At 65.8% G+C, this 54,601-nt stretch carries 56 protein-coding genes and 1 tRNA gene (1 of these 57 running past the window's edge); 30 read left to right on the forward strand and 27 right to left on the reverse strand.

Features of this window, described 5'->3' with window-relative positions; translation table 11 throughout:
- Positions 1–3 precede the first annotated feature (3 nt).
- A complete protein-coding gene (locus tag C7T96_RS04680; RefSeq protein ID WP_106570482.1) occupies positions 4–579 on the forward strand; it encodes a peroxidase-related enzyme in 576 nt (191 codons plus the stop codon).
- A 108-nt stretch (positions 580–687) separates the two neighbouring features.
- Entirely contained in the window at positions 688–1,002 is a 315-nt protein-coding gene (locus C7T96_RS04685) for a hypothetical protein (RefSeq protein ID WP_106570046.1), read from the forward strand.
- Positions 1,003–1,015: 13 nt separating this feature from the next.
- Here the strand turns inward: C7T96_RS04685 and C7T96_RS04690 are convergent, their stop codons facing one another.
- Positions 1,016–1,627, reverse strand: coding sequence for a LysE family translocator (locus tag C7T96_RS04690; protein ID WP_106570047.1), 612 nt, complete (start codon positions 1,625–1,627; stop codon positions 1,016–1,018).
- A gap of 93 nt (positions 1,628–1,720) precedes the next feature.
- Positions 1,721–2,380: a TetR/AcrR family transcriptional regulator gene (locus tag C7T96_RS04695; protein ID WP_158264306.1), complete on the reverse strand. Its 660-nt coding sequence runs from the start codon at positions 2,378–2,380 to the stop codon at positions 1,721–1,723.
- A gap of 97 nt (positions 2,381–2,477) precedes the next feature.
- Between C7T96_RS04695 and C7T96_RS04700 the strand changes: the two genes are divergently transcribed.
- From C7T96_RS04700 to glmM, 3 genes are all read left to right on the forward strand, one after another.
- On the forward strand, positions 2,478–3,716 hold the full coding sequence (locus C7T96_RS04700) for a parallel beta-helix domain-containing protein (protein WP_106570049.1): 1,239 nt from the start codon (positions 2,478–2,480) through the stop codon (positions 3,714–3,716).
- 89 nt (positions 3,717–3,805) lie between these two features.
- Positions 3,806–4,834: an SO2930 family diheme c-type cytochrome gene (locus C7T96_RS04705; protein WP_106570050.1), complete on the forward strand. Its 1,029-nt coding sequence runs from the start codon at positions 3,806–3,808 to the stop codon at positions 4,832–4,834.
- A gap of 144 nt (positions 4,835–4,978) precedes the next feature.
- A complete protein-coding gene (gene glmM, locus C7T96_RS04710) occupies positions 4,979–6,331 on the forward strand; it encodes a phosphoglucosamine mutase (RefSeq protein WP_106570051.1) in 1,353 nt (450 codons plus the stop codon).
- Here glmM and C7T96_RS23980 read toward each other — a convergent pair.
- Positions 6,328–6,492 carry a hypothetical protein gene (locus C7T96_RS23980; protein WP_158264307.1) on the reverse strand — a complete coding sequence of 55 codons (165 nt, stop codon included), beginning with the start codon at positions 6,490–6,492 and terminating at the stop codon, positions 6,328–6,330. The genes glmM and C7T96_RS23980 overlap by 4 nt on opposite strands.
- A 115-nt stretch (positions 6,493–6,607) precedes the next feature.
- Here C7T96_RS23980 and C7T96_RS04715 point away from each other — a divergent pair, with 115 nt between their 5' ends.
- The 4 genes from C7T96_RS04715 to serA all read left to right on the forward strand — a co-directional run bounded on the left by C7T96_RS04715 (position 6,608) and on the right by serA (position 11,616).
- Positions 6,608–7,438: an outer membrane protein gene (locus C7T96_RS04715; protein ID WP_106570052.1), complete on the forward strand. Its 831-nt coding sequence runs from the start codon at positions 6,608–6,610 to the stop codon at positions 7,436–7,438.
- A gap of 205 nt (positions 7,439–7,643) precedes the next feature.
- Entirely contained in the window at positions 7,644–8,516 is an 873-nt protein-coding gene (locus C7T96_RS04720; protein ID WP_106570053.1) for an outer membrane protein, read from the forward strand.
- A 196-nt stretch (positions 8,517–8,712) separates the two neighbouring features.
- Positions 8,713–9,888 carry a phosphoserine transaminase gene (locus C7T96_RS04725; protein WP_106570054.1) on the forward strand — a complete coding sequence of 392 codons (1,176 nt, stop codon included), beginning with the start codon at positions 8,713–8,715 and terminating at the stop codon, positions 9,886–9,888.
- A 129-nt stretch (positions 9,889–10,017) separates the two neighbouring features.
- The gene (serA, locus tag C7T96_RS04730; RefSeq protein ID WP_106570055.1) at positions 10,018–11,616 is read left to right on the forward strand and encodes a phosphoglycerate dehydrogenase; all 1,599 of its coding nucleotides are present in this window, start codon (positions 10,018–10,020) and stop codon (positions 11,614–11,616) included.
- A 13-nt stretch (positions 11,617–11,629) separates the two neighbouring features.
- On the opposite strand, the gene C7T96_RS04735 is transcribed toward serA, so the two are convergent.
- Complete coding sequence (locus C7T96_RS04735) at positions 11,630–12,535, reverse strand: DMT family transporter (protein ID WP_106570056.1); 906 nt, start codon at positions 12,533–12,535, stop codon at positions 11,630–11,632.
- 134 nt (positions 12,536–12,669) lie between these two features.
- Here C7T96_RS04735 and C7T96_RS04740 point away from each other — a divergent pair, with 134 nt between their 5' ends.
- The 4 genes from C7T96_RS04740 (at position 12,670) to C7T96_RS04755 (ending at position 16,064) form a co-directional block, all read left to right on the forward strand.
- Positions 12,670–14,088, forward strand: a complete 1,419-nt coding sequence (locus C7T96_RS04740; RefSeq protein ID WP_158264308.1) for a S8 family serine peptidase — start codon at positions 12,670–12,672, stop codon at positions 14,086–14,088.
- 171 nt (positions 14,089–14,259) lie between these two features.
- Positions 14,260–14,637: a hypothetical protein gene (locus C7T96_RS04745; RefSeq protein WP_106570058.1), complete on the forward strand. Its 378-nt coding sequence runs from the start codon at positions 14,260–14,262 to the stop codon at positions 14,635–14,637.
- A gap of 177 nt (positions 14,638–14,814) precedes the next feature.
- A complete protein-coding gene (locus tag C7T96_RS04750; RefSeq protein WP_106570059.1) occupies positions 14,815–15,381 on the forward strand; it encodes a sigma-70 family RNA polymerase sigma factor in 567 nt (188 codons plus the stop codon).
- A complete protein-coding gene (locus C7T96_RS04755) occupies positions 15,378–16,064 on the forward strand; it encodes a hypothetical protein (protein ID WP_106570060.1) in 687 nt (228 codons plus the stop codon). Before C7T96_RS04750 ends, C7T96_RS04755 begins: the two co-directional genes overlap by 4 nt.
- A gap of 59 nt (positions 16,065–16,123) precedes the next feature.
- Here the strand turns inward: C7T96_RS04755 and C7T96_RS04760 are convergent.
- Positions 16,124–16,199: transfer RNA gene (locus C7T96_RS04760), tRNA-Glu, on the reverse strand.
- Between the two features lie 247 nt (positions 16,200–16,446).
- Positions 16,447–16,842: a fimbrial protein gene (locus C7T96_RS04765; RefSeq protein WP_106570061.1), complete on the reverse strand. Its 396-nt coding sequence runs from the start codon at positions 16,840–16,842 to the stop codon at positions 16,447–16,449.
- 104 nt (positions 16,843–16,946) lie between these two features.
- Between C7T96_RS04765 and C7T96_RS04770 the strand changes: the two genes are divergently transcribed.
- Together C7T96_RS04770 and rpoH are read left to right on the forward strand one after the other, a co-directional pair.
- Positions 16,947–17,960, forward strand: a complete 1,014-nt coding sequence (locus tag C7T96_RS04770) for an RluA family pseudouridine synthase (RefSeq protein WP_106570062.1) — start codon at positions 16,947–16,949, stop codon at positions 17,958–17,960.
- 175 nt (positions 17,961–18,135) lie between these two features.
- The gene (gene rpoH, locus C7T96_RS04775) at positions 18,136–19,047 is read left to right on the forward strand and encodes an RNA polymerase sigma factor RpoH (protein WP_106570063.1); all 912 of its coding nucleotides are present in this window, start codon (positions 18,136–18,138) and stop codon (positions 19,045–19,047) included.
- A 260-nt stretch (positions 19,048–19,307) separates the two neighbouring features.
- On the opposite strand, the gene C7T96_RS04780 is transcribed toward rpoH, so the two are convergent.
- From C7T96_RS04780 to ybgC, 11 genes are all read right to left on the reverse strand, one after another.
- Positions 19,308–20,864: a hypothetical protein gene (locus tag C7T96_RS04780; protein WP_106570064.1), complete on the reverse strand. Its 1,557-nt coding sequence runs from the start codon at positions 20,862–20,864 to the stop codon at positions 19,308–19,310.
- Between the two features lie 72 nt (positions 20,865–20,936).
- Positions 20,937–22,235 (reverse strand): adenylosuccinate synthase, encoded by a 1,299-nt coding sequence (locus C7T96_RS04785; protein ID WP_106570065.1) that lies wholly within the window; start codon positions 22,233–22,235, stop codon positions 20,937–20,939.
- Between the two features lie 202 nt (positions 22,236–22,437).
- Positions 22,438–24,378: an ATP-dependent zinc metalloprotease FtsH gene (ftsH, locus tag C7T96_RS04790; protein WP_106570066.1), complete on the reverse strand. Its 1,941-nt coding sequence runs from the start codon at positions 24,376–24,378 to the stop codon at positions 22,438–22,440.
- A gap of 117 nt (positions 24,379–24,495) precedes the next feature.
- Complete coding sequence (tilS, locus tag C7T96_RS04795; protein WP_158264309.1) at positions 24,496–25,830, reverse strand: tRNA lysidine(34) synthetase TilS; 1,335 nt, start codon at positions 25,828–25,830, stop codon at positions 24,496–24,498.
- The gene (gene ybgF, locus C7T96_RS04800) at positions 25,824–26,744 is read right to left on the reverse strand and encodes a tol-pal system protein YbgF (RefSeq protein ID WP_199190415.1); all 921 of its coding nucleotides are present in this window, start codon (positions 26,742–26,744) and stop codon (positions 25,824–25,826) included. Before ybgF ends, tilS begins: the two co-directional genes overlap by 7 nt.
- Before the next feature lie 147 nt (positions 26,745–26,891).
- Entirely contained in the window at positions 26,892–27,389 is a 498-nt protein-coding gene (gene pal / locus C7T96_RS04805) for a peptidoglycan-associated lipoprotein Pal (RefSeq protein WP_106570068.1), read from the reverse strand.
- A gap of 219 nt (positions 27,390–27,608) precedes the next feature.
- Positions 27,609–28,898, reverse strand: coding sequence for a Tol-Pal system beta propeller repeat protein TolB (gene tolB, locus C7T96_RS04810; RefSeq protein WP_238719801.1), 1,290 nt, complete (start codon positions 28,896–28,898; stop codon positions 27,609–27,611).
- A gap of 81 nt (positions 28,899–28,979) precedes the next feature.
- The gene (locus tag C7T96_RS04815) at positions 28,980–30,041 is read right to left on the reverse strand and encodes a hypothetical protein (protein WP_106570070.1); all 1,062 of its coding nucleotides are present in this window, start codon (positions 30,039–30,041) and stop codon (positions 28,980–28,982) included.
- A 32-nt stretch (positions 30,042–30,073) separates the two neighbouring features.
- The gene (tolR, locus tag C7T96_RS04820; protein ID WP_238719802.1) at positions 30,074–30,523 is read right to left on the reverse strand and encodes a protein TolR; all 450 of its coding nucleotides are present in this window, start codon (positions 30,521–30,523) and stop codon (positions 30,074–30,076) included.
- A 23-nt stretch (positions 30,524–30,546) separates the two neighbouring features.
- A complete protein-coding gene (tolQ, locus tag C7T96_RS04825) occupies positions 30,547–31,257 on the reverse strand; it encodes a protein TolQ (RefSeq protein WP_106570072.1) in 711 nt (236 codons plus the stop codon).
- A gap of 240 nt (positions 31,258–31,497) precedes the next feature.
- Positions 31,498–31,962, reverse strand: a complete 465-nt coding sequence (gene ybgC / locus C7T96_RS04830) for a tol-pal system-associated acyl-CoA thioesterase (RefSeq protein WP_106570073.1) — start codon at positions 31,960–31,962, stop codon at positions 31,498–31,500.
- A gap of 61 nt (positions 31,963–32,023) precedes the next feature.
- On the opposite strand from ybgC, the gene C7T96_RS04835 reads away from it, so the two are divergent.
- Positions 32,024–33,277, forward strand: a complete 1,254-nt coding sequence (locus C7T96_RS04835) for a cellulase family glycosylhydrolase (protein WP_106570484.1) — start codon at positions 32,024–32,026, stop codon at positions 33,275–33,277.
- Between the two features lie 22 nt (positions 33,278–33,299).
- On the opposite strand, the gene ruvB is transcribed toward C7T96_RS04835, so the two are convergent.
- Genes ruvB through ruvC form a run of 3 tightly spaced genes read right to left on the reverse strand, consistent with a single transcriptional unit; the run spans position 33,300 to position 35,522 of the window.
- Positions 33,300–34,337 (reverse strand): Holliday junction branch migration DNA helicase RuvB, encoded by a 1,038-nt coding sequence (gene ruvB, locus C7T96_RS04840; RefSeq protein ID WP_106570074.1) that lies wholly within the window; start codon positions 34,335–34,337, stop codon positions 33,300–33,302.
- Positions 34,338–34,380: 43 nt separating this feature from the next.
- Positions 34,381–35,001: a Holliday junction branch migration protein RuvA gene (gene ruvA / locus C7T96_RS04845; RefSeq protein ID WP_106570075.1), complete on the reverse strand. Its 621-nt coding sequence runs from the start codon at positions 34,999–35,001 to the stop codon at positions 34,381–34,383.
- Positions 34,998–35,522 carry a crossover junction endodeoxyribonuclease RuvC gene (ruvC, locus tag C7T96_RS04850; RefSeq protein ID WP_106570076.1) on the reverse strand — a complete coding sequence of 175 codons (525 nt, stop codon included), beginning with the start codon at positions 35,520–35,522 and terminating at the stop codon, positions 34,998–35,000. The genes ruvA and ruvC overlap by 4 nt, the downstream gene beginning before the upstream one ends.
- Before the next feature lie 112 nt (positions 35,523–35,634).
- Between ruvC and C7T96_RS04855 the strand changes: the two genes are divergently transcribed.
- The gene (locus C7T96_RS04855) at positions 35,635–36,411 is read left to right on the forward strand and encodes a sulfite exporter TauE/SafE family protein (RefSeq protein ID WP_238719775.1); all 777 of its coding nucleotides are present in this window, start codon (positions 35,635–35,637) and stop codon (positions 36,409–36,411) included.
- A 5-nt stretch (positions 36,412–36,416) separates the two neighbouring features.
- Here C7T96_RS04855 and C7T96_RS04860 read toward each other — a convergent pair whose 3' ends face one another.
- The 3 genes from C7T96_RS04860 to C7T96_RS04870 all read right to left on the reverse strand — a co-directional run bounded on the left by C7T96_RS04860 (position 36,417) and on the right by C7T96_RS04870 (position 39,840).
- Complete coding sequence (locus C7T96_RS04860; RefSeq protein WP_106570077.1) at positions 36,417–36,944, reverse strand: DUF1465 family protein; 528 nt, start codon at positions 36,942–36,944, stop codon at positions 36,417–36,419.
- A 368-nt stretch (positions 36,945–37,312) separates the two neighbouring features.
- Entirely contained in the window at positions 37,313–38,953 is a 1,641-nt protein-coding gene (locus C7T96_RS04865; protein ID WP_106570078.1) for an acyl-CoA synthetase, read from the reverse strand.
- Positions 38,954–39,069: 116 nt separating this feature from the next.
- Positions 39,070–39,840, reverse strand: a complete 771-nt coding sequence (locus C7T96_RS04870) for a sulfite exporter TauE/SafE family protein (protein WP_106570079.1) — start codon at positions 39,838–39,840, stop codon at positions 39,070–39,072.
- Between the two features lie 174 nt (positions 39,841–40,014).
- Here C7T96_RS04870 and C7T96_RS04875 point away from each other — a divergent pair, with 174 nt between their 5' ends.
- From C7T96_RS04875 to C7T96_RS04905, 7 genes are all read left to right on the forward strand, one after another.
- Entirely contained in the window at positions 40,015–40,677 is a 663-nt protein-coding gene (locus C7T96_RS04875) for a thiamine phosphate synthase (protein WP_106570486.1), read from the forward strand.
- Entirely contained in the window at positions 40,674–41,636 is a 963-nt protein-coding gene (locus C7T96_RS04880; protein ID WP_106570080.1) for a tetratricopeptide repeat protein, read from the forward strand. The genes C7T96_RS04875 and C7T96_RS04880 overlap by 4 nt, the downstream gene beginning before the upstream one ends.
- A 105-nt stretch (positions 41,637–41,741) precedes the next feature.
- The gene (gene efp, locus C7T96_RS04885) at positions 41,742–42,305 is read left to right on the forward strand and encodes an elongation factor P (protein ID WP_106570487.1); all 564 of its coding nucleotides are present in this window, start codon (positions 41,742–41,744) and stop codon (positions 42,303–42,305) included.
- A gap of 27 nt (positions 42,306–42,332) precedes the next feature.
- Entirely contained in the window at positions 42,333–43,133 is an 801-nt protein-coding gene (locus C7T96_RS04890; protein WP_106570081.1) for an inositol monophosphatase family protein, read from the forward strand.
- 102 nt (positions 43,134–43,235) lie between these two features.
- Positions 43,236–43,922: a hemolysin III family protein gene (locus C7T96_RS04895; RefSeq protein ID WP_245414065.1), complete on the forward strand. Its 687-nt coding sequence runs from the start codon at positions 43,236–43,238 to the stop codon at positions 43,920–43,922.
- A 97-nt stretch (positions 43,923–44,019) separates the two neighbouring features.
- The gene (locus C7T96_RS04900; protein WP_106570082.1) at positions 44,020–45,051 is read left to right on the forward strand and encodes a MotA/TolQ/ExbB proton channel family protein; all 1,032 of its coding nucleotides are present in this window, start codon (positions 44,020–44,022) and stop codon (positions 45,049–45,051) included.
- Position 45,052: 1 nt separating this feature from the next.
- Entirely contained in the window at positions 45,053–46,084 is a 1,032-nt protein-coding gene (locus C7T96_RS04905) for a peptidoglycan -binding protein (RefSeq protein WP_106570083.1), read from the forward strand.
- Between the two features lie 4 nt (positions 46,085–46,088).
- On the opposite strand, the gene C7T96_RS04910 is transcribed toward C7T96_RS04905, so the two are convergent.
- Entirely contained in the window at positions 46,089–46,442 is a 354-nt protein-coding gene (locus C7T96_RS04910) for a DUF1304 domain-containing protein (protein WP_106570489.1), read from the reverse strand.
- Between the two features lie 165 nt (positions 46,443–46,607).
- Here C7T96_RS04910 and C7T96_RS04915 point away from each other — a divergent pair, with 165 nt between their 5' ends.
- From C7T96_RS04915 to C7T96_RS04925, 3 genes are all read left to right on the forward strand, one after another.
- Positions 46,608–48,263, forward strand: coding sequence for an FAD-binding dehydrogenase (locus C7T96_RS04915; RefSeq protein ID WP_106570490.1), 1,656 nt, complete (start codon positions 46,608–46,610; stop codon positions 48,261–48,263).
- A gap of 24 nt (positions 48,264–48,287) precedes the next feature.
- Positions 48,288–48,971 (forward strand): GntR family transcriptional regulator, encoded by a 684-nt coding sequence (locus C7T96_RS04920; RefSeq protein ID WP_106570084.1) that lies wholly within the window; start codon positions 48,288–48,290, stop codon positions 48,969–48,971.
- Positions 48,972–49,100: 129 nt separating this feature from the next.
- A complete protein-coding gene (locus C7T96_RS04925) occupies positions 49,101–49,718 on the forward strand; it encodes a nitroreductase family protein (protein ID WP_106570491.1) in 618 nt (205 codons plus the stop codon).
- A 9-nt stretch (positions 49,719–49,727) separates the two neighbouring features.
- On the opposite strand, the gene C7T96_RS04930 is transcribed toward C7T96_RS04925, so the two are convergent.
- Positions 49,728–51,530 carry an ABC transporter transmembrane domain-containing protein gene (locus C7T96_RS04930; protein ID WP_106570085.1) on the reverse strand — a complete coding sequence of 601 codons (1,803 nt, stop codon included), beginning with the start codon at positions 51,528–51,530 and terminating at the stop codon, positions 49,728–49,730.
- 191 nt (positions 51,531–51,721) lie between these two features.
- On the opposite strand from C7T96_RS04930, the gene rpmE reads away from it, so the two are divergent.
- Positions 51,722–51,943 (forward strand): 50S ribosomal protein L31, encoded by a 222-nt coding sequence (gene rpmE, locus C7T96_RS04935; RefSeq protein WP_106570086.1) that lies wholly within the window; start codon positions 51,722–51,724, stop codon positions 51,941–51,943.
- A gap of 104 nt (positions 51,944–52,047) precedes the next feature.
- On the opposite strand, the gene C7T96_RS04940 is transcribed toward rpmE, so the two are convergent.
- Entirely contained in the window at positions 52,048–52,338 is a 291-nt protein-coding gene (locus tag C7T96_RS04940; RefSeq protein WP_106570087.1) for a SelT/SelW/SelH family protein, read from the reverse strand.
- Positions 52,335–53,084 (reverse strand): YebC/PmpR family DNA-binding transcriptional regulator, encoded by a 750-nt coding sequence (locus C7T96_RS04945; RefSeq protein WP_106570088.1) that lies wholly within the window; start codon positions 53,082–53,084, stop codon positions 52,335–52,337. The genes C7T96_RS04940 and C7T96_RS04945 overlap by 4 nt, the downstream gene beginning before the upstream one ends.
- 164 nt (positions 53,085–53,248) lie before the next feature.
- Between C7T96_RS04945 and C7T96_RS04950 the strand changes: the two genes are divergently transcribed.
- Positions 53,249–54,067: an MBL fold metallo-hydrolase gene (locus C7T96_RS04950; protein ID WP_106570492.1), complete on the forward strand. Its 819-nt coding sequence runs from the start codon at positions 53,249–53,251 to the stop codon at positions 54,065–54,067.
- Positions 54,067–54,601, forward strand: the 5' portion of a protein-coding gene (locus tag C7T96_RS04955) for a tetratricopeptide repeat protein (RefSeq protein WP_106570089.1). It continues 35 nt past the right edge of the window; the window shows 535 of its 570 coding nt (coding positions 1–535); it begins with the start codon at positions 54,067–54,069; its stop codon lies off the right edge, out of view. The genes C7T96_RS04950 and C7T96_RS04955 overlap by 1 nt, the downstream gene beginning before the upstream one ends.

A 54,601-nucleotide genomic window follows, 5' to 3' on the forward strand; every position in this document is an offset into this window, starting at 1 on the left:
AAGATGACAGAAAGCGACAAAGGGCCGACGGCGCTCGATATTCCTCCCGCGACCGACCTCAGTCCCGAGACCAAGGCCTATTTCGACAAGTGCCGCGAGAAGCTCGGTCTCGTTCCCAACGTGCTGTTGTCCTACGCCTTCGACGAAAAGAAGCTGCGCGCCTTCACCGACATGTACAACGACCTCATGCTCGCCGACTCCGCCCTGTCGAAGCTCGAGCGCGAGATGATCGCCGTCGCCGTTTCCTCGGTGAACCAATGCTATTATTGCCTGACCGCCCACGGCGCCGCGGTGCGTCAGCTCTCGGGCGATCCCGAGCTCGGCGAGATGATGGTGATGAACTATCGCGTCGCCGATCTCGATACGCGACAAAAGGCGATGCTCGACTTCGCCGTCAAGCTGACCGAAACGCCCGACAAGATCGAGGAGACCGACCGCCAGGCCCTGCGCGACGCCGGCTTCGCGGACCGCGACATTTGGGACATCGCCTCCGTCGCCGCCTTCTTCAACATGTCGAACCGGGTCGCCGCCGCCGTCGATATGCGCCCCAATCGCGAATATCATGCCATGGCCCGCTGACGGCGGGCCGCCGCTCGCGAAAATGTCATTTTATATTTTTGTTAAACGATGCGACAACCATCCCCGCGCCGGCAACCGGCCCTTGGGCACGGCGCGGGGAGAGGATCGATGCCAAAATTTCTTTACGTCTATCACGGCGGCAGCGTGCCGGAGACCGAGGAGGAGGGCAGAAAGGTCATGCAGGCCTGGACGGACTGGATGGGCTCGCTGGGCGACGCCATCGTCGACGGCGGCAATCCTGTCGGCCTGTCGAAGACCGTGATGCCCGGCGGCGGCATCGCCGACAATGGCGGCGCCAACCCGGCCAGTGGCTACAGCCTTATCGACGCCGCCGACATGGACGATGCGCTCGCCAAGGCCAAAGGCTGCCCGATCCTGGATGCCGGCGGCAGCATCGAGGTCGCCGAGACGATCGACATGTAGCGGCCGAACGGCCCTAGCGCGCGGCGATCGCCGCCGCCGCGCCGGCCATCGTCGTGGCGCTCACCCGGTTCGCGATCCGCATCGCCCGCTCGCTCCGCATGAGCCGGCGCGCCTGCGCGGCCGCCAGCACCCAGGCGCAATCGATGGCAATCAGGACAAGCGCCATCGTCGCCGTCAGCTCGGCCCAACCGACGAGGCCCACCGAGCCCAGGTCGACGATGGTTGGCAGCAGCGCCAGATAAAACATCATGATCTTCGGATTGCCGAGCGTGACCGCCATGCCGGCGAAGAACAGGCGCCAAGGCGCATCCTCGCGCGGCAGTTCCGCGGCGCGGAAAACGGCCGGGGCGTTCCACATCTTCCAGGCCAGCCAGCACAGATAGGCGATGCCGGCATATTTGATCGCCGCGAAGACGAGATGGAAGCTCTGCGCCACCACCGCCAGACCGAAAACCGCCAGCGACAGCCAGATCGCCTCGCCGATCCACATGGCGAGCACGAACGGGAAGACGTCGCGAAATCCCTTGGCGATCACCCGCGCCACCAGGGCGGCGATGCTCGGTCCGGGCGACCCCGCCGCCACCAGCAACGCCCCGGCGAAGATCGACAGCGAGGTGAAATCCATGTCCGCGTCCAATCGCTTCGGATTTGCGAAGATGGAATTTCGCCATGAAACGACCGCCGCGGCAAGCCCGCCCCCGTAAGGCGCGTCGCCGGGTCAGGCCCCGTCCTCGTCGGACGCCCTCGCCAGGATGCGGCCGAGCGCCAGAACCATGTGGGCTTCGATGTCGTCGCGCAGGCGCCTGCGAATATCGGCGCGTTCCTCGACCAGATAGAGATCGACGAGCGTACCGAGCAGGGCGTTGAGGAAAGCCAGCGCGTGCGGGTCGGGCGTTCGCATCCCGGGCGCGAACCGTGCCAGAAACGGCCCCAGAAGCCCGCCGACGATACGGTCCTCGGCCTGACCCTGGTCATGTTCGACCGGCCGCAGGCGACGCATGACGCGCAACAGGCCGACATGCGCGGGCACGGCGTCGGACGCCTCCAGATACTGGTCGAGCATCACCCGCGCCGCCTTGTCCGCCGGCAGTGTCGGGTCGAGCTTATCGAGCGCGGCCGCGCAGGTCGCCACGATCCGCGCCACCGTGTCGTCATAGGCGGCCAGAAGCAGCGCATCGCGATCGGCGAAATAGCGATAGACCGAGCCGACCGACACGCCGCACACAGCCGCCACGCGCGAGGTCGTCACCGCCGCCTCGCCGCCGCGCGCCACCAGCATTTCCGTCGCCTCGATCAGGACCGCCCGGGTTTTTTGCGCGCGCGGCTGGCGCGGCGTCGGAGCGCTTTCGGCCAAACCGGAAAATCTGCCGTGCTCCATACCCACCATCCGGCACCGCAAAAGTGAAACATTTTCATTTTTATTGACACCACACGGTTTCGGACGCATCGTCAAGCGCGTTTTGGGGAGGACGAGCATGCGACATTCCGCCTGGAAAACCTTTGCCGGCGCCGCGCTGGCCCTGGCCCTGCCGGTCGTCGCCATCGCAGCCGAGATCCGCGTCGAACCCGGCACGGACGCCAACGAAAAGCTCATCGAGGCGCTGATTCTGGCCGAACCGGGCGACACGGTCACCATCGCGGCCGGGCGCTATGCGCTTACCGACGGGCTGTCGCTGGATGTTGACGACGTGGTGGTCAGGGGCGAAGGCCCAGACCGCACCGTTCTGTCCTTCAGGGGCCAGACCGGATCGGGCGAAGGCCTGCTGGTCACCTCCGACCGCGTTGTTCTGGAGGATTTCGCCGTCGAGGACGCAAAGGGTGACGGGGTGAAATCCAAGGGGTCGGACCAGATCACCTTCCGCAATCTGCGCGTTGAATGGACGGACGGACCGAAGGCCGAAAACGGCGCCTACGGCGTCTACCCGGTTTCGTCGAAAAACGTGCTCGTCGACGGGGTGCTGGTACGCGGCGCCTCCGACGCCGGCATCTATGTCGGTCAGAGCGAAGACATCATCGTGCGCAACAGCCGCGCCGAATACAATGTCGCCGGCATCGAGATCGAGAATTCCTATCGCGCCGACGTCTACAAGAACGTCGCCGCCCACAATACCGGCGGCATCCTGATCTTCGACCTGCCCAATCTGCCGGTTCAGGGCGGACACGACATCCGGGTCTTCGACAATGACGTCGTCGACAACGACACGCCGAATTTCGCGCCGGAAGGCAATATCGTCGCGATCGTGCCCAAGGGCATGGGCATCATGGTGATGGCCAACCGCAACGTGCACGTCTTCAAAAACCGGCTTTCCGGCAATGCGACCGCCCATGTGCTGATCGCCGCCTATCCGGAAGACTATGACGACGACGCCTATATGTTCGTGCCGCGCGGCGTCTACGTGCACGGCAACGAGTACGGCGAGGGCGGCGGCGCGCCGGACGGCGAGGTCGGCAAGATCATCTCCGACGTCTCGGGCACGCCGGTTCCCGACATCGTGTGGGACGGCGTTACCACCATCCCGGAATATTTTTCCTGGGTCGCGGCCGAAAACCGGATCTATGTCGACGAGGCCGAGGGCACGACCTTCGCCAATTTGAAGATGATCTCGCAGCTTCTTCTGCCCTGGTCGACCGCGCCCGATACCGATATTTCCGCCTATAAGGGCGCCCTGCCCGAGCCGGAACCGGTCAAGCTGCCGCAGGATCAGGCAAGCTGAGCGGCCGGGCGATGCGGTATCGACTGCGTCTCCCGTCTCCCGGCCGACGCCTTGTCGCCGCACAGCGCGCGGCGGGGGCGGCTTGTCTCATGCTTGCCGCCGCCTTGGCCGGCCCGGCGGCGGCCGTCGACGACGCGGCCCTTGCCGCCAAGCGGCCGCCGAAGCTCCTGTCGCAGACCGGGCTCTTCGCCGATCCAGCGACCCAGAAGCCGGCGGCGGGCGTGATCCCGTTCGCGGTCACCACGCCGCTGTTTTCCGATTATGCGCTCAAGACGCGCTTCGTCTACATCCCCGAAGGCAAGGCGGCCCGCTACCACGACACGGAGGCGTTTGCCTTTCCGGTCGGCTCCGTCCTGGTCAAGAGCTTCGCCTTTCCCGCCGATATGCGCCGGCCCGACGAGGCCGTCCGCCTGATCGAAACCCGGTTGCTCATCCGCCGGGACGACGGCTGGCAGGCCTGGGCCTATCTGTGGAACGACGAGCAGACCGACGCGACCTTGAACATTGCCGGCGCCAAGGTCGAGATCGCGCTCGCCGGCATCGGCGAGACGCCCGACAAGCCGCTGCGCTTCGCCTATTCCGTGCCCAACAAGAACCAGTGCAAGGCCTGTCACGCACTCGGCGGAACGATCGCCCCGATCGGCCCCAAGGCACGCAATCTCAACGACATTTTTTCCTATGCCGAGGGTCCGCGCAACCAGCTCGCGCATTGGAGCGACAAAGGGATTTTGGCCGGCGCGCCGCACCCGTCGGCGGCGCCGGCGGTGCCGGACTGGCGCGACCAGAGCGCACCGCTCGAGACGCGCGCGCGCGCCTGGCTCGACGTCAATTGCGCGCATTGCCACCGTCGGCAGGGCCCGGCGAGCAATTCGGGACTGTTTTTGACCTATGGCGAAACCGACCCGGTGGCGCTGGGAATCGGCAAGCGGCCGGTCGCCGCGGGTCGCGGCTCGGGCGGCCGCGACTTCGACATCAGCCCCGGCGATCCGGACGGATCGATCCTGATCTACCGCGTCGAAAGCACCGAGCCCGGCATCATGATGCCGGAGCTGGGCCGCTCCCGCTACGACCATGCGGCGGTCGAACTTCTACGCGACTGGATCGCGAATTTGCGTTAACTCTTTGTCGACAAAAGCCTATCGACAGATTTGACCGCCAATATTCAGTTACATTTTCTCACATAATGTGATTCCCTTGCCCATCACGCCTGTGGCAAACGGAGGCTGGGGCGCGAATTCATTCGAGGTGGGGACTTCGACGACATGTCGAGACGTTATTTCGGTACCGACGGTATCCGCGGCAAAGCCAATTCCTTTCCGATGACCGCCGATGTCGCCATGAAGGTCGGCATGGCGGCGGGCTTGTCTTTCCAGCGCGGCAACCATCGCCACCGAGTGGTGATCGGCAAGGACACGCGTCTGTCCGGTTACATGATCGAAAACGCCCTCGTGGCCGGCTTCTGCGCCGCCGGCATGGACGTCTTCCTGCTCGGACCGGTGCCGACGCCGGCCGTTGCCATGCTCACACGCTCGCTGCGCGCCGACCTTGGCGTAATGATCTCGGCCTCCCACAACGCCTTTCAGGACAACGGCATCAAGCTCTTCGGACCGGACGGCTACAAGCTTTCCGACGAAATCGAAATGCGCATCGAAAACATGCTTGACCGCGACCTGGCCGGCGAACTGGCCCGCTCCGACGGTCTCGGCCGGGCCAAACGCATCGACGGCGTCCACGATCGCTACATCGAATTCGCCAAACGCACGCTGCCGCGCTCGGTCTCACTGGCCGGCATGCGCGTGGTCATCGACAGCGCCAACGGCGCCGCCTACAAGGTCGCGCCGGCCGCGCTTTGGGAACTCGGCGCGGAAGTGTTTGCCATTCACGACGAGCCCAACGGCGTCAACATCAATGCCGGCTGCGGATCGACCCATCCCGAAAGCCTTTGCGAAAAGGTCCGCGAGCTCAAGGCCGATATCGGCATTGCACTCGACGGCGACGCCGACCGGGTCCTGATCGTCGACGAAACCGGGGCCATTGTCGACGGCGATCAGATCATGGCCGTGGTCGCCGAATCCTGGCATCAGGCCGGCCGGCTGGCCGGCGGCGGACTGGTGGCAACCGTGATGTCCAATCTCGGCCTCGAGCGCCATCTCGCCGACCAGGGGCTCACACTGCACCGCACCAAGGTCGGGGACCGCTACGTCGTCGAACACATGCGCGCGCATGGTTTCAATGTCGGCGGCGAACAGTCGGGGCACATCGTCCTGTCCGACTTTTCCACCACCGGCGACGGGCTGGTTTCAGCTCTTCAGGTTCTGTCCTGCATCAAGCGCTCGGACCGCCCGGCCAGCGAAGTGTGCCGCAGATTCGAACCCGTGCCGCAGATCCTCAAAAATGTCCGCTTCAACGGCGGCAAGCCGCTTGAAACCGATCAGGTCCGCGCGGTGATCCGGGACGCGGAGAGCAGGCTCGGCGCGACCGGCCGCTTGGTCATCCGGCCGTCGGGAACCGAGCCGCTGATCCGCGTGATGGCCGAGGGGGACGATCCCTCGCTGGTCGAGACCGTTGTCGACGACATCGTCGGCGTGATCGGCGAGACCAAGACCGCGGCTTAGATCCGCGCCCACGCGCCTGCCTGTCCCTGTTGCCGGCCGGCCGTTTCGGCCGGCGCCGCCCATGCGTTTGCAAAGCGCGTCGCCGCAGCCGCGCCCGTCGCGACGCCACGGCTCGTCTTTGCCGATACATCGCCAATGATCGACGATGCTTCGAATGCCATGGTTTCATGGTAAAGAAGCAGGGTTAAGCCCGCCTTAACTTTTCCGATTCATTATCTCGGTCGAGTTCAATCGAACCCGGCCTCACGCTGTCGGGAAATGCTAAGGGTGATCCTCATGACAAAGCCTGCCAGGCTAACGCTCTTCGGCGCGCTTCTTCTCGGCAGCGCCACCGCCGTATCCGCGGCCGATTTCTACGATCCGCCGGTGGTGGAGGCTCCCCCGCCCCCCGTCGTCTACGAGGAGGTCGATTCCGGCGGCTGGTACATTCGCGGCGACATCGGCTATCACTGGTCGAGCTTCAAGGATGCCGACTACGTCACCTACAGCCCGCCCGGCTATGGCAGTTTCGATTTCGGCGACCTGCGCGGCGCATGGTCCTTCGGCGCCGGCGTCGGCTACCAGGCCAACAAATATTTCCGCACCGATCTGACCCTCGATTACTGGGCAAAGTCAGAATTTACGGGCCAGACATCGGGCATTTGCGGCGGCCTGCCCTGCCAGTCGGTGGATGAAACCTCCTATTCCGCGCTGGTGCTTCTGGCCAATGCCTATGCCGAGTTCGGCTCCTGGAAAGGCATCACGCCCTATGTCGGTGCCGGTATCGGCGGAGCGCGCATCAAGTGGGACGATCTGCGCAACACGGTCGGCGGCGTCACCACGGTGCACGAAGGCACCGACGAATGGCGCTTTGCCTGGGCGCTCATGGCCGGTGCGTCCTACTGCCTGACCGACAACGTCCTTCTCGACGCCGGCTATCGCTTCACGCGTGTAAATGGCGGGCGGATGTTCGAATACGCTCCCATTGCCGGACCCGGCTTCGACGAAGGGATCGACGTCCACGAGGTCCGCGGCGGCCTGCGCTACCAGTTCGGCGGATCGAGCCGCTGCGCGCCGCCGCCGCAGGTCTACGAGCCGATCCCGGTTGAGCCGCCGGTCTACAAATAGACCGCCTGAAGACCGACCTTCCAGACCGCCCGGCCCCCGCCGGGCGGTTTTTTCGTGGCCGGGCAGGCGGCGTGGAAAAGCCCGGCCGACGGATGCGCGATGCGTTTTATGCTTAACCGGCATTTAACCACTATAGTTAACAATGCCTCACGAACCGGCGGCCGCATCTGGACGGTGTCGACCCCGCGCAACCGGAGTGAGGTCCATGAAACTGCTTACACCCATCCTGCTGGCCGGCGCAGCGACCACGCTGGTCGCGCTTGCGCCAGCGGTCCACGCCGCCGACTACGATCCGCCGATCTTCGTCGAGGAAGCGCCCGAATACGTGCCCGTCGAGGTCGGATCGGGCTGGTATCTGCGCGGCGACATCGGCTATGCCGTGTCCACCAGCTCACCGGGAGCCTTCGACTACCGCACGTTCAACGCGATCACCGGCACGTATGGCCAGTCGACATTCGCCACGGGCGCCGTCGACACCAGCTTTTCCTATGGCGGCGGTGTCGGCTACCGGTTCAACGAATGGTTCCGCGCGGAAGGCGTGATCGAGGGGTTCCAGGGCAAGTTCGAGGGCACCACGGTCGCCCCGGTACCTTGCGTCGATCCGGTTGCCAACCCGGCCTATGCAGGCACCACCTGCCGGTCTGAAGACAGCGCGCGCTATAACGGCATGTCCCTGATGGCCAACGGCTACGTCGATCTGGGCACCTATGCCGGCTTCACGCCCTATGCGGGTGCCGGCGTCGGCTATACCTATCTGCGCTGGGCCGATCTCGACAACGACACCTATTGCGTCGACGGCGCCGCGGCCTGTCCGCCGCCGCAGGCCTATCTGTCGAGCACCACTCACCCCGGAGAGAAGAGCTGGCGCTTCACCTACGCGCTGATGGCCGGCATGGCCTACGACATTTCCGACGTGCTGAAACTGGATGTCGGCTATCGCTATTCCAAGATCGAGGGCGGCCCGATGTTCGGCTTCGACGCGGCAACCGCAACCGCCGGGGCGGTCGGTGTGCAGGGCACGGATGACGGGCTCGAAACCCACGAGATCCGGGTGGGCGTGCGCTACGAGCTCTGGTAGTCCCGGACGCCAAATTCAGTCCTCAAAAACGGCGGGGTCACCCGCCGTTTTTCGTTCTGGCGACGCGTGGCATGCAAAAAAACCCGGTATGCGCGGCGCGCTTTTAGTATTGACGTCGCCGTCTCGTGGCTCTATCGCCATCCGTGGGCCACCCCTCCCCACCGAGGGGCGAGCTATCTGGAAGGATAGGAACACGATGACGACTTACCCCACGCCCGGACTCCGTCCGGCGAACCCCAATTTTTCCTCAGGTCCCTGCGCGAAACGTCCCGGCTGGTCGCCAGCCGCCCTCGACGTCTCCACTTTGGGGCGCTCCCACAGATCGAAACCCGGCAAGGCGGCGCTGCAACAGGCGATCGCGCTGACGCGCGACGTGCTGCAGGTGCCGGCCGGCCATGTGATCGGCATCGTGCCGGCTTCCGATACCGGTGCCGTCGAGATGGCTTTGTGGTCGCTGCTCGGCGCGCGCGGCGTCGACATGGTCGCCTGGGAATCCTTCGGCTCCGGCTGGATCACCGACGTGGTCAAGCAGCTCAGGCTCGACGATGTGCGCCGCATCGAGGCCGATTACGGCGAGTTGCCCGAGCTCTCGCGGATCGATTTCGATCGCGACGTGGTCTTCACCTGGAACGGCACCACGTCGGGCGTGCGCGTGCCGAACGGCGACTTCATTCCCGCCGACCGCAAGGGCCTGACCATCTGCGACGCGACCTCGGCCGCTTTTGCCCAGCGTCTCGATTTCGAAAAGCTCGATGTCGTCACCTTCTCCTGGCAAAAAGCGCTCGGCGGCGAGGCGGCCCACGGCGTGCTGATCCTGTCGCCGCGCGCCGTCGAACGCCTGGAGAGCTACACGCCAGCCTGGCCGATGCCGAAAATCTTCCGCCTGACCAAGGGCGGCAAGTTGATCGACGGCATTTTCAAGGGCGAGACCATCAACACGCCGTCGATGCTGTGCGTGGCCGACTATCTCGACGCACTCGGCTGGGCGAAATCGGTCGGCGGGCTCGACGGCCTGATCGCCCGCGCCGACGCCAATTTCGCCGTCATCGACGCGTTCGTGGAAGGTTCGGCCTGGGCCGCGCATCTGGCCCTCGTGCCGGAGACACGGTCGAACACCTCCGTGTGCTTGTCGATCGTCGACCCAGAGGTGACCGCGCTCGACACCGACAAGCAGGCCGCGTTCGCCAAGACCATGGTCGCGCTGCTCGACGCGGAAGGCGTCGCCTACGACATCGGCGCCTATCGCGACGCCCCTCCGGGTTTGAGGATCTGGACGGGCGCAACCGTCGAGACCGCCGATCTCGAGGCGCTGATGCCCTGGCTCGACTGGGCCTTCGCCACCCAGAAGGCCGCGCTCAAGGCTGCCGCCTGACCGCACGAGCGCCGCGCCGGCCCAGCCGGCGCGAGCGCCACTCCCCACATCGACCAAAGTTCCCGCGCCGCAGGGTCGCCACGCGATCCCTCTTCGCCAGGAAGAGCCGGCCAACCGGAAGGAAAACCCATGCCTAAAGTGCTCGTTTCCGACAAGCTGTCCCCGACCGCCGTCCAGATTTTCAAGGATCGCGGCGTCGAGGTCGACTACATGCCCGATATCGGCAAGGACAAGGACAGGCTTCTCGACATCATCGCCGACTATGACGGCCTCGCCATCCGTTCGGCGACCAAGGTTACGGCCAAGCTGATCGCGGCCGCCACGAACCTCAAAGTTGTCGGCCGCGCCGGCATCGGCGTCGACAATGTCGACATCCCCGCCGCCTCGCGCCGCGGCATCATCGTCATGAACACGCCCTTCGGCAATTCCATCACCACGGCCGAGCATGCGATTTCGCTGATGCTGGCCGTCGCCCGCCAGATTCCAGAGGCCAACGCCTCCACCCAGGCCGGCAAGTGGGAAAAGAACCGGTTCATGGGCGTGGAGATCACCGGCAAGACGCTCGGCGTCGTCGGCTGCGGCAATATCGGCTCGATCGTGGCGACACGCGGCGTCGGCCTGAAAATGCACGTGATCGCGTTCGACCCCTTCCTGTCGGAAAAGCGCGCCGTCGAACTCGGCATCGAGAAGGTGGAACTCGACGAACTGCTTGCCCGCTCCGACTTCATCACCCTGCACACGCCGCTGACCGACAAGACCCGCAACATCGTCAACGCCCAATCGATCGCCAAGATGAAGGATGGCGTGCGCATCATCAACTGCGCCCGCGGCGGTCTGATCGTCGAGGCCGACCTGGTCGCGGCCTTGAAATCCGGCAAGGTCGCCGGCGCCGGCATCGACGTCTTCGAGGTCGAGCCGGCCACCGAGAACGCGCTGTTCGGGCTCGACAACGTCGTCTGCACCCCGCATCTGGGCGCCGCCACCACCGAGGCGCAGGAAAACGTCGCCCTGCAGGTCGCCGAACAGATGTCTGACTACCTGGTCAAGGGCGCCGTCACCAACGCCATCAACATGCCCTCTATAACTGCGGAGGAAGCGCCGCGGCTGAAGCCGTTCATCAAGCTCGCCGAAGTGCTCGGAACCTTTGTCGGCCAGGTCACCGAGGACCCGATCAAGGAAGTCGAGATCCTGTTCGACGGCCAGACCGCTTCCATGAACACCCGCGCCCTGGTCAGCGCGGCGCTGGCCGGCCTGATCCGGCCGCAGGTCTCCGACGTCAACATGGTCTCGGCCCCGATCATGGCCAAGGAGCGGGGCGTCATCCTGTCAGAGATCAAGCGCGACAAATCCGGCGTTTTCGACGGTTACATCAAGCTCACCGTCAAGACGCCGACCAAGACCCGCACGATCGCCGGCACCTGCTTTTCCGACGGCAAGCCGCGCTTCATCCAGATCAAGGGCATCAATCTGGAGGCCGAGGTCGGCGAGCACATGCTCTACACGACCAATCAGGACACGCCCGGCATTATCGGCCTGCTCGGCTCGGTGCTGGGCAAGGGCGAGGTCAACATCGCCAACTTCCAGCTTGGCCGCAACAGGGCCGGCGGCGACGCGATCGCCCTGCTTTATCTGGACGCGCAGATTCCCGACGCCGTACTGGCCGAACTGCGCACCAATCCCAAGATCGACTCGGCCAAGCCGCTGCATTTCGACATCAACGGCAACTGACCCGCAATACCGCTCAGCGTCCGGCCGGATCGCCGGCCAGACGCCGCCCCGCGCGCTCGGCGACGAAGATGCCGCCGAGCGTCATCGCCAGCGCCAAGGCGTGATAGGGGCGCAAATCCTCGCCCAGCACGAGGATCGACAGTACCGTTCCGAAGATGGGCACCAGATTGACGAACAGGCCGGCGCGGTTCGCGCCGATCAGTTCGACCCCGCGCACATAAAATACCTGCGCAAGCAGCGACGGAAACAGCGCGATGAAGGCGACCAGCGCCCAGCCGCGCCCGTCCGGCCAGGCCAGCGCCCCGAAAGCGTATTCGGCGGCCACGAACGGCACAGTTCCCAGAAAGGCGGCTGCCGACAGCACCATCAGGAAGCTCTGCCAATGGATAGCCGGCTTGAACCGCAGCGCGACCGTGTAGCCGGCATAGACCAGCACCGCCCCCAGCATCAGCGCATCGCCGAGATTGAGTTCGAGCGCCAGCAGCCGTGCCGGCGCGCCGTGGCTCGCCACGAGAACGACGCCGGTCACCGACACCACGAAGCCGACCATCTGCCCCGGCGCCACCCGCACGCGAAACAGCAGGAAGTTCAGCAGGAAAATGAACATCGGAATGCCGCCCTGTTCGATGCTGACATTGATCGCGCTCGTATGGGCAAGGGCGGTGTAAAGCGCAACATTGAACAAGGTGAACCCGAAAAAGCCGAGCAGGAAAAGCAGACCGAGATGCGACCGCACCAGCGCCCAGTCGGCGCGCAACCGACGATGGCCGACGCAAAACAGCACCAAAAAGGCGACCGCCCAGCGCAGCGCCGTCAGCGCCATCGGCGACACGTGGCCCACCGCCAGCTTGCCGGCGACGGCATTGGCGCCCCAGAAAAGGGTCGTCGCCAAAAGCAGGAAATAGGCGTTGCGCTGCATGGGCCAAGTCCGCTGGAGGGCAGGCCTTGGCCTACGCAGTTCGCGTTGCGATGTAAATCCATCCCCGTGGCGCTTCTATCGGCGGCCAAGATGGGGTAGGCTTGCGATGAATGGGGAAGCAGGACGCTTGTCACATGCTTCAGACCTCGCCAGCCGACCTTCGCCGCCACGTGTTAGCGTTTGCGCTCGCCATCGTCGTCGGGATCGTTCTCGTGTTCTGGCACAGTTCGACGGCCACCGCCCGCGACGGCGCGCTTCTGGTCGACCCCCGCCAGCAAACGACACCGAAGCCGAAAAAGGCCGAAACCGGAAAAGCGCCGCCAGCCGCCCAACCCGCAACAACCACACGCAAGAACGCGACCACGCCACGCAGGACGACGCGCAAACCGACACGGCGCAAGGCCCGGGCACGTGTACCCAGCGAAACCGCGCCAAGCGGTAGCCCGCCCGCAGGCGAAACCCGTTTCGTCGCCGACGAAGTGATCGTGCGTTACCGGCTTAGAGCCGCGCAACCGGCGATGGACGCTCTGGTGCGGCGCCTCAATCTGCGCCATCTGGAAGGTCGCACCTTCGCGCTCGCCGGCATCACCGTCCACCGCTACGGCATTGTCGATGGCACGCCGGTCACAACCGTGATCGCCGCCCTGGAGGCCGATGCCACGGTCGTCTACGCCCAGCCCAACTATCTCTACGAACTGGCCCAGGCCGCAGCCACCGCATCCGGCGGCCCGCAATACGCGCTCGCCAAGATGGCGATCGAGGCCGCCCAGGCCGTCACGACCGGCAAGGACGTGCCGGTTGCCGTGATCGATTCGGCGATTGACGTCACCCATCCCGAACTGGAAGCGGCCGCGGTGGAGACTGCCGACGTTACCGGCAATGCGCCGGAGCCGCACCAGCACGGCAGCACCATCGCCGCGCTGATCGCCTCGCGCGGCACGTTGCGCGGCATCGCGCCGGACGTGAAGATGATCGGCATTGCCGCCTTCGACGTCGACAGGGCTTCCGGCACGGTCAACAGCAGTTCGTGGCGGGTCGCCGCGGCCATCGACCATGCTTATGAATGGGGTGCCCGCCTGGTCAATATGAGCTTCGCCGGCCCAAAGGACCCGCTGATCGCGCGCAGCGTCGCCGGCATGGGGCGACGCGGCATGATCGCGGTCGCGGCCGCCGGCAATGCCGGCCCCGAGGCGCCGCCGCTCTACCCGGCCGCCTATGCCGGGGTGATCGCGGTAACCGCGACCGACCGCGACGACGCCGTGTTCGCGAAGGCCAATCGGGGCGACTATGTCGCGCTCGCCGCACCCGGTGTCGAGATTCTCGGCATCGCGCCAGGCGGACGCTATGTCGTGTCGTCCGGCACCTCTCTGGCGGCGGCCCATGTCAGCGGACTGGCCGCGCTGCTACTCGGCCGCGCCAAGAGCCTGTCGGCCAAAGCGCTTCTCGACGCGCTGGCGGCGTCCTCGCACGACCTCGGCGACCCCGGCGTCGATCCGGTCTACGGCGCCGGCCTGCCCGATGCCGGCAGCGCCATAAGCCGGTTCGGGTCCTGAGGCACAACGCACGCGCGCATCGACCCCGCACAAGCAAAAATATTTCTTATAAATTCAATGGCTTGAAGAAGAAGGCGGCTTTTCCTCCGCGGTTTGTGAACCTTTTGCCACCCCGTCGCGACCAACGGACATGGCTTTCGGGCCTGGCAAGAAGAAACCCTGGAGGACACCATGCTGACCAAACTGCTCACCACCGCGATCGTATCCGGTCTTATCGCCACCGCTGTCGCACCCGCCGCAGCCTATGCCCGCGACGGCGCCGGGCTTCCGTTTGCCCGCATGCACAACCCCGACGGCTCGACCGTCACCTCGCGCGGCCGCCGCGACGGTTCGCGTCTTGAGACCCACCGCAACAAGCGCGGCAAGATCGTGAAGCGGATTCCGCACCGCAAACCCATGCTGCGCAAAGGCAAGCGCCGCAGCGTGCCCTGGGCGAGCTCCTACGACCGGCGCACCGGCACCAGCATCACCGCGATCGGCAACGGCAATGGCACCCGCACCGTCATCACCTTCGGCATCGGCGGTTTCGGTATCCATATTTCGCGCTGAACACGGTGAAAACCGGCATCAGGCTCGCCGTTCCCGGCGGGCCTGACGTCGCGACAGATCGGAGACCGGCCATGAAGGCGCCGCATGTTTCACCTGGACCAAAACATCGGCTAGGCTGCACCGATACGCTCATGCGGTCGCGGCAGCCGCCGACCGCCGGGAGGGCCAGCCACGCTGATGCAGGGTGCGCAGGAAACGGATACGGTCTTGTTGAGCCGGATCGGCACGGGCGACCGTGCGGCCATGCAGACGCTTTACACGCGCCATTCCAAGCGCCTCTATCACTATCTGCTGCGTTTGACCCGCGACGGCGCCGTGGCCGAGGACCTGGTCAACGACGTCTTCGTCGATTTGTGGAAGGGCGGCAACACGTTCGAGGGCCGCGCCCAGGTTTCGACCTGGCTGCTGGCGATCGCCCGCTACAAAGCGCTCTCGGCGCTGCGGCGCCAAAAACCGACCGTCGAGTCCGACGCGGCGCTGGAAAACTGGGAGGAACCGGGCGACACGCCGGAAGTGGCCGCACAGAAAGCGGACAAGGGCAAGAGATTGCGCGCCTGCATCGAGCAGCTCTCCGTCGAGCACCGCGAGGTGATCGATCTGGTCTACTACCAGGAAAAGTCGGTCCGCGAGATCAGCGACATCGTCGGGATCCCCGAGGCGACCGTCAAGACGCGCATGTTTTACGCCCGCAAAAACCTTTCGGCGCTGATGGCGCGGGCGGGACTTGATAGAGGTTGGCCATGACCCTGACCCATGACGAACGCGAGGCGCTGGAACTGCTGTTGCCGTGGTACGCGGCCGGCACCCTCGAGGAAGAGGAGCGTCGGCGCGTCGAGGCAGCGCTCGAATCCGATGCTGGACTGGCCGACAGCCTCGCCCTGGTACGCCAGGATCGCGAGGCCGCGCTCGAGTTGATCGCCGAGGAGCCGGTCCCCGCCTCGATGGCGGCGCGCTTCGAGGCCGCGCTCAATGCCACGCCGCACCCTGCCGAAACCCACCAGGCAAGGCCCGCCCGGTCTTTACAGGAAGGCCCTCTGGCCCGATTCGGCGCCTGGCTGTCGCAGCTTCTGTCGCCGCCGCGGCTGGCCGTTGCCGCTCTCGCCGCCGCCCTCCTGATCGCCGTTCAGGCCGGGCTGCTCGTCTCGCTGATCGGCACGAGCGAAGACGGGAACGGTTTCACGGTCGCCAGCGAAGAGGACGAGGGCGCGCAGGCCGGGGGGCTGGCCGTACTCGTCCAGTTCGCGCCCGATCTCGACATGGCCGCACTCGCCGCCTTTCTCGACCGCGCGGGCGGGCGCATCGTCGACGGCCCGCTTCCGGGCGGCCTGTTCAAGCTGCGCTTCGCCGAGGCCGCCGATCAGGATGCGCTGGCGGCGCGGCTGCGCGCCGAGCCGGCCTTGTTCGCCCTGGTATTGCCGAGCGAATAAGTATGGCGGTCGCCCGCGCGAGAGCGCGACGCCGATAGCCGAATCGTGAAACGAAAAATTGGCACTCCCAAGGGGACTCGAACCCCTGTTTCCGCCGTGAGAGGGCGGCGTCCTAGACCACTAGACGATGGGAGCCCGGGAACCGCGCCGATATAGGCCTTCGCGCGAACAAATGCAACATCGCGCTGCGCCCAATCGACATTTCGCCGCGAGGAGCGGCATGCAGCGGTTTGCCGCTTGCGGGGTCAGCCTTGCCGGGGATCGACCGGGTCCCACAGATTGCCGCAGCGACTGTGTAACACGGCCGTCATGCGACACCTCTCGCGCCGGGGCGCTTCGCGAAAGCACGAGACGGCGACGGTCGCGGTCCGGCGACGGAAATTCACTGAGCGCGAATGTCGTAGCGGCCCAGAAGCCGGCGCCCGCGCACATCGTAAATGTAGATCGCCGCCTGCCCGTCCGGCAGCGCGACATGCAGCGCGACCCGATCGCCCGACAGCGACTGCGACAGGATCTGCGCACCGGCAGGCAAGACGATCTCGGCTTCGACGAACGGCGTGTCGGCAGGTGCGGGAACCGGGCTGTCGCCGGCGGTTTCGGGCGCGTCGCCGGAAAAGCTCACCTTGTAGACAACCGCCCCGAGCACGGCCATAACGGCCACGAACAGGATTCCCAGATTGATCGCGATGAACCGGACCAGCTTGCGGCGCACTTTTTCGGCAGCCGGATCGAGCGGCTTGTCTTCGGCTTCGTCGGAGGCAAATTGTGGTCGTTCCATGGACGGTACTTCCATAGCGGACGGGCGATCATGACGAGCGCTCCTGATAGCCGAGGCACCACGCGATGGAAAGAGGCGTCGACATGAGGCAAAGTCACGCGGACATGCGCGCCGGCGACCAACGTCGCCTGATCGTCGCCGAAGGGGCCGCCGGCAGCCGGCTCGACCAGTGGCTCGCCGGCAGCCTGGACGGCGCGCTGTCGCGCAGTCGCATCCAGGGCCTGGTCAAGGCCGGCGCCGTCACGGTCGGCGACCAGGTGGTGCGTGAGCCCAAGCACAAGCTCGCCGCCGGCGATCGCGTCGCGCTGGTCCTGCCCGAGCCGGAACCGGCCGATCCGCAAGCCGAGGCGATCGCGCTCGACATCCTGTTCGAGGACGACCATCTGATCGTCATCAACAAGCCGGCCGGCATGGTCGTTCATCCCGCCGCCGGCAATTGGACCGGGACGCTGGTCAACGCACTGCTTCACCATTGCGGTCCATCCCTTTCGGGTGTCGGCGGGGTGCGTCGCCCCGGCATCGTGCATCGGCTCGACAAGGACACCAGCGGTGTGATGGTGGTGGCCAAATCCGACGCCGCCCATCGCGGTCTGGCCGCAGCCTTTGCCGATCACGGCCGCGACGGCACGCTCGAGCGTGCCTATGCGGCCTTCGCCTGGGGGGCGCCCGAGCGCGACACCGGCACGATCGAGGCTGCGCTCGGCCGGTCGTCGAAGGACCGCACCCGCCGCGCGGTGGTCGCGCCCGACCGTCCCGACGCCCGTCAGGCCGTCACCCACTACAAGGTGATCGAGCGCTATCGCGCCGCCGACGGCACGGCCGATGCGGCCGCCTTGCTCGACTGCCGCCTGGAAACCGGGCGCACCCACCAGATTCGGGTTCATCTCGCCCATATCGGCCACCCGTTGATCGGCGACCCGGATTATGGCCGCGCCCTGCGGACCAAGGCCAACCGCCTGCGCGAACCGGCACGCGATCTGGCGCTCGCCTTTCCGCGCCAGGCGCTGCATGCCCGCCTGCTCGGCTTCCGGCATCCACTCAGTGGCGAAGCCATGCGCTTCGAAACCGCCTTGCCGGACGACCTCGCGCGCCTGGCGGCCTGCTTGCGTGCGCCATAAAAAGTTGATATTTTAAGTTCACTTTTGTGTGAAGGTGATTTTCGGCGGCAAAAACCGTGAAATCGCCCGAATTCTACCTATATTTCCTATATGGCTGCGGTGCGTCTTTTATGCGGCCGCGCCTCACAGGCCCGCCGGTCTCCGGGGGCAAAATCCATTGGAGGGAGGGTGCTTTATGGCCCAGACATTACCCAGTATCGTATCGGGAGAAGGCGGCCTCAGCCGCTATCTTGAGGAAATCCGCCGATTTCCCATGCTGCAGCCCGAAGAAGAATACATGCTCGCCAAACGGTATCACGAACATGGCGACACCGACGCCGCACATCGGCTCGTCACCAGCCATCTGCGGCTCGTGGCCAAGATCGGCATGGGCTACCGTGGTTATGGCCTGCCGATCGGCGAAGTCATCTCGGAAGGCAATGTCGGCCTTATGCAGGCCGTGAAGAAATTCGAGCCCGAGCGCGGCTTTCGCCTCGCCACCTATGCGATGTGGTGGATCAAGGCGGCGATCCAGGAATATATTTTGCGCTCCTGGAGCCTGGTCAAGATGGGCACCACGGCCAATCAGAAGCGGTTGTTCTTCAACCTGCGCAAGGTCAAGAGCAAGATTCAGGCGCTCGACGACGGCGATCTTAACCCCGAACAGGTGAGCGAGATCGCCACCCGGCTCAACGTCAGCGAGGAAGAAGTTATCTCGATGAACCGCCGGCTTTCCGGTGACGCCTCGCTCAACGCGCCGATCCGCGCGACGGAAGGCGAATCGGGCGAATGGCAGGACTGGCTGGTCGATACCAGCCGTTCGCAGGAAGAAATCCTGGTCGAGCAGGACGAGCTGGAAAACCGGCGCGGCATGCTCGGCGAGGCGCTCGACGTGCTCAACGAGCGTGAAAGGCGAATCTTCGAAGCCCGCCGCCTGTCGGAAGACCCGCTCACGCTCGAAGAGCTTTCGGGCGAATTCGACATCTCGCGCGAGCGCGTGCGCCAGATCGAGGTCCGCGCCTTCGAAAAGGTCCAGGAAGCCGTCAAGGCGGCGGCCAAGCGCAAGGATCAGGCCGTTCGCACCATTGATGCCGGCGCTGCCGCCTGATTGCAGCGGCGCGGGCTGCGGCCTTGTCGTGCGGGTCGTGCGGGTCGCGTTCCCGCGAGCCGCGTCGCCGTTTGCATAGGTTTTTGAAGGCCTGACGGCTCCCCGAAGCTCATTGTGACATCGAACGGCTTGAGCGCCGGGACTTGGGCGCGCGGCTGGGGCACGCCGCGATACGGATTCGACAGGTAAAGCCGGCGCTGCCTATCAGGACCGCGACACTCACAGGCCGGCCGTTGCCGTCGCGCTCGACGATGAGAGAGCTATCCGCTGGAGGCGGCCTCCCACGCCTTCAACGCTTCGTCGAAGACCTTTTCCCCCGGCAGACCCTTTTCCATCGTCACCAATGCCCGCCGGCCCGATTTGTAGACGATCGGCAGATCGATCCAGTTCTGGTCGCGCAGCATGCGCATGTTCTGCGCGATGTCGGTTTCGGCGTCGTTGAGCGCGACGAGGAAAAACCCGTCGGCGATCTTGGCGGGAATGCCGCGCAGCGGATTGCCGGCCGCCTGCTCGGTATCCTTCATCGTCATCCGGAGCACATTGTCGATCGGCCCGCTGGCGAAATTTTCCGGCGTCAGGAAGATCAGCTCCACGATATGGCTGGCCGGAAGGGTCTGGTCGGCGTTGCGGCGAATCGTCAAACGCAACTTCAGATCCTTGTCGGGAATGCTCGCCTCGGCGCGGATCGCAGGTTCCGGCGGCAGGTCGTTTCCGGGCGATTCCTGCGCCAGCGACCACACGACGGCCCCCGAATCGGCTGTGCCTTCCGCGACGGCCGTGCGTTCCTCGTAAAAGATCGCCTTCTGCGCCACCGGTACGCCGGCCTCGGCGGCGGCGCCGGGCGTGCCGGCAGTGTCGCCCGCACCCGCCTCGCCCGTGCCCGGCAACGGTTCGCTGTCGGGCGGCGTAGCCGCGGCCATAGAGGTACCCTCGCCAACCGTCGCTTCCCCGCCGGCCGGACCTTCGTCGGTCTCGCTGCCATCCGTGTTGAGGCGCTGGGTGAATTTCTGCGGCTCCTCGGCAGCCGTCTCGTCAGGCGCGACGGGATCCGGCGCCGCGGCCGTCTCCGCCTCCGGCTCGGGCGCCGGCGTTTCGGCGGCAGGCTCGGCGGCGGCCGTCTCCTCGGCCGCATCCTGTGCCGCGATTTCGGTTTCCCCAGATCCGAACAGGCCGGCGAACCCGTCCCTGTTGAGCCACATCGCGTAGGAGGCGCCACCGACAAGCACCACCACCGCGGCGGCAGCGACCCACCGGCCGACGGGCCGCTTGGCGCGATTGTCCGGCGGCGGGGGCGGCACGTCTTGCGGTACGAATTCGGCATCGCCCAGCGGCGGCACCTCTCCCTCCTCCGAGGGACCGTCCGCGTCGACCTCCGGTCCTTGAACCGGGTTGCCCGCAGGCGGCGAAGCGAGAACGGGGGCAGGTGCAGCCTCGGTGGCCGGCTTGACGGCCTCCGGCAACGGATCGGTCTTCGGCACCGCCGGCGTCGCGCTCGCCGCCGGCATGGCGGCGGCCGCGGGTTCGGTCTTCTCCGGCTTCGGTTTGGAAAGGTCGGCAAAAAGCGCGTCCAGTTCCGCGAGCGGATCGGAGGAATCGGCTGGCGCCTTCGCTTGGAATTCGCGCTCGATTTCGCGAATGGCGTTTTCGAGCTGCTGGCGTTGACGCTCGGCAACGGCCTCAGGCGGCGGCGGATTCATGGCCGCCAGCTTGGCGCCAATCGTCGCACGGGCCTTCTGATAGACCTTTTCACGAATTTCGGGCGTGGTTTCGCCGAGATTCCCGATCGTTTTTTTCAGAACCGCTACGAAATCTGCCATTCGTCGCCGACCTGTCCTTTCCTGTCCGTGCGGCGAACCGGCCCTGCCCCCGCCCCGCGCCGGTGCGCCAAACTAGTCCTGAAACGGGTCCGTCACAAGTATGGTGTCGTCACGCTCGGGACTGGTCGAAAGCAACGCCACCGGCGCGCCGATCAGTTCTTCCACATGGCGCACATATTTGACGGCCTGGGCCGGCAGGTCGTTCCAGCTCTTGGCACCTCTGGTGCTGTCTTTCCACCCTTCGAGCGTCTCGTAGATCGGCTCGACCCGCGCTTGCGCGCCCTGGCTGGCGGGCAGATAGTCGATCTCGCGCCCGTCGAGGCGATAGCCGGTGCAGACCTTGATCTCGTCGAGACCGTCGAGCACGTCGAGTTTGGTCAGCGCGATCCCGTCCATACCGTTAACGGCCACAGACTGCCGCACCAACACCGCGTCGAACCAGCCGCAGCGCCGCTTGCGCCCGGTCACGGTGCCGAACTCGTGTCCCTGCTGGCCGAGGAAATCGCCGATCTCGTTGTCCTGCTCGCTGGGGAACGGTCCCTCGCCCACCCGCGTCGTATAGGCCTTGGTGATGCCCAGCACATAGCCGATCGATCCGGGGCCCGTGCCGGCACCGGTGGCAGCTTGACCGGCCACGGTATTGGAGGAGGTCACGAATGGATAGGTGCCGTGATCGATGTCGAGCAGGCTGCCCTGCGCGCCCTCGAACAGAATGCGCTGGCCGGCCCGGCGCGCGTCGTCGAGGATTTTCCACACCCGATCCATATAGGGCAATACCTTGTCGGCAACGTCCTGAAGCTCGGCCAGGATGACGCCCGGGTCGGCTTCCGGATGGCCCAGACCGCGTCTGAGCGCATTGTGGTGGGTCAGCAATCGATCAACCTTGCGTGCGAGCGTCGTCGGGTCGGCGAGATCCATAACCCGGATGGCGCGGCGGCCGACCTTGTCTTCGTAGGCCGGTCCGATGCCCCTGCGGGTCGTTCCGATTTTCGTACCGGAATTCGAGGCGGCATCTTCGCGATAGCCGTCGAGTTCCCTATGCAGCGACAAGATAAGCGCGGTGTTTTCGGCAATTTTCAGGCGCGATGGACCGATATCGACGCCTTGCTCGCGCAAACGCTCGATTTCGGCGACGAAAGCGTGAGGATCGAACACGACCCCATTGCCGATGACCGACAGCTTGCCCGGCCGCACGACGCCGGAGGGCAACAGCGACAGCTTGTAGACCTCGCCATCGACGACGAGCGTATGACCGGCATTGTGCCCGCCCTGGAAACGCACGACGAGGTCGGCCCGCTCCGAAAGCCAGTCGACGATCTTGCCCTTGCCTTCGTCGCCCCATTGCGAGCCGACGACCACCACGTTGGCCATGAAAAACCCTCTCTCGAACTTACCCGCGCACCCGCCGGACGGGCGCGCTTCTAGCCGCTTTCACGCCCGAATGGAATGGCTCTCACGCGCCGGCCGGCAAAACAGCCTCGCGAAACGGCCGCACCGACATTCGGTACGGCCGCTGCCTGTTCAGGCGTAGTCGATCAAGAGACGCCGCGCATGGGCCCCTGTCGGGCTGGATTCAGCCCTGAGGCTGCGGTTCCATGCCCCCTTCGGGTTCGTCGCCGCCCGACTTCTTGCCTTCGCTGCGATGGCCCGCCTTCGGCACCGCCGACCCGCGCGAGGGCGGCGTATCGTCGCCCTGGTCGCGCGAAGGCTTTTGACCGGCGATCAGTTGCTTGATCTCGTCGCCGGACAGCGTCTCGTATTCCAGAAGCCCTTCGGCGATCGCGATCCAGGCCTTCTTCTTCTTGGTCAGGATGCTGCGTGCGGCATCGTAGGCCTCGTCGATCAGGCGCCGCACCTCGGCGTCGATGAGCTGCTGGGTTTCCTCCGACATGTTTTGCTGGCGCGCCACGGAGTGGCCGAGGAAGACTTCCTCCTGATTGTCGCCATAGGCAACCTGGCCGAGCTTATCGGAAAAGCCCCAGCGCGTGACCATGGCGCGCGCCAGCTTGGTCGCCTGGTCGATGTCGGACGCGGCTCCGGAGGTGATATTTTCCTTGCCGAACTTGATTTCCTCCGCCACGCGGCCGCCCATCATGATCGCCAGCCGCGAGATCATGTATTTGTAGCTCATCGAGTAGCGGTCGCCCTCGGGCAACTGCATGACCATGCCCAGCGCGCGGCCGCGCGGAATGATCGTTGCCTTGTGCAGCGGGTCTGACGACGGCACGTTGAGCGCCACGATCGCATGCCCGGCCTCGTGGAAGGCGGTGAGTTCCTTTTCCTCCTGGGTCATGGCATGCGAGCGCCGCTCCGCGCCCATCATCACCTTGTCCTTGGCGTCCTCGAACTCGGCCATGGTGACGAGCCGCTTGTTGCGCCGCGCGGCCAGCAAGGCGGCCTCGTTGACCAGATTGGCGAGATCGGCACCCGAGAAGCCGGGCGTGCCACGCGCCAGGACCTTCAGGTCGACATTCGGCGCCAGCGGCACGTTGCGCACATGCACCTTCAGGATCTTCTCGCGGCCGGATACATCCGGGTTGGGCACCACCACCTGCCGGTCGAAACGGCCCGGGCGCAGCAGCGCAGGGTCGAGCACGTCGGGCCGGTTGGTCGCCGCGATCAGGATGATGCCCTCATTGGTCTCGAAGCCATCCATCTCGACCAGCAGCTGATTGAGCGTCTGCTCGCGCTCGTCATTGCCGCCGCCGAGGCCGGCACCGCGATGGCGGCCGACCGCATCGATTTCGTCGATGAAGATGATGCAGGGCGCGTTCTTCTTGGCCTGCTCGAACATGTCGCGCACGCGGCTTGCACCCACACCGACGAACATTTCGACGAAATCCGAGCCCGAAATGGTGAAGAAGGGCACGTTGGCCTCGCCGGCGACCGAGCGCGCCAACAGCGTCTTGCCGGTTCCGGGCGGGCCGACGAGCAGCACGCCGCGCGGGATTTTACCGCCCAGGCGCTGGAATTTCTGCGGATCGCGTAGGAACTCCACGATCTCCTCGAGGTCCTCCTTCGCCTCATCGACGCCGGCCACGTCGGCAAACGTCACGCGACCGTGCGCTTCCGTCAAAAGCTTGGCTTTCGACTTGCCGAACCCCATGGCGCGGCCGGAGCCGGACTGCATCTGGCGCATGAAGAATATCCACACGCCGAGGATCAGGATCATCGGCAGCCAGGAGATCAGATAGCCGAGCAGCGTGTTGCTACCGTCGGATTCGGGACGTGCATTGATGGTCACGCCGCGCTCTTCGAGGCGCGTCACCAAAGACGGATCGCCGGGAGAATAGGTCTGGAAGCTGCCGCCGCCGTCATTATAGGTACCGGTGATACGCTCGCCCGATATCGTGACCGATTTTACGCGGCCGGACGATACTTCCTGGATGAACTCGGAATAGGCGATCTCGCGCGAACTGCCGCGCTGTTGCGGCGTTTGAAACAGATTGAACAGCGCGATCAGCAACACGGCGATGATCGCCCAAAGCGCGAGATTGCGGTAATTTGGATTCATACGTTACGTCCCGTACGCGTCAGATGCGGCGACGCGTGTGCCTGGCCCAGTGTTGGACCTAACATAGGGTTGGGCAACGCCGTTGCCAAGCGATTGGCTCCGGCGCGGTTAAGGAGTTTATGCGGCATTGTGACCGCGCAATGGCGATGCCGGCGGGGCCGGGCAGCCAAACACCGCGCCGAGCGCGGCGGCCAACTCGAAATCGAACGCCGGCAGATAGCAGGCGAAGGGCGCCACGACAGGCGCGAAACCGCCCGCGTCGTCCGCGATGGCGCGGCCCTGTGCGTTGACGAATACCGGTTCTCCCGCCAGCCCCGCGCGCCGCAAGGCGGCCGGGCAGTCGGCGTCGGCGCCCAGCGCTTCGCCGGAGCGCCCGCGTCCGCGCGCCTCCACCGCGACCGCGCTGGCAGGGGTGGCAACGATCCGGTAGCGTCGGTCCCACAGCGTCCCGGCGCGGGCCGGCACGGTGCCGGTCCAGCCGGCACGCAGCTCGCGATAAAGGAAGATGCCGGCCTTGCGCACATCGACGACCGCTCCCGCCAGCGTCGTGCGCACCGAAGCTTGGGCGAGCCGGGCCAACAATTTTTCCGCCCGGCCGTCCTCGACGAGCCGCGCACGCCCCCCCACCGCCGCGACCAGGGCGGATACGGCAAGACCGGCTGCGGCCGTGTCGTCGGTATCGACGAGATCGCGGCCGAGGCGAACCAGGCCGGGCGCCGGCATCCGCGCGCGCGCACGCACGATCGCCGCCGCGCGCAAGCCGAGCGCGACGCGCTTTTCGCGCGCCGCGCGGCCCGCGGCCACCAGCGCGTCCGTCAGACCGGGGTCGGCCGCGAGACACGCGCGCGCCCGCACCCGCTCATAAGTGCAATCCTGATTGCTGGGATCGTCGACCCAGGCGAGGCCGCGCATACGCAAGACATCGCGCAGGGCCGCGCGCGACATGTCGAGCAGCGGACGCACCGTCCATACCCGGCCGCGCACCAGGGTCGCCGGCGCGATGCCAGCAAGGCCGCGACCCGCACCGCGTGCACGGCGCATGAAAACCGTCTCCGCCTGGTCGTCGCGTGTGTGGGCGGTCATGATCATCGCCGCGCCACTTTCCTGCGCGGCCCGAAAGAGCAGGTCGTAGCGCGCCTGGCGCGCCGCCGCCATCAGCCCGGTGTCGGGCTTGGCGCCCTGCCAGGAGAGAATGCGATGGGCGATGCCGAGCTGCGCGCACACGGCGCCGACATGGCGCGCCTCGCGCGCGGCGTCGGGACGCAGGCCGTGATCGACGGTGACGGCGAGGATTGTCCGCTCGCGCGCATACCGGCTGAAATGATCGTTGAGAAGAACAAGCAGGGCGAGCGAATCGCCGCCGCCCGATACCGCGACGATGACCGGTCCGGTCGCGGGAAGGACGAGATCGGAAAAAAGGGGGGGCGGGTCGGCTGCGGGCGTGCTCAGCAACCGGCGAGCGCCTGTTCGGCCTTCACCCGTTCCTTCAGCGCCGGCGAAATATCGCGGTAGCGTTTGCCGATCTCCAGATAGGTGGCGCAGGCGACGTCGCGCTGGTTCAGCGCGGCGAGCGACACGCCAAGCTTCAGCAGCATGTCCGGCGCCTTGCGCGAATCGGCATAGTCGCGGCTGGCGTTCAAAAACACCTCCGCCGCGCTGCGATACTGTTCCATGCCGAGCAGCGCCTCGCCGAGCCAGTAGTGGGCATCGGGCGCCTTTGCATCGTTGGGGAAGCGCGCGATATGCTCGCGAAAGCCGGCCTCCGCCGTCGGGTAGTCGCCCGAAAGGATGAAGGAATAGGCATTGCGGTAGAGCTCCTCGGGATCGTTGGTGTCCGGCAGGGCCGCCACCACCGTTCCGTCTGTATCGCCGCCATCGGGCTTGGCGATCTCCACCCCCGGCAGGGTTCCCTCATCCGTGGCCGCGACGCCGCCGGTCGGATTGCCGTCGGCGTCGAAATCGATGGTGCCCAGCGTGCGTGGCGGGTCGCCACGCGCCGGCGGCCCGGCCTCCGCCGTGCGGCGCTCGGCAGCGGTCGTGCCGGCGTCCGAACGCTTTTCCTCGAGCTGCTGGAAGCGGAACTCGTTGTCTTCCTGCATCTTGCGCACCTGATCCTGCATCTGCAGGATCATGAAGGTCAGTTCCTCGACCTTGCCGGTCAGCTGGCGTACCTGCTCTTCAAGCTGGCCGACGCGCGGGTCGGTCGCCTGGACCCGGTGCAGGAGGCTGCCTCCCAAGCCGTTCGGCTGGGCCGCGGCAGAGGCAATATCGGCCCGCGCCAAGGCCGCCGGGGAACCGGCACTGGCGGGACCGCCCAGCAGGAGCGGCAGCATGGCCACCGCCCAGATAAGTCTATTCGGTTTCATCCAATGTCTCGCTTCGGGGACAGAATTGCCGGGCATGTAAAAACCCGTCTCAATACTATCAGTGCCCGCGAGTTCGGCCAAATTTTGGTGATCGATCCCGAACGCACGCGGCATCGCGATCGATCACGCAAATCGGCCCCGACCGGGTCAGCTTCCCGCGCCGCTCAGCACCGTGACGGCACGGCGGTTCTGCGACCAGCAGGAAATGTCGTCGCACACCGCCACCGGCCGTTCCTTGCCGTAGGTGATCGTCTTGATGCGGTTGGCCGCGACGCCGCGCGCCACCAGGAAGTCGCGGGTCGCCGCCGCCCGCCGCGCACCGAGCGCGAGGTTGTATTCGCGCGTGCCGCGCTCGTCGGCATGGCCCTCGACCGTGATGGCGTAGGAACCGTACTGGTTCAGCCATTGCGCCTGCTTGGCCAGCGTCGCCTGGGCGTCGGCCCGGATCAGCGTGGAATCGGTATCGAAGAAGATACGGTCGCCGACATTGACGGTGAAATCCTGGGTCGAGCCGGGTGTGGCCGAGCCCAGGCCGAGATCGGCCGGGTTGTTGGGAACCTTCTTCGACGCGCATCCCGTCACGGCAAGCGCCATGAAAAGCGCGATGGCCGCCGGATTCCGTGTAAGCGCTGCGATACGGCGCATGACCGCCACTCCTTCGCAAATGTATGGGTTTCTTTGACGCTCCAGTAACCACATCGGGGTTAAGCGGCAGCCAAGAAACGCGGTTAATTCTTCGTTACCCGATGGGCATGGCCGTCCGTCCAACAGCCTCTGGCTGCGCAGATGATGGCGAAATACGGCGGAAACACGACCCATCCGCCGGAATTTGCCGCATCCGCGACGAAATGCGCGCGGCCGGCCTTATTCCAGCAAGGGCGACCAGGCCGGGTCGGACGCAAAATTGGGGCTGGCGATCGGCTGTTCGTTCCGTCCGGTCAGATCGATGGAGAACAGCCGCGGGCCCGCCGAGCCGGCAGGCTGGCGGAAGAACATGATCACCCGGCCGTTCGGGGCCCAGGTCGGCCCTTCCTGGCTGAAACCGCTCGACAGGATTCGTTCGCCGGAGCCATCGGTGCGCATGACGCCGATCTGGAACTCGCCGCCCGACTGTTTGGTGAAGGCGATCAGATCGCCGCGCGGCGACCAGACCGGGGTGGAGTAGGAGCCGTCGCCGAACGAGATGCGGCGCTGGTTGGAGCCGTCGGCGTTCATGACGTAGATCTGCGCCCGTCCGCCGCGATCCGAGGTGAACACGATCTGCGTGCCGTCGGGCGAATAGGACGGCGAGGTGTCGATCGCGCTCGAATCGGTCAACCGGGTGGTCGTGCGGCTGCGCAGGTCCAGCGTGTAGATGTTGGAATTGCCGTCGTCGCGCAGCAGGCTCATGATCACCTTCTGTCCGTCGGGCGAGAAGCGCGGCGCAAACGTCATGCCCGGGAAATTGCCGACCAGTTCGCGCTGTCCCGTCTCGATCTGCAGAAGATAGACCTGCGGCTGGCCGCTTTCGTACGACATATAGGTGATTTCCTGCCTGTTGGGCGAAAAGCGCGGCGTCAGCGCGATCGCCCGACCATCGGACAGGTAACGTGCATTGGCACCGTCCTGGTCCATGATCGCCAACCTCTTCTTGCGCTGGTTCTTCGGACCGGATTCGTCGATGAAGACGATGCGGGTATCGAAATAGCCCTTTTCGCCGGTCAGGCGCTCGTAGATCGCGTCGGCGATGATGTGGGCGACGCGGCGCGTATTGGCCTTGGAGGCGAAGAACTGTTCGCCGATCAGTTGCTGGCCGGCAAACGTGTCCCAAAGCCGGAATTCGGCCCGCACGCGCCCGTCGCTTTCCTGGGTGACGCGGCCGGTGACGAGGGCCTGGGCGTTGATCACCTTCCAGTCCTCGAACCGCGGTGCGGCGTCGGGGTTGGAGATCTTCTCGATAAAGGCGCCGCGGTCGATCGGCGCGAACAGCCCGGAGCGTTGCAGGTCGGCCGCGACGATGTCGGAAATCTCCTTGCCGAGCGTGTCGCCGGACAGGAATTCGGTGATGGCGATCGGCAGCGGCTCGATCACGCCCTTGTTGACGTCGATCTCCACCAGCGCGCGCGCCGGTTGCGTCGTCATAACGCCGACGAGCGCCAGCGTCACGGCAAGCATCACGGATCTGAAAATAGATGTCATGTCGGTCCCTTCATCAGGATCGGTGGCCTGGCGGTATCGGTCGCGCCAGCCGAGAATCTAGAACATATCGGTTGGATCGAAGTGAACAATGACCTCGGACCATGTCTCGTATTTGTCGCCAGGCAGGTTGAACGGCGCGCATTTCTGCACCGCCCGCAGAGCCGATTCGGCAGCGGTGCGGCCAGGTCCGGAACTGGCACCGCCCTTGATCAGTTCCGGCGGCCCGTCGAGATTTCCGGCCCGGTCGAGCCGGAAGCGCACCGACACCTTGAGCAGTTCATAGTCGACGATACCGGCCGGGAGCGACCAGCATCCGCCCAGCCGCTGGCGCAGCGCGTCCATTTCGCTGCGCGACAGTTTTTCGGCCGGGCGCTTGGTTTCCGCGCCGAGCGAGGCTTCGCGGTTCGAGCGCTTGGCGCCGCCGCCGGAGGGCTTTTCCTTGTTGAGCAGCGCCGCCACGTCGTCGAGCAGGTTCTCCGTGCTCTCCGATTGCGGCTTGCGCACCTGTTCGGTCTTCGGCTTGTCGGCGTCCTTGCGCTCGGGCGCCTTGGCCGTCTGCGCCTCGGGCGGGGTCGGCCGCGCCTGCGGCGCGGGCGCGGAGTCCGGCAGGTCCGCAGCGTCCGCATCCGGGCTTTCCGTCGCCACGGCTTCGGGTGCGGGATCGGGCTTGACGTCCTGTTTCGGCTGCGGCTCGGGTCGGATTTCGGTTGCCGGAACTGGGGCGGGTGCGGCCTCGTCGGGCTGGGCCTCGGCCGGGTCCGGCGTCGGGTCGGGGGCGGGCACGGGTTCGGGCTGCGCTTCCGGCAAGGCGGCGGTCTCAACCGGTTTCGGCTTCGGATCGGGCACCGGCGGCGCGTCGGTGTCGACGGCATTCTCTCCGACCCGTTCGGCATCGTCGACCAAGTCGGGCCGTTCCGTCGGCAAGGGTGCCGGCTGATCGGCGGCCGGCGCGTCCTTGTCACCGGTCTGCAGGCGGGTCCATTCCTCCACCGGGATGGTGTCGACCATCACCGCCTGTTCCTCGGCGGCTTCATAGGCGCGCGGCGCCGACAGCGTCACCAAGCCGAAACTCAGCACCGCGGCATGCAGCACCGTCGAGGTGACGAGACCCGCTTTCATGATCTGCCAGAACCCGCAGCCGCACGCATGGGCTAGCTGTCCTGTTCCTGCAGCGTCACCAGGCCGAGATTGCGGAAGCCGGCCGCCGAAATGCGGGCCATCACCCGCATGACCGTGCCGTAATCGGCCGCTTTGTCGCCGCGCACATAGATACGCTCGTCATAGCCGGTGCGCGCGATCGCCTCGAGCTTGGCAACCACCTCGTCGATCGGCACCTCGGTTTCCTGGAGAAAGATCTGGCCCTTGTCGTTGACAGAGACCGTGATCGGCTGCGTATCGGCATTGAGCGCGTTGGCCTCGGTCTCCGGCAGATCGATCGGCACGCCCACGGTCAACAGCGGCGCCGCGACCATGAAGATGATCAACAGCACCAGCATGACGTCGACGAACGGTGTGACGTTGATTTCCGACATCAAGGCGTGGTGACGACCGCGGCGCCGGTGACCGCGCCCGCCGCGTCCACCCGATTGCACTACCGACATGGCCATGGTGCTGCTCCTGCCGTTCAGGCTTTCTGCGGAATTCTTTCATCGATTTGGCGCGAGAGTATGGCGGAGAACTCGTCCGCAAACCCTTCCATGCGCATGCCAAGCTTGCCCGCGTCGGAGGTCAGCTTGTTGTAGGCGACAACGGCGGGAATGGCGGCGAGAAGGCCGATGGCGGTGGCCAGCAGCGCTTCGGCGATGCCCGGCGCGACCACGGCCAGGCTGGTCGATTTCGACCCGGCGATCGCCTGGAAGGAGGTCATGATGCCGACCACCGTGCCGAACAGGCCGATAAACGGCGCCGACGAACCGATCGTGGCCAAAAAACCGAGGCGCCCCTCCAGCCCTTCCATCTCGCGTGTCAGCGCCAGGTCCATCGCCTTGTCGATCCGCGTCTGCAGGCCGATCGGCGAGCGCGCGCCCTTCTCGAAGCTCTTTTTCCACTCCGCCATGGCCGCCACGAAGATCGCGCCCATGCCGGCGGTCGTGCGCTCCGACAAGGCGCGATAGAGTTCCTCGAGCGACTGCCCCGACCAGAAATTCTCCTCGAAACGATCGAGCGTGGCGCGCATGCGGCGATAGGCGATTATTTTGTCGATGATGATCGCCCAGGTCCAGATCGACGCCAACAGCAGGCCGATCATCACCAGCTTGACGATCCAGCCCGCCTGCCAGAAGAGCGACCACACAGAAAGGCTGGTGGCAAGCTCGGGAAGAGCTGAAGATTCCATGGATATCCTGTCCTTAAGAATGGGGCGCCGGACGCCGCCGGCCCGCGCCTGTCTCCCGCCGGTCCGGTCGAACGCAGTCTCCCGGACATCACCCCACGCGCAATTGCGGCCTTTTCCGTAGGAATCTTGGTAAAACCAAGGCGCGCGGAAAAGTGACGATCCGATCCGTTCGATTCATGAAGGGTTAAGGTTAAGGAGGCGTTAGGATTCGTCCGTTCTGCAATCGAAGCCGAGGCCGGTTCAACCGCCACGCCGGGGCATGAAGGCGGCGATCCATTCTTTTGGAAAGCGGCGCGGCCGCCCCCCTTCGCCGACGATCGCGGCCTCGACCCTGGCCGTCACCAGCACGTTGTCGCCGCGCTTAAGCTCCTGCTCCATGAAGATCCGCGCGCCGGAAATCTCGGCCGTGCGGGTGTCGATGGTCAGAATATCATCGATCTTGGCCGGCGCCTTGAACTCGATCGCCATCTTGCGCACCACCCAGACCAGTTTTTCGCCATGTTTGCCGTCGGCGAGCTCGGTATGGTGGACACCGGCGAGTCGCAGGAAATCGGACCGCCCGCGCTCGAAGAACTCCAGATAGCGCGCGTGGTAGACCACGCCGGAAAAGTCGGTGTCGGCGTAATAGACCCGCGCCTGCAACCGGTGGCCGAAATCCGTCATCTCCCCGGCGATGCCCGCCGGCCGTTCACCATGATCCGCCATCCCGCTTTCCTTCGTCCGATCCGTCTGGCAAGGAGCCCGCATGGGGCGCGCGCGCAAATCGATGGCATTCCTGGCCGCATTGTTCAAGCACGGCCTCGCCGGTCTGGTTCTCCTGCTGGCTGCGGCGGGCTGGGCGAACGCGGCGACCTTTTCGGCCCAGCGCGGCCTCAATCTCGACATCTGGGTAAGCTGGCCCGACGAAAGCCGCTGGGACGAGGAAGACGTGCTGTTGCCCTTTCCCGAGTGGCGCCGCACAGTCGACCAGGCCGCCCTGAAACGCCTCAGGGAGGCCGGCTTCGACTTCGTGCGCATGCCGGTCGATCCCTCGCCCTTCCTGTCCGACAAGGCGGCCCGTTTCCACGACCGGCTCTATGGCGAAGTGTCGGATGCCGTCCGCGCCATCACGGCGGCCGGGCTGAAGGTCGTCGTCGACATGCATCTGTTTCCCGCCGGCGGCAACCGCGCCATCGGCATGAGCCAGGTGATGGACGATGCGGCGCTGTTCGAGCGGTATGTCGAAACGGTCCGGCGCATGGCGCGCACGCTGGCACGCGAGGACCCGGCCATGGTCGCCTTCGAACTGATGAACGAGCCGATCGTGGACTGCGCGCCCGGCACGACGGCCTGGCCCGACCGGCTCGGCCGGCTGTTTGCCGCCGCGCGCGCCTCCGCGACCCGGCTGACGCTGGTGCTTTCGGGCGGCTGCTGGGGCTCGGCTGACGGTCTGGCCGCCCTCGACCCAACCACGATCCCCGACGACAATGTGCTGTGGTCGTTTCATTCCTACGCGCCCTTCCTGCTCACCCATCAGGGCGCGGGCTGGGCCGGCGACTTCATCCGCTATGTCGCCGGGCTACCCTACCCGCCGCACGCCGTGCCGCGCGCCGAACTCGACGCCGCGCTTGAAAGGATACGCGAGCGCATCCGCGCCGACGCGCCCTGGACACGCCGGGCCGGCATGCTGGCCTATCTCGACGAGGAGATCGCCAAGCTGGACACGGCCGACGAACTGGCCGCCGTGATGGCCGCCCCCTTCGTCGAGGTCGCCGGGTGGGCGCGTCGCCATGACATCGCCCCGCAGCGCATCCTGCTGGGAGAGTTCGGCATGATCCGCCAGGAATACGGCACCCAGGCCGTGATGCCGGCCGAATGGCGGGCCGCCTATGTCGCCGACATGATCGATCTCGCCGAACGAAACGGCTTCGCCTGGTCGATCTGGGGCTATGGCGGCGCCTTCGGCGTGGTCGAGGCCTTCGAGGGAGAGCCGACGGAGGGCGCGATACTTAGGACCGTGGAGGGTCTGCCAAGACGCTAGGCCTGACGACCGCCGGCGGCCGTCACTCCTCCTCGAACAGCCGTCCCTGCATCTCGGCCAGGTTTCGCGGCGCCTCGAGGCCGAGATGGCGCCAGGCATTGCCCGTCAAAAGCCGCCCGCGCGGCGTGCGCTGGATAAAGCCCTGCTGGATCAGGAACGGCTCGATGATGTCCTCGATGGCGTCGCGCGGCTCCGACAGCCCCGCGGCGATGGTCTCGATCCCCACCGGGCCGCCGCCGAAATTCCGCGCGATCATGGACAGATAACGCCGGTCGAGCTGGTCGAGACCCAGCGCGTCGACCTCCAGCCGCGACAGCGCCTCGTCGGCGATCTTGCGGTCGACCACCTCCACGCCGGCAACGGAAGCGAAATCGCGCACCCGGCGCAGCAAACGCCCGGCGATTCGTGGCGTGCCGCGCGCCCGGCGGGCGATTTCCGTCGCGCCCTCCTCGGCCATCGGCAGATTGAGGATGCGCGCGCCGCGGCGCACGATCTTCTCCAACTCCTCGACTTCGTAGAAATTGAGTCGCACCGGGATGCCAAAGCGGTCGCGCAGAGGATTGGTGATCAGCCCGAGACGCGTGGTCGCGGCGACCAGGGTAAAGCGCGAAAGCTCGATCTTGACCGAGCGCGCCGCCGGCCCCTCGCCGATGATCAGGTCGAGCTGAAAATCCTCCATCGCCGGGTAGAGGATCTCCTCGACCGCCGGCGTCAGCCGGTGGATTTCGTCGATGAACAGGACATCGCGATCCTCGAGATTGGTGAGGAGCGCCGCCAGATCGCCCGCCTTGGCGATCACCGGACCGGAAGTGGAGCGGAAATTCACGCCCAGTTCCTTGGCCATGATCTGGGCGAGCGTGGTCTTGCCGAGCCCGGGCGGGCCGACGAACAGCACATGGTCGAGCGCCTCGCCGCGCGCCTTGGCGGCTTCGACAAACACTTTCAGATTGGCGCGCGCGGCCGCCTGGCCGACAAAGTCGTCCAGCGATTGCGGCCGCAGCGAGACGTCGACGTCCTCGCCGGTTTTTTCGGAGGAAATCAGCCGGGGCGCGGTGTTCATGACGTCCTCATCGCATGCCCGCCGGACCCCGGCAAGCCGACGATCATCGTGCCAGCTCCTTCAGCCCGAGCCGGATCAGGCGGGCCGAATCGGCGCCCTCACCGGCTTCCTTCATCGCCGCGGCGACGGCATTGGCGGCCACGTCGCGACCGTAGCCGAGATTGGTCAACGCCGAGACGGCGTCGGCGACCGGCGCCGGCGCCACGCCTTCGCCGAGTTCCTGCTTCAGCCCGATCGTGCCCGACGCCGCGCCGGCATGGGCCGGCGCCTTGTCGCGCAGTTCGGTGACGATGCGTTCGGCGACCTTCTTGCCCACACCCGGCGCCCGGCTGACCATGGCGATGTCGCGCAGCGCCACCGCATTGGCCAGGTCCGCCGCCGACAGGGTGGACAGCACCGCGAGCGCCACCTTGGCGCCGACGCCCTGGACATTGTTCTGCAACAGCCGGAACCATTCGCGCTCGAGCGCGGAGGTGAAGCCGTAGAGCCTGATCATGTCCTCGCGCACATAGGTTTCTATATAAAGCGTGACCGCCTCGCCCGGCCCGGGCAGGCCAGCAAGCACGCGAGCGGGGCAAAAGGCGACGTAACCGACGCCGTGCACGTCGACCACGCAATAGTCCTCGCCGATCTCGTCGAGGGTTCCCTTGAGCTTGCCGATCATGCCCGCACCCCCGCATGAGCGGCGGCCAGCCGTGCCGGCACGCTTTGCCTGTGATGGGCATGGCAGATCGCGATCGCAAGCGCGTCGGCGGCGTCCTCGCTGTCGAAAACCGCCTTGGGCATCAAAACCTTGACCATCATGTGGATCTGCTTCTTGTCGCCGTGACCGACCCCGATCACCGTCTTCTTGACCGCGTTCGGCGCATATTCGGCGACCGCGAGGCCCGAAAGCGCCGGCACCAGCATGGCCACGCCCCGCGCCTGGCCAAGCTTCAGCGTCGCGGTGGCATCGCGGTTGACGAAAGTCTGCTCCACCGCCGCCTCGTCCGGCTCCAGCGCACGCATGACCTCCGCCAGCCCGTCATGCAGCTGACGCAGGCGAACCGCGAGCGCGGCCGAGGCATCGGAGCGCACGGTGCCCGCCGCCACGAAGCGCAACGCATTGCCCGTCGCCTCGACCAGTCCCCAGCCGGTGCGGCGCAGCCCCGGATCGATACCGATGATACGAATCGTGCTAGCCATGGTCCCACCTTAATCTGACGCAGGACCATTGCCAGCCGAATGTGAACAAACGAGAAACGAAATCGCTGCCTTCACCCGCCCGCCTCACCCCTCCACAGCACCGGAACACCCTTTGCCCCTTCCCGACTTCGACCTGTCGCTCGCCATTCTGCTCGGCACCGTGCTCGTCGGCGGCATCGCCCGCGGCATGTCGGGATTCGGCACCGGCATGATCGTGGTGCCGGTGGCGGCCGCGCTTTACGGGCCGAAGGCGGCACTGGTCATCGTTGTGCTGATCGACACGCTGCCGATCATTCCGGTAACGATACCCGCGCTCAAGGTCGCCCGCTGGCGCGAGGTGTTGCCGGTTCTGGCCGGGCTCAGCCTGCTATTGCCGGTCGGCATCCAGATCCTCAAATGGGGCGATCCCACAATGCTGCGCTGGCTGATCTGCGTGGCGATCCTGCTGTGTGCGACGGCCCTGGTGAAGGGCTGGCGCTATGCCGGCCCGCGCACTGCCGGCACGTCTCTGCTGGTCGGCGCGGTGGCCGGGCTGTTGTCGGGCATCGCCTCGATTCCCGGGCCGCCGGTCATCATCTACTGGCTCGCCTCGCACCTGCCGCGCCTGATCGTGCGGGCCAATCTAATGACCTTGTTTTTCCTGACCGAGGCGCTGTCGATCACCAATATCTGGCTGGCGGGTCTGTTCGAGCGTCAAGCGGTGCTGCTGAGCATCGCCGCCGCCGGCCCCTATTTCGTCGGCCTGACGATCGGCTCGCGCCTATTCGGTCTGGCGAGCGAGAAAACCTACCGCCGGGTGACCTTCGTGCTGATCGCGGCCGCCGCCTTGTTGGCGCTGCCGATCGCCGACCCGCTGTTTGCAGCCCTAGGCAGGCCGGACGCGAACTGAACGCGTCAGCCGCGGGCGAAGGCGGTGTTGAGGAGCGTGATCTGGTCGGAAACCGGATTGGCCCGGCCGACGCTGGCCAGCGGCTCGGCGCCACTGCCGTAGATTTCGTCATCGAGCCGGCGCACCCGCCCCTGAAGATTGAGCGAATGCGACACCAGCGCGCGAAAATCCTCCGGCAGCTCGGACCAGCCCTCCGCCCGGTCATGGGCGGAAGCCGTGTCGAGCCGAACCTTCGATTTTTCCGCCGCGACCTGCTCGCGTGTCATCTCTCCGGAATTGGCCGCCCGCTGCAGCAGCAGCCAGGAGGCGATCTGCATCAGCCGGGTGGTCAGCCGCATCGATTCGGCGGCATAAAGCGTGGCCGCCAGTCGTGACAGTTTCTTGGCCTCGGCCCGGCCCGGCCCGTCGAGATATTCCGCGGTCTTTTCGACCAGCCCCATGCCTTCGTCGTAGAGCGGCTTGAACGACGGCGAAAACAGCCGGCGCTCGGCAAGGTTGATGGTATTCTCGTCGCCTCTTACCGCATTACTCATGGACGTCACCCCGCACGCTCGACTGCTTCCGACCAGTGGTCCATGCATATAGCCCGATCCGGCCGGCGACCTAACGGTCCCGGAGGCAGAAATTGCGCGTTCTCCCCGGCCAACGCAAGCCGATGTTTAACAAAGGGTTAATGCCGCGGCCCGGAGCCGTCCCGAATCCGGACAAAAAAAGAGCCGCGCAAAGCGGCTCTCAGGAGTTTAACAGGGAGGCGTCAAACAGAGCAGACCCAGCCGCTCGGTAAGAATCCAGAAAAACTGGATGAAAATAGTAAACACCCATAAAGCTTAACGTCCGGTTAACAGAAAGACGAAACTGCGACCCGTCGCGCGCGAACGCGAAGGCGGCGTTTTACCTGCGATCACAAGGACTTCGCCATCTCGCGCAGGCGGAATTTCTGGATCTTGCCGGTCGAGGTTTTCGGAATTTCGGCGAAAACCACCATTTTGGGACATTTGAAACGCGCAAGCAGCGTCCGGCAATGCGCCAGGATCTCCGCCTCGTCCGCCGTCTTGCCCGGCTTCAACTCGACATAGGCGACGGGCGTCTCGCCCCATTTCTCGTCCGTTCTGGCCACGACGCCGCACGCCGCCACCGCGGCGTGCTTGTAGAGCGCGTCCTCGACCTCGATGGAGGAAATGTTTTCGCCGCCGGAAATGATGATGTCCTTCGAGCGGTCCTTGAGCTGGATATAGCCGTCGGGATGCATGACGCCGAGATCGCCGGAATGGAACCACCCCCCGGCCAGCGCCTCGTCGGTCGCCGGCCTGTTCTTCAAATAGCCCTTCATGACGATATTGCCGCGAAACATCACCTCACCGATCGTTTCGCCGTCGGCCGGGGTTTTTTCCATCGTCTGCGGATCCATGACGGTCAGGTTTTCAAGCGCCGCGTAGCGCACGCCCTGCCGGGCTTTTTTCGACGTACGCTCGCCCTTGTCCAGCGCGTCCCACTCCCCTTTCCATTCGTTGACGACCGCCGGACCGTAGGTTTCTGTCAGCCCGTAGAGATGGTTCACCATGAAACCCGCATCGGCCATGCCCGACAGCACCGCCTCGGGCGGCGGCGCGGCGGCGGTATTGAAGGTGACGGTTTGCGAAAACGTGCGTTTTTCGGCATCGGGCGCGTTGAGCAGGCTCGACATCACCACCGGCGCGCCGCACAGATGGGTGACGCCGTGATCGGCGATCGCGTCGTACATCGCCCCGGCGCGCACCCAGCGCAGGCACACATGCGCTCCCGCCTGGATGGCCAGCGTCCAGGGAAAACACCAGCCGTTGCAGTGAAACATCGGCAACGTCCACAGATAGACCGGATGCCGCGCCATGCCGGCATGGATGGTGTTGGCGTAGGCCATCAGCGCCGCGCCGCGATGATGATAGACCACACCCTTGGGGTTGCCGGTCGTGCCGGACGTGTAGTTGAGCGAGATCGCATCCCATTCATCGTCCGGCATCGACCAGGCAAAATCTGGGTCGCCCGACGCCACGAACGTCTCGTAGTCGAGTTGGCCGATGCGCTCGCCCTTGGGATAGGGCGCGTCGCTGCCATGTTCGGGATCGTCGTAGTCGATAACCAGGGGGCTTGCGTCGGTCCGCGCGAGCGCCTCCTTCACCACCGGCGAGAATTCCCGATCGACGATCAGCACCTTTGTCTCGGCATGGTCGAGCTGGAAGGCGATGATGGCCGCGTCGAGACGTGTGTTGAGCGAATGCAGCACCGCCTTGACCATCGGCACGCCGAAATGGGCCTCCAGCATCGCCGGCGTGTTCGACAGCATCACCGACACCGTATCGCCCTTGCCGATGCCGCGCGCGGCAAGTGCCGAGGCCAATCGGCGCGAACGGGCAAAGAATTCGCGATAGGTCGTGCGCGCGGCGCCGTGGATGATCGCGGTCTGGTCGGGAAAGGTCTTGGCCGCGCGTTCGAGATAGGACAGTGGCGTCAACGGCTGGAAATTGGCCGCATTGCGGTCGAGGCCGGTTTCGAAAATGCCTGGCACGTGTGCCTCCCCATCTGCTGTTTGCCGAAAGAGTAGCGAGCCGTGGCGAGCGCGTCATCCGCCAATATGGCTGCCGAGAAAGGCAGGCCCGGCAGCGGCCGAGGCACCGGCACGCATCAGCCGGAAAAAGCCGAGATCCCGTCCCAAACGAGTTTTAGCGCGACCACGAAAACGGTCGCGTAGGCGAGCGGATAGAAGATCTCCGCGCGCATGCGTTTGACCACATAGGCGCCGGCCAGCGTCGCCAGCGGCGCGAACGGCAGCAGCGCGAGCGACGTGCCGAGATTGACGGCGTCGAACTGGCCGAGCGCGAAATAGGGGATGAGCTTGACCGCATTGACGACCGAGAAATAGATGACGCTGGTTCCGGTATAAAGCTTCGGATCGAAGCGCAGCGGCAGGGTATAGACCTGATAGGGCGGTCCGCCGGCATGGGCGACGAAGCTGGTGAAGCCGCTGACCGCGCCCCAGAACACGCCGGCGGGCGGATTGTGGGCGCTCGCCCGCCCCGTGCCGGCGACCATCGAATAAAGCCAGCGCGCGACGAACAGCAACGTGACCACGCCCAGCACCAGCCTGACCACGTCGCCCGTCACCAGCGTCGCCGTCAGCCAACCGATGCCGATGCCCAAAAGCGCGCCCGGCAGCACGATGGCCAGGGTGCGTGTGTCGTAATAGCCGCGCCAGGACCACAGCGAAACCACGTCCATCAGCACCAGGATCGGCAGCAGGATCGCGGCCGCCTGCACCGGCGAAATCACCAGCGCCATCAGCGGCACGCCGAGAAACCCCATCGCGCCGCCCAGCCCGCCCTTGGCCAGGCCGACGAGAACGACCGCCGGAATCGCGACGGCATAGAAGGACGGATCGGTGATCAGTGACGGCATCGGCGAGCGCAACTTTCAAGGCGCAGCCATAAAGGTTGCGGCGCGCGAAGGCGAGCGGCAATCGGATACCGGGCGCGTCCCGACCCACGCGGAACGCTGGTCATTCGGCGCGGGCTCGGTTATGCCCCATTCCCACCAAGATCGCACGCCATGAGCGGGCCGGAGAGCATGACCATGACCGAAAAACCGCCCAATCGCTGCCGCCTCGTGCTGATCGCGCCGCAGTCGCGCGATCTCGATACGCTGGCCGCGCGGATCGAGAAGGCCTGTGCCGGCGGTGACGTGGCCTCCCTCATTCTGCCGCAGTTCGACATGCTTGAAGGCGAATTCCAGCACCTCGCCGAACGGATCGTCCCGCTCACCCAGGCGCGCGGCATCGCAGTGGTGATCGCCGGAGCGCCGCGCATTGCCGCACGCACCAAGGCCGACGGCATTCACGTCGACGGCGCCACTGCCGATCTCGCCGACGCCATCGGCCGCTATCAGCCGGCGATGATGGTCGGTGCCGGCGGCGCGCGCGATCGCGACCGTGCGCTGGAACTGGGCGAATTGCGCCCGGACTATCTGTTCTTCGGCCGCTTCGGCTACGATTCCAAGCCGGATCCGCATCCCCGCAATCTGGCGCTCGGCCGCTGGTGGTCGGAGATGGTAGAGATTTCGTGCCTCGTGCTTGCCGGTAGCCGCATCGACTCGGTTGTCGAGGTCGCGCGGACCGGTGCGGAATTCGTCGCCGCAAGCGCGGCCGTGTTTGCCGACGGCGCCGATCCGCAGGCAGCCGTTGCCGAAATCAACCGCATGCTCGACGAAACCGCTTTCGCCCACGAGACGCCCCGATGAGAAGCCGGCATCCCCTCGCCGCGTTGCTTTTCGCCGCGCTGCCGCTCGTCGCCTCGCCGGCGGCCGGCGCCGATGGCGACCGCGCGGGCGAAGCCGACAAACCGTCCGTCGACCTACAGCGCTTCGGCGAAAAACAAAGCGACCCGGCCTTCGGCGCCTACCAGCGCGGTCTCTACATCACCGCCTACAATCTCGCCCTGCCGCGCGCAAAGGACGGAGACGCCGCCGCCCAAGCGCTGGTCGCCGAAATCCTGTCGCGCGGGCTTGGCCTGCCACGCGACCCGGCCGAGGCGGCCAAATGGTACGGCAAGGCGGCGGAGGCCGGCATCGCCGAGGCGCAGTTCCAATACGCATTGGTCCTTTCCGACGGCAAATATGCCGGGCCCGATCCAGACCGCGCCTTCGAGTTGATGCAGGCGGCGGCCGACGCCGGCAACCGGCTGGCAATGTTCAATTTCGCGCAGATGCTGATCAATCGAGAAGCCGGCGGAACGGGCCTCGCCAAGGCGGTACCCTATTATGAAAAGGCCGCGGAAGCCGGCCTGCCAGACGCCCAGTACGCCATGGCCCAGCTCTACGCGAACGGCGCCGCCGGCCGCCCGCGCGACGAGGCGCGTGCCCGCGAATATCTGATCCTGGCCGCGCGCCAGAACTACGACACCGCGCAGCTCGATCTCGGCACCTGGCTGGTGGAGGGCCGTGGCGGCGAGCGCGACTACGAAGCCGGTTTCGGCTGGATGAAGCGCGCGGCCGAAAGCGGCAATGTCGCGGCCCGCAACCGCCTCGCCAAGCTTTATGTGCACGGCCTGGGCACCGAGCCCGACCCGATCGAGGCGGCGGCCTGGTACATCACCGCCCGCCGGGCCGGCCTGCGCGATCGCGACATGGACGACTTTCTCCAGGGCCTGACCACCGACGAGCAAAAAAAGGCGATCGAGCGGGCCAACCGCCTGCGCTGAACCGCCCGTCGCACCGCTTCGTCTTGCCTCTCCGGCGGAATTGTGTTCTTGGAAGCCGCGAAAAGGCGCCGCCTGCGCCACAAGGCATTTTCTGGATTTGAACGCATGAAGATCAACGGCAACGAAATCCGCCCCGGCAACGTGATCGAGCACAATGGCGGGCTGTGGGTCGCGGTGAAGACCAACGCCGTCAAGCCCGGCAAAGGCGGCGCCTACAACCAGGTCGAGCTGAAGAACCTGATCGACGGGACCAAACTCAACGAACGCTTTCGCGCCGCCGAGACGGTTGAACGGGTCCGGCTCGAGCAGAAGGATTTCACCTATCTCTACCAGCAGGACGAATCGCTGGTGTTCATGGATGCCGAAACCTACGAACAGCTCGAACTGCAGAAGGATTTCGTCGGCGACCGTTCCTCCTTCCTGCAGGACGGCATGACGGTGACGGTCGAGCTCTATCAGGAAAAGCCGATCGGCGTGTCGCTGCCCGACCAGGTGACGCTGACGATCGCGGAGGCCGACCCGGTGGTCAAGGGCCAGACCGCGGCATCGTCCTACAAACCTGCCATGCTCGAAAACGGCGTTCGCGTCATGGTGCCGCCCTTCATCGAGTCGGGCGAACGCATCGTGGTCGACACCAACGAGATCACCTATATCCGCCGCGCCGACTGACGGCGTCCGCGAAGAAAGTCCAGTCCAATGGCGCGTTCCGCGATCATCAACGTCATGGTGCAGGCCGCGGTCAAGGCCGGCCGCTCGCTCGCGCGCGACTTCGGCGAGGTGCAGAACCTGCAGGTTTCGCTGAAAGGGCCCGGCGACTATGTCAGCCAGGCCGACCGCCGCGCCGAGGAAATCGTGCATACCGAACTCGCGCGCGCCCGGCCCGGCTATGCCTTCCTGATGGAGGAGCGGGGCGCGATCGACGGCGACGACAACCAGCATCGCTGGATCGTCGATCCGCTCGACGGCACGACCAATTTCCTGCACGGCATTCCGCTGTTCGCGGTCTCTATCGCGCTCGAACGCCAGGGCCAGCTCGTCGCCGGCCTGGTCTACAATCCGGCCATGGACGAACTCTACACCGCCGAACGCGGCGGCGGCGCCTTCATGAACGACCGCCGGTTGCGCGTCGCCGGCCGTTCGAAGCTCACAGACTGCGTGATCGGCACCGGCATCCCGCATCTCGGTCGCGGCCATCACGGCACCGCGCTGATCGAGCTGCGCAATGTCATGGGCGAAAGCGCCGGCATCCGGCGCATGGGTGCGGCGGCGCTCGACCTTGCCTATGTGGCGGCCGGCCGCCTCGACGGCTTCTGGGAACACGGTCTGTCGGCCTGGGACATGGCCGCCGGGGCGCTCATGATCCGCGAGGCCGGCGGCTTCGTCACCGATTTCGACGGTGGCGGGGATTTTCTCGACACCGGCTCGATCGTGGCCGGCAACGAGACGATCCACCGTGCCCTGTCAAAACAACTCAAGAAAACCCTGCCCGCGCGCTGAACAGCCGGGGTGGGTCGCGCTTGGCCGGCGGGACCGGAAAATTTTCCCTGGCCGCGACATTCGCTCTACAGTCTCGTCACATCCGCCAGATAGTGTAACGGCATGGACGAGATGCAAAACGGCGAAGAGGCAGGGCTTCCCTTCCGCGGACGATTTCATCACAGCACCGCCGAACGCTGGGCGGACGGCATCGTGCACGCCCTCGGCATCGTGCTGGCGATCGCCGCGGGCTCGACCCTGCTTGCCCTGTCGGCGTTCAGCACCGCACCGGCCGAATATGTCGCGGTGATCTTCTATGTCGCGTCGCTGCTGACTGTGTTTTCGGTCTCGTGCGCCTACAATCTGTGGCCGCTATCGCCGACCAAATGGGTTCTGCGTCGCTTCGACCACGCCGCTATCTTTCTCTTGATCGCCGGCACCTACACACCGTTCCTGGCGCAACTCGCCGCCGGCACGGCAACCACGATGCTCGTCCTTGTGTGGACGGCCACGGCGCTGGGGGTTTCGGTCAAGCTTTTGCTGCCCGGTCGCTACGACCGTCTCGCCGTCGCCTTTTATCTGGCGATCGGCTGGAGCGGCATCGTCGTGGTCGGCGAAATCGTCGACGTTCTGCCCTATTCGACCCTTTGGCTGATCATCGCCGGCGGCGTGGCCTATTCGTCCGGCGTGCTGTTTTTCGCGTGGCAGAAATTGCGCTTCCAGTCCGCGGTCTGGCACGGTTTCGTGGTTTCGGGCGCCGGGCTACACCTGGCCGCGATGCTTGATCTGATGGTGATCAGCCGTTCGTGACGCTTGGCGGCACCCGCCGCTGCAACTTTCAATTTCGTCACAATTCCGCTTAGGATCGCGCACACGATTTGGGCGGGATCGGATTCGAGGCTTGGCAATGGCGTGGTTACGAAATCTTGCGGAAGACGGGCTGTCGGGACAGGCCGACTATGACCCGCATAAATTGTCGAGTCCGCAGATCTTTCTGCTGTCCATGCTCATCTTCCTGGCGATCGCCGGTTTCGTCGCGGCCATTCTTTACCGGCAGATTTCCTCCGCCTTCGCCACGAATCCGGGCCTGAACGGCCTGATCCTGGGCGTTCTCGCCGTCGGCATCCTTTTGGTGTTCAGCCATGTGGTACGGCTTTTCCGCGAGGTGCGCTGGGTGAACTCGTTCCGCCTCGGCACCGAGACCGGCAACCCGGTGCTGCTGGCGCCGATGAAGGTGATGCTAAGCCGTTCCTCCGCGACGGCGCTGACCACCTTGTCGATGCGCTCGATTCTCGATTCGATCGCTACCCGGCTCGACGAGAGCCGTGACATTTCGCGTTATCTGATCGGCCTGCTGGTCTTTCTGGGTCTTCTCGGCACGTTTTGGGGCCTGTTGCAGACGATCGGCGCGATCGGCGACACCATCCAGTCGCTCGACCCCGCCTCCGGCGACACCAACGACGTGCTCGACGCGCTGAAATCGGGCCTGGCCGCACCGCTGGCCGGCATGGGCACGGCGTTTTCCTCGTCGCTGTTCGGCCTGGCCGGCTCGCTGGTTCTCGGCTTTCTCGATTTGCAGGCCGGCCGCGCGCAAAATCGCTTCTACACCGAGCTTGAAAACTGGCTGTCCTCGGTCACCGATCTCGATTCCGACACGGCGGTAGCCGCCGAAACCGCCACGGCCGGTTCCGCCGAGGAGATCCGCATGGTCGCCGAGCGGCTCCGCTCGCTGCAGGAGGCCGGCGGCTCGAGCCAACGCGTGGCGACCTCGATGGCGAGTCTGGCCGAAGGCATCTCCGGACTGGTCAAGAACATGCGCAACGAGCAGCAATTGATGCGCGACTGGGTCGAGGCGCAGTCGGAAGAGCAAAAGGCGACGCGCGCCGCCCTCGAAAAGATCGCCGACGCCCTCGATCACGACAAGCAGGGAGCCGGCTGAGATGGCCCTGGCGCGCGGCCGGCAGCGCAATCGCGGCGTCGACTACTGGCCGGGCTTCGTCGACGCGCTGTCGACGCTGCTGCTTGCCATCATGTTCCTGCTGTCGGTCTTCGTGCTGGCGCAGTTCCTGCTCAGCCGCGAAATCACCGGCAAGGACGCGGTCTTGAACCGCCTCAATTCGCAGATCAACGAACTGACCCAGCTTCTCGCCCTCGAACGCTCCAACAATCAGGATTCGGAAGACCAGCTTGCCAATCTGCGCGCCTCGCTGGAGGCCACCCAGGCGGAACGCTCGCGGCTGGAGGAACTTTTGGCCGCCGGCACCGGCGCCGACCAGGCCGCCGAGGAGCGCATCGGCGCGCTGTCGGGCGCGCTCGACCAGGAGCGCCGCATCTCGCAGCGCGCGCTGTCGCAGGTCGAGTTGCTCAACCAGCAGATATCGGCCCTGCGCAAGCAGATCGCCGCGCTCGAGGACGCGCTCGAAGTGTCGGAGAAACGCGACCGCGAATCCAACGTCAAGATCGCCGATCTCGGGCGCCGCCTCAACGTCGCGCTGGCACAGCGCGTGCAGGAACTCAACCGCTACCGCTCCGATTTCTTCGGCAGGCTGCGCGAGATCCTGTCCGACCGCGAGAATATCCGCATTGTCGGCGACCGCTTCGTCTTCCAGTCGGAGGTGCTGTTCGCCTCCGGCGCCGACGTCATCAACGAGGCCGGACGCGTGGAAATGAAAAAGCTCGCCGATGCCGTCCTCGATCTGCAAAGGGAAATCCCGCCGGAGATCAACTGGGTCCTGCGCGTCGACGGCCACACCGACAACGTGCCGCTGTCGGGCACGGGGCGCTATCGCGACAATTGGGAATTGTCGTCGGCGCGCGCGACCTCGGTGGTCAAGTTCCTGATCGAGAACGGCGTCCCGGCCAACCGCCTGGTCGCGGCCGGCTTCGGCGAGTTCCAGCCGCTGGAGGAAGGCGACACACCGGAGGTGCGCGCCCGCAACCGGCGCATCGAACTCAAACTGACCGAGCGGTAGCGCCCTACCAGCCGGCGAGAAGAGCAAGCAGCGCCAAGGCGCCGGGGAGAGCCTGCATCAACAGGATCTTGCGCGACACCGTCGCCGCGCCGACCAGACCGGCGACCACCACACAGCCGAGGAAGAACGCCTTGATGGCAAACCCCTCCGCGCCCAGCCACACGCCCCAGGCGAGACCGGCGGCCAGAAAGCCGTTGTAAAGGCCCTGATTGATCGCCAGCGCCTTAGACTGGGCGGAAAATTCGGCCGTGGTGCCGAACAGCTTGCGGCCGGCGGGCGTGTCCCACACGACCATCTCGAGATAGAGGAAATAGAGGTGAAGCAGGGCCACCAGGCCGCTCAGCACGGTCGCAATCATCGTCGACATCCGTTTTTCGCGAAAACGCCAGACCAAGCTTAGGCCGTTCGGGAACGAATGGAACCCGTTGCGCCAGAATGGCGGCAGGACGATTGTCAGCCGGCGCAAATCGCCTACGATGACGGCAATGGGCGGCACGGCGCCGCGGCACGGAAAGGCAGCGACATGGCGACAGACGCGGATGCGATCATCGTCGGCGGCGGACTGGCGGGGCTGGTGGCCGCCGCGGAGATCGCCGATGCCGGCAAACGCGTCATCATCCTCGACCAGGAGGGCGAGAATTCGCTCGGCGGCCAGGCCTTCTGGTCGCTCGGCGGTCTTTTTTTCGTCGACAGCCCCGAGCAGCGCCGGCTGCGCATCAAGGACAGCCGCGACCTCGCGCTGCAGGACTGGCTCGGCTCGGCCGGGTTCGACCGGCAGGAAGATCACTGGCCGCGGCGATGGGCCGAAGCCTATATCGATTTCGCCGCCGGCGAGATGCGCCGCTGGCTGCACGCCATGGGCATGCGCTGGTTTCCGGTCGTCGGCTGGGCCGAACGGGGCGGCGGCTTCGCCGACGGCCACGGCAATTCGGTGCCACGTTTCCACATCACCTGGGGAACCGGGCCCGGCGCCGTCGAACCGTTCGAGCGCCGCGTTCGCGCGCATGCCGCCGAAGGCCGCATCGTGCTGAAATTCCGCCACCGAGTCAGCCGTCTGGTCAGGACCAACGGCAGGGTCACCGGTGCCGCCGGCGAAATCCTCGAACCGTCCACGGTGGAGCGCGGCGAACGATCGAGCCGCACGGCCGTCGGCGATTTCGAGGTCACGGCCGGCGCGGTGGTCGTGGCCAGCGGCGGCATCGGCGGCGATTTCGACCTCGTGCGCAAGAACTGGCCGGTGGAACGGCTTGGCCTGCCGCCGGTCACCATGGTCGCCGGCGTGCCGCATCACGTCGACGGCCGCATGCTGGCGATCGCCAAGCAGGCCGGCGGCGCCGTCATCAACGCCGACCGGATGTGGCACTATACCGAGGGGGTGAAGAACTGGGCACCGATCTGGCCCAATCACGGCATCCGCATTCTGCCCGGTCCGTCTTCGCTGTGGCTCGACGCCACCGGCAACCGCCTGCCCGCGCCCTGCATGCCCGGCTTCGACACGCTCGCAACCTTGAAACACATCCTTTCGACCGGACACGACTATTCCTGGTTCATCCTGACCCAGAAAATCATCAAGAAGGAGTTCGCGCTTTCCGGTTCTGAGCAGAACCCCGATTTCACCGCCAAGAGCTGGCGCGCGGTGTTGAAAAGCCGGCGCGGCGCCGGCGCGCCACCGCCGGTCGAGGCCTTCAAGCAAAAAGGCGAGGATTTCGTCGTCCGAGACACGCTCGCCGAGCTGGTCGAAGCCATGAACGCGCTTACCGACGAAAAACTGCTCGATCCCGAGCGCATCAAGGCCCAGATCGAGGCCCGCGACCGCGAGATCGACAACCCGTTTTCCAAGGATGCCCAGATCACCGCCATTCGCGGCGCCCGCGCCTATCTCGGCGACAAGCTGATCCGCACGGCCGCGCCGCACAAGATGCTTGATCCGAAAAACGGTCCGCTGATCGCGGTTCGCCTGCACGTGCTGACCCGCAAATCGCTCGGCGGGCTGCATACCGATCTCGACAGCCGCGTGCTCGACAGCGCCGGGAACCCGGTTCCCGGCCTCTATGCAGCCGGCGAGGTCGCCGGTTTCGGCGGCGGCGGTTATCATGGCTATAACGCGCTCGAAGGCACCTTTCTCGGCGGCTGCATCTTTTCCGGCCGCACCGCCGGGCGCCATATCGCCAGCGCCTGAGTCCAGACGGGAAACACGACGCGCATGACCAGCACCGCCGCCGCCTCGACGGTCGAGCAGATCGCGGCCCACATCACCGCGGCCGTGCGCGCCGGCCAGCTCTCACCCGGCCAACGGCTGACGGAAGCCGAATTTTCCTCCCGTCTCGGCGTGTCGCGATCGTCCGTGCGCGAGGCTTTCCGCCGGCTGACGGCGGACGGATTGCTGGCGCTCGCTCCGCATCGCGGCGTCACCGTTCGCCGGCTGACCCGCGACGAAGTCGACAATCTGTTCGCCGTGCGCGGTGCGCTCGAGGCATTGGCCGTGCGCCTGGCAACGCCCACGCTCAGCGCGGCCCCGGCGCGGCTCGTCGCGCTGCGCCGCGATCTGGACGCCGCCGCCGAGGCCAACGACATGCCCCGCTTTTCCGACCTCAACGCACGGTTTCACGCGCTTTTCACCGAAACCGCCGGCAACCCACTGCTCGCCGATACGCTCGCCAGGCTTTCGAATTCGATCTATTGGCTGCAATTTCGGGTAATGGTCGATCGGCGCGACATCTTCCGCACCAATCACGACCATGCCCGCATCGCCGACGCGGTTGCGGCCGGCGACACGGCCGGCGCGGAGGCTGCGATGCTCGCCCATGTCGAGACCGCGCGCCGGCTGGTGCAATCCTTGGACGATAATCATTTCGCGCACCGGGACGCCCAGGTCGGATCGGCTTGACGTCCCTTTAATTGCCAGACAATATTGTCCGACAATTTATATGACGTGGAGCGTAGCGTGGAAAAAGCCCGGACCAGGCACTACCAACCCGTCCCCTTGCCGGACTATCGCGAACTGCCCGTGGAGGAGATGCGCGCCCGCGCCAGGTCATTCTACGAGGAAGTCCGCACACGCCACACCGTGCGCGATTTCGACACGCGCCCGGTGCCGCGCGACATCATCGAGACCTGCATCCGCGCTGCCGGCACGGCGCCCAACGGCGCCAACCATCAACCCTGGCATTTCGCCGTCATCGGCGATCCGGCGCTCAAGAAGCGTATCCGCGCAGCCGCGGAAGTCGAGGAACGGGCCTTTTATGCCGGCCGCGGCGGCGAGGAATGGCTGGCCGCCCTCGCCCCGCTCGGCACGGACGCCGAAAAACCCTTCCTCGAAGAGGCGCCATGGCTGATCTGCATTTTCGGCGAGCGGCGTAGCCGCTCGGCCGACGGCGTCCGACGCAAGAACTACTATGTGCCGGAATCGGTCTCGATTGCCGCAGGCTTCCTGATCGCGGCCCTGCACCGGGCCGGCCTGGCGACGCTGACCCACACGCCCAATCCGATGAGTTTCCTCAACGAACTGTGCGGCCGCGACCCGCACGATAAGCCCTATATCCTGATGGTCGTGGGCTATCCGAAGGAAAACGCGACGATCCCCGCCCATGCCATGGACAAAAAACCGCTCGAGGAGATCGCCACCTTTCTGTAAGCGGCGGCGTCACTCCGCCGCGCGGCTGAGCGCGCCCGCGCCGGTTTCGAACTGCAGCCGGGCAAGCCGGGCATAGACGCCATCCAGCGCCACCAGGCTGGCATGCGTGCCTTCCTCGACAATCCGGCCATTGTCGATCACCAGGATGCGGTCGGCCTTCAGGATCGTCGCCAACCGGTGCGCGATCACGATCGTGGTGCGATCCTGCATCAGCCGTTCCAGCGCCTCCTGCACCAGCGTCTCGCTTTCGGCGTCGAGCGCCGAGGTCGCCTCGTCGAGCAGGAGGATCGGCGCGTCGCGCAGGATGGCGCGCGCGATCGCCACGCGCTGCCGTTGCCCGCCCGACAAGGTCACGCCGCGCTCGCCGACCGGCGTGTCGTAGCCCCTCTCCAGCTTGCCGATGAATTCGTGGGCATGCGCATCGCGCGCCGCAGCCAGGATCTCCGGCTCGGAGGCTCCGGGGCGGCCGAAGGCAATATTGTCGCGCACCGAGGCGGCGAAGATCGTCAGGTCCTGCGGCACCAGCGCGATATGGCGGCGCGCGGCGCGTGGATCGGCGCGGGCAACGTCGACACCGTCGATCAGCACCGCCCCGTGCTGCGGATCGTAGAACCGCAGCAACAACGAGATGATCGTGCTCTTGCCGGCGCCCGATGGCCCGACGATCGCCACCGTCTCGCCCGGGCTGACCTCGAAGGACAGGCCGTGCAGCGCCGACTGGTCGGGCCGCGACGGATAGGCGAAGGCAACGCCGTCGAACGTCACCCGGCCGCGCACACGGTCGGGCAGGGCAAGCGGCGAGGCTGGCGTACGCACAGGCGTTTCCTCGTCCAGCAACTCGCTCAGCCGCTCGGCGGCGCCGGCCGCCTGGCTGAGTTCGCCCCAAACCTCCGACAGCGCCCCGAGCGCACCGGCCGCGAACACCGAATAAAGCAGGAACTGACCGAGCGTGCCCGGCGATATCGTCCCTTCGAGCACGTCGCGCGAGCCCATCCACAACACCGCCACCACCGAGGAAAACACCATGAAGATGGCAAAGAAAGTCAGGAAGGACCGCGCAAAGATCGAGGATTGGGCGGCGCGGAAAGCGTTTTCGACCGCGGTCGCGAATCTGCGCGCCACATAGGTTTCGTTGGTGAAGGCCTGCAGCGTGCGCACCGCGCCGATCTGTTCGCTGGCGAAGGCCGTCGCCTCGGCGAGCATGTCCTGCGCGGCGCGGGACTTTCGCCGCACGGCCCGTCCGAAGGCGACGATCGGCGCCACGATCACCGGGATGGCGCCGATCACCAGCAGCGAGAGTTTCGGACTGGTGACCACCATCATGCCGAGCGCACCGACCCCAAGGATCGTGTTGCGCAGCGCAAGCGATGCCGTCGCCCCCACGGCGGACTTGATCTGCGTGGTGTCGGCCGTCAGTCTGGAGACGATTTCGCCCGACTGCACCGTATCGAAAAAGCCGGGCGACAGCGTGGTGACGTGAGCAAACACGTCGCGGCGCAGATCGGCCACAACGCGCTCGCCGAGCGAGATGACGAAATAATACCGGCACGCCGAAGCGAGCGCGAGCACTGCCGCGATCACGATCAACATGGTGAAATAATTGGCGATGAAGGCGGAATCGGCGCCGGAAAACCCGTGATCGACCATCCGGCGCACCGCCAGCGGCAAGGTCAGCGTCGTCGCTGCGGCCAGCACCAGAAAGACGACCGCGCCGGCGACGAGACCGGGATACCGCTTGAGATAGGGAAACAGCCGCGCCAACGGCCGGAGCGAGCGTCTGCGCTTTTCGGTCTCGTCTGGCGGGTGTGCCATTCACGCGTCTCCTGTAGGCGGTGTCTCGCGACCCGGCGCTACGGTCTTGTGATTCCAGGGCGGCTGATGTATAGGCCGCGCAGGATTTGGCGAAGCCGTAGCCGTGAATGGCCGCGGCTTCAAGTTTTACAGGCTAGGCGCATCGCCGCAGGCGGCCGGCGGCAGCGCCGTTGAAGACCAGGACGAGATCGATGAAAGCGAAAATCCACCCCGACTACCACACCATCAAGGTCGTCATGACCGATGGCACCGAATACACGACCCGGTCGACCTGGGGCAAAGAGGGCGACACGCTCAACCTCGACATCGACCCCAACACCCATCCGGCCTGGACCGGTGGCCAGCAGCATCTCATGGACCGCGGCGGACGCCTGTCGAAGTTCAAGAAGCGCTATGAGGGCCTCGGCCTCTGAGCCGGACCCGCCGCATACGGTTTGGAAAGCCCCGCTTCGGCGGGGTTTTCTTTTGGCCGCGTGCCGGTTGAAGGTCGGGTCCCTGAACGGCAGCGTGCTCCGGCTCAGCCGGCGCGATCGGCATGGCCCAGATCGCGCTCCGGCCACGCGGCGTCGCGCACGCGCTGTTTTAAAAGCTTGGCATCGGGGAAACCGCCGTCGCGGCTGCGTTCCCAGATCGTCTCGCCGTCGAGCGTGATCTCGAACGTGCCGCCGCTGCCCGGCACCAACGTCACCGCACCCAGTTCGGACCCGAAGCTCGACAGCAATTCCTGCGCCATCCAGGCAGCGCGCAGGAGCCAATGGCACTGCGTGCAATAGACAATGCGGACGGTCGGACGCCCGTCGGCGCTCACGCAGCGCTCAGCTTGGCCAGAGTTTCGTCGTCGACCTCGAAATTGGCGTAGACGTTCTGCACGTCGTCATCGTCCTCGAGCACGCCGATCAGCTTCATCAGCGACTGCGCCCGCTCCTCGTCCACCGGCACGCTGTTTTGCGGCTTCCAGATCGTCTTGACCGATTCCGGCTCGCCCAGCGCCGCTTCGAGCGCCTTGGAAACGTCGCCGATATCCTCGAACGCGCACAGGATGGTGTGGCTGTGCTCGTCGGACTGAATGTCCTCCGCGCCCGCTTCGATCGCGGCCTCCATCACCGTATCGGCATCACCCGCCGAGGCCGGATAGACGATCTCGCCGACCCGGTCCCACATGAAGGCGACCGATCCGGTCTCGCCCAGCGAGCCGCCCGCCTTGGTGAAGGCGGCGCGCACATTGGAAGCGGAGCGGTTGCGGTTGTCGGTCAGTGCCTCGACGATGACCGCCACCCCGCCGGGGCCGTATCCCTCGTAGCGGACTTCCTCGTAATTTTCCGAATCGCCGCCCGACGCCTTGCTGATGGCGCGCTGGATGTTGTCCTTGGGCATCGACTGCGCCTTGGCGTTCTGGATCGCCAGCCTGAGCCGCGGGTTCATGTCCGGATCGGGCATGCCCTGCTTGGCCGCGACGGTGATCTCGCGCGCGAGCTTGGAAAACATCTTGGAGCGGGCAGCGTCCTGCCGCCCCTTGCGGTGCATGATGTTTTTGAACTGTGAATGGCCGGCCATGGCGCCTCTTGTCGTCAAATCATGGGGATTTGGCGCGCTTTATAGATATTTCGCCGCACGAGGTCCAGAAGCGCGACGCCGGACGCTCGCGAAATCGTGACTACGCGGCGGTACGCAGCCATGCGCTAATGCGCATCGAACACGCGGAGGGAAAGGAGATTGGCATGTCCCTTCATCTGCGCATTCTTGCAGCCATACTGGTCATGGCGGCGGTTGTGTACGGCGCCGCCGCACAGGACCGCGCGCCCGTTCCTTCGCAATGCCTCGCCGTTGCCGAAGCCTTGCCCAGAGCGACTTTGGTCAGCGTCACGCCCGCCGGATCGGGCGAAGCCGCCGAACAGGTGACCATCACCTATGCCGGCCATTCCACCTATATTATCGAGACCCCCGGCGGCGTGCGTATCGCCACCGATTTTTCCGGCACTTACGGCGCCGTGCCGCTGCCGCGCGTGGCGACCATGAACAAGGCACACCGGACCCATTTCACGCCCTCGCCCGATCCCGGAATCGAGCATGTCCTGCCCGGCTGGAACCCGGACGGAGACGGTCCCGCCCGGCATGCGCTGGTTGTCGACGATGTCTATATCCGCAACGTGCCGACCGACATCCGCCGCTTCGGTGCCATGGAACGGGACGGCAACTCGATCTTCATCTTCGAGGTCGCCGATTTGTGCATCGGCCATCTCGGTCACCTCCACCACGACCTGACCGACGCCCATTACGCCGCCATCGGCCGGCTCGACATCGTCATGGTGCCGATCGACGGCGGCATGACGCAATCGCTCGTCAATATGAGCGAGATCGCCCGGCGGCTTTATTCCTCGATGATATTGCCCATGCACCGCCATTCCACGCCGATCGGCGAGTTCTTGTCGATGATGGGCGAGAATTTCGCCGTCGATTTTTCGAGCGAGCGCAGCTTTACCGTCTCGCTGGCCAGCCTGCCCCGGCAGCCGACCATCCTGATCCTGGACGGTGTGTGATGCGGGCGCTGGCCACGCTTGTGCTTGCCCTGACGCTTGCGGCCAGCCCGGCCGCCGCGCAGGATCGAAGCGACAACGCCGCCACGCGCGACCGCCTGTTCGCCGAGCTCAAGGCCGCGCCGACGCAAGCCCAAGGTCGGGCAGCCGAGGACGCCATCTGGCGCATGTGGATGGCGCAGGCGCCGAGCGAGGCGATCCGCCGCGCCGTCGCCGACGCCATGGCGGCGCGCGAGAGCTACGCGTTCGACCGCGCGCTGGACCTGCTCAATGGCGTCGTTGACGCCGCGCCCGGCTACGCGGAGGGTTGGAACCAACGTGCCTTCATCCGCTTCCTCAAGGGCAACCACGACGAAGCGCTGGAAGACATCGATCGCGCGCTCGCGCTCGAGCCGAAACATTTCGGCGCCCTGTCGGGCAAGGCGATCATCCTGATGGGCCAGGGCCGTGTGCGACTCGCGCAACAGGCCCTGCGCCAAGCTGTCGAAATCCATCCCTGGCTGAAGGAGCGCTCGTTGCTCCTGCCGGAAGATGCCG

Source organism: Nitratireductor sp. StC3 (assembly GCF_003015025.1).
Lineage (GTDB): Bacteria > Pseudomonadota > Alphaproteobacteria > Rhizobiales > Rhizobiaceae > Mangrovimarina > Mangrovimarina alexandrii.

What these genes read in the sequence shown, in the direction of transcription:
- C7T96_RS04735 (WP_106570056.1), bottom strand. Translation starts at nt 12,535, where the DNA reads ATGCAGCGCAACGCCTATTTCCTGCTTTTGGCGACGACCCTTTTCTGG.
- C7T96_RS04900 (WP_106570082.1), top strand. Translation starts at nt 44,020, where the DNA reads ATGGCGTGGTTACGAAATCTTGCGGAAGACGGGCTGTCGGGACAGGCC.
- tolR (WP_238719802.1), bottom strand. Translation starts at nt 30,523, where the DNA reads ATGTCGGTAGTGCAATCGGGTGGACGCGGCGGGCGCGGTCACCGGCGC.
- ybgC (WP_106570073.1), bottom strand. Translation starts at nt 31,962, where the DNA reads ATGGCGGATCATGGTGAACGGCCGGCGGGCATCGCCGGGGAGATGACG.
- C7T96_RS04750 (WP_106570059.1), top strand. Translation starts at nt 14,815, where the DNA reads ATGCAGGGTGCGCAGGAAACGGATACGGTCTTGTTGAGCCGGATCGGC.
- pal (WP_106570068.1), bottom strand. Translation starts at nt 27,389, where the DNA reads ATGCGCCGTATCGCAGCGCTTACACGGAATCCGGCGGCCATCGCGCTT.
- C7T96_RS04910 (WP_106570489.1), bottom strand. Translation starts at nt 46,442, where the DNA reads ATGATTGCGACCGTGCTGAGCGGCCTGGTGGCCCTGCTTCACCTCTAT.
- C7T96_RS04715 (WP_106570052.1), top strand. Translation starts at nt 6,608, where the DNA reads ATGACAAAGCCTGCCAGGCTAACGCTCTTCGGCGCGCTTCTTCTCGGC.
- C7T96_RS04870 (WP_106570079.1), bottom strand. Translation starts at nt 39,840, where the DNA reads ATGCCGTCACTGATCACCGATCCGTCCTTCTATGCCGTCGCGATTCCG.
- C7T96_RS04945 (WP_106570088.1), bottom strand. Translation starts at nt 53,084, where the DNA reads ATGGCCGGCCATTCACAGTTCAAAAACATCATGCACCGCAAGGGGCGG.
- C7T96_RS04740 (WP_158264308.1), top strand. Translation starts at nt 12,670, where the DNA reads ATGCTTCAGACCTCGCCAGCCGACCTTCGCCGCCACGTGTTAGCGTTT.
- C7T96_RS04920 (WP_106570084.1), top strand. Translation starts at nt 48,288, where the DNA reads ATGACCAGCACCGCCGCCGCCTCGACGGTCGAGCAGATCGCGGCCCAC.
- C7T96_RS04705 (WP_106570050.1), top strand. Translation starts at nt 3,806, where the DNA reads ATGCTTGCCGCCGCCTTGGCCGGCCCGGCGGCGGCCGTCGACGACGCG.
- C7T96_RS04745 (WP_106570058.1), top strand. Translation starts at nt 14,260, where the DNA reads ATGCTGACCAAACTGCTCACCACCGCGATCGTATCCGGTCTTATCGCC.
- C7T96_RS04895 (WP_245414065.1), top strand. Translation starts at nt 43,236, where the DNA reads ATGGACGAGATGCAAAACGGCGAAGAGGCAGGGCTTCCCTTCCGCGGA.
- C7T96_RS04785 (WP_106570065.1), bottom strand. Translation starts at nt 22,235, where the DNA reads ATGGCCAACGTGGTGGTCGTCGGCTCGCAATGGGGCGACGAAGGCAAG.
- C7T96_RS04680 (WP_106570482.1), top strand. Translation starts at nt 4, where the DNA reads ATGACAGAAAGCGACAAAGGGCCGACGGCGCTCGATATTCCTCCCGCG.
- C7T96_RS23980 (WP_158264307.1), bottom strand. Translation starts at nt 6,492, where the DNA reads ATGGCATTCGAAGCATCGTCGATCATTGGCGATGTATCGGCAAAGACG.
- C7T96_RS04815 (WP_106570070.1), bottom strand. Translation starts at nt 30,041, where the DNA reads ATGAAAGCGGGTCTCGTCACCTCGACGGTGCTGCATGCCGCGGTGCTG.
- rpoH (WP_106570063.1), top strand. Translation starts at nt 18,136, where the DNA reads ATGGCCCAGACATTACCCAGTATCGTATCGGGAGAAGGCGGCCTCAGC.
- C7T96_RS04765 (WP_106570061.1), bottom strand. Translation starts at nt 16,842, where the DNA reads ATGGAACGACCACAATTTGCCTCCGACGAAGCCGAAGACAAGCCGCTC.
- ruvA (WP_106570075.1), bottom strand. Translation starts at nt 35,001, where the DNA reads ATGATCGGCAAGCTCAAGGGAACCCTCGACGAGATCGGCGAGGACTAT.
- C7T96_RS04690 (WP_106570047.1), bottom strand. Translation starts at nt 1,627, where the DNA reads ATGGATTTCACCTCGCTGTCGATCTTCGCCGGGGCGTTGCTGGTGGCG.
- ftsH (WP_106570066.1), bottom strand. Translation starts at nt 24,378, where the DNA reads ATGAATCCAAATTACCGCAATCTCGCGCTTTGGGCGATCATCGCCGTG.
- C7T96_RS04875 (WP_106570486.1), top strand. Translation starts at nt 40,015, where the DNA reads ATGACCGAAAAACCGCCCAATCGCTGCCGCCTCGTGCTGATCGCGCCG.
- C7T96_RS04770 (WP_106570062.1), top strand. Translation starts at nt 16,947, where the DNA reads ATGCGCGCCGGCGACCAACGTCGCCTGATCGTCGCCGAAGGGGCCGCC.
- C7T96_RS04685 (WP_106570046.1), top strand. Translation starts at nt 688, where the DNA reads ATGCCAAAATTTCTTTACGTCTATCACGGCGGCAGCGTGCCGGAGACC.
- C7T96_RS04700 (WP_106570049.1), top strand. Translation starts at nt 2,478, where the DNA reads ATGCGACATTCCGCCTGGAAAACCTTTGCCGGCGCCGCGCTGGCCCTG.
- C7T96_RS04880 (WP_106570080.1), top strand. Translation starts at nt 40,674, where the DNA reads ATGAGAAGCCGGCATCCCCTCGCCGCGTTGCTTTTCGCCGCGCTGCCG.
- tolQ (WP_106570072.1), bottom strand. Translation starts at nt 31,257, where the DNA reads ATGGAATCTTCAGCTCTTCCCGAGCTTGCCACCAGCCTTTCTGTGTGG.
- ybgF (WP_199190415.1), bottom strand. Translation starts at nt 26,744, where the DNA reads ATGAAACCGAATAGACTTATCTGGGCGGTGGCCATGCTGCCGCTCCTG.
- ruvB (WP_106570074.1), bottom strand. Translation starts at nt 34,337, where the DNA reads ATGAACACCGCGCCCCGGCTGATTTCCTCCGAAAAAACCGGCGAGGAC.
- efp (WP_106570487.1), top strand. Translation starts at nt 41,742, where the DNA reads ATGAAGATCAACGGCAACGAAATCCGCCCCGGCAACGTGATCGAGCAC.
- C7T96_RS04905 (WP_106570083.1), top strand. Translation starts at nt 45,053, where the DNA reads ATGGCCCTGGCGCGCGGCCGGCAGCGCAATCGCGGCGTCGACTACTGG.
- tolB (WP_238719801.1), bottom strand. Translation starts at nt 28,898, where the DNA reads ATGCTTGCCGTGACGCTGGCGCTCGTCGGCGTTATGACGACGCAACCG.
- serA (WP_106570055.1), top strand. Translation starts at nt 10,018, where the DNA reads ATGCCTAAAGTGCTCGTTTCCGACAAGCTGTCCCCGACCGCCGTCCAG.
- C7T96_RS04915 (WP_106570490.1), top strand. Translation starts at nt 46,608, where the DNA reads ATGGCGACAGACGCGGATGCGATCATCGTCGGCGGCGGACTGGCGGGG.
- C7T96_RS04835 (WP_106570484.1), top strand. Translation starts at nt 32,024, where the DNA reads ATGGCATTCCTGGCCGCATTGTTCAAGCACGGCCTCGCCGGTCTGGTT.
- C7T96_RS04925 (WP_106570491.1), top strand. Translation starts at nt 49,101, where the DNA reads ATGCGCGCCCGCGCCAGGTCATTCTACGAGGAAGTCCGCACACGCCAC.
- glmM (WP_106570051.1), top strand. Translation starts at nt 4,979, where the DNA reads ATGTCGAGACGTTATTTCGGTACCGACGGTATCCGCGGCAAAGCCAAT.
- C7T96_RS04860 (WP_106570077.1), bottom strand. Translation starts at nt 36,944, where the DNA reads ATGAGTAATGCGGTAAGAGGCGACGAGAATACCATCAACCTTGCCGAG.
- ruvC (WP_106570076.1), bottom strand. Translation starts at nt 35,522, where the DNA reads ATGGCTAGCACGATTCGTATCATCGGTATCGATCCGGGGCTGCGCCGC.
- C7T96_RS04930 (WP_106570085.1), bottom strand. Translation starts at nt 51,530, where the DNA reads ATGGCACACCCGCCAGACGAGACCGAAAAGCGCAGACGCTCGCTCCGG.
- C7T96_RS04890 (WP_106570081.1), top strand. Translation starts at nt 42,333, where the DNA reads ATGGCGCGTTCCGCGATCATCAACGTCATGGTGCAGGCCGCGGTCAAG.
- C7T96_RS04695 (WP_158264306.1), bottom strand. Translation starts at nt 2,380, where the DNA reads ATGGAGCACGGCAGATTTTCCGGTTTGGCCGAAAGCGCTCCGACGCCG.
- C7T96_RS04725 (WP_106570054.1), top strand. Translation starts at nt 8,713, where the DNA reads ATGACGACTTACCCCACGCCCGGACTCCGTCCGGCGAACCCCAATTTT.
- C7T96_RS04720 (WP_106570053.1), top strand. Translation starts at nt 7,644, where the DNA reads ATGAAACTGCTTACACCCATCCTGCTGGCCGGCGCAGCGACCACGCTG.
- C7T96_RS04950 (WP_106570492.1), top strand. Translation starts at nt 53,249, where the DNA reads ATGTCCCTTCATCTGCGCATTCTTGCAGCCATACTGGTCATGGCGGCG.
- C7T96_RS04755 (WP_106570060.1), top strand. Translation starts at nt 15,378, where the DNA reads ATGACCCTGACCCATGACGAACGCGAGGCGCTGGAACTGCTGTTGCCG.
- rpmE (WP_106570086.1), top strand. Translation starts at nt 51,722, where the DNA reads ATGAAAGCGAAAATCCACCCCGACTACCACACCATCAAGGTCGTCATG.
- C7T96_RS04780 (WP_106570064.1), bottom strand. Translation starts at nt 20,864, where the DNA reads ATGGCAGATTTCGTAGCGGTTCTGAAAAAAACGATCGGGAATCTCGGC.